Origin of the sequence: Lactobacillus sp. ESL0677, assembly GCF_029392875.1 — a bacterium.
GTDB lineage: Bacteria > Bacillota > Bacilli > Lactobacillales > Lactobacillaceae > Lactobacillus.
Map to the genome: position 1 here is coordinate 1268772 of NZ_CP113946.1, position 57671 is coordinate 1326442.

The window sequence follows — 57671 nt, forward strand, 5'->3', positions numbered from 1 at the left end:
CCCGTCCATTTTCACCATTAGGCATCTCAATCCCAGAAATTGTCTTGGCTTTACCTTCATGATACTCTTTCATACCTTTGATAAGATTGAACTGGCTTGTATATCTTTGTGAATTCGTAGCCTTATTAGCAATGATTTCATATGCATATTCAATGTCCTTAGCAGTTACTTGCTTGCCATCAGACCATTTGACACCCTTTTTCACGGTAATGGTAGCTGTGTTAGCCTTACGATCAAGTTTTAAAGTAGCAGGACCTTTATCAGTAATCTTGTAATTATCATCTGTATCGAATAGTGATTCTTGCCCCGGACTAGAAATATCTGCATCTACTTGATCCATTTGGAGTTCTTCATTAAAAATACCAGTAAACGGCGTATCTGTTTCTTCAGCTACTTTTAATGTTCCACCTATCTTAGCAGTCTTAACTGGAGTTACCTCTGGAAATTTACTAGCAGTCTTGGCATTCTCATTATTATCATTACTATTGCCGTTATTACCACAAGCTACTAATGTTAAAGCAGCTGCTGTAACCACTCCAACTGAGCTTAAAAATTTACTTTTTTTCATAATAAGCTACCCTTTCTTATTATCATTTAACAATTTTTTCGAAACAAGCTAATACTTAAATCCTACCATGATTAATTAAAAAATCAACATATTAATTAATTTAAATTTAATATATACGAAGAATAAAAAAAGTCCTAAGAACCTAATCTTAGAACTTTCAAAAGAATATTTATTTAGTAAAGGCAACATCAAAAAATTGATAATTTGCTTTTGAAGGTTTCAAAGAGTACCCTGTAACCTTATTGTTCACAGAATATAAGTTATAATTATTATCCATTGGTACAACGTAAGCTTGATCATTCATGTATTCCTGCCACTCATGGAATTTTTGAACGCGATATTTATGATCAAATGCCTTTTCGGAATCAATTTCTTCCAATAATTTACTATTCTTACTGGTCACAAATCTACCATAATTAAATGGAGCTTTTTCATTATAAAGATCATTCGGTGAGGGTTCAGTTGATAAACTCCAAATTCCATCATACATGTCTATTCCAGCTGCGTCATTTTGTAATTTATCGTAAAATGAATTACCTTCAGTTAATCGACCGCCAACAAGCTTCACGTTTAAACCAATTTTATGCCATTGTTGAATATAATTTTGAATGATTGGTTCTTGAATTGAAGATCCTTGCATTGCTAAGAAATGAATAGTTAACGGCTTACCATTAGGTTGAACACGCCATTTGCCCTTCTTCTTATACCCAGCTTGATCTAAAATTTGAGTAGCTTTCTTTAAATTATATGGATAACCCTTTGAATTCTTATCAAAGTAATCACCAAATTGTTCTGGAATTAACGTTGGTACACGGAAAAACAAACCATGCGTATAATGCTTATCAACTTGGTCAATATTCATCGAATAACCAATTGCCTGACGCAAGGGCTTAGTCATTTTAGGATTCTTTGACATAATATTTTTACCTGTTTTAGCGTCCCATTTACCAAGTTTAAAGCCCATATAACTATAAGACAGTGGTATATTAGCAATAAAATTAACATCCTTAGTATCCTTTACATCAGTCCATTGCGATGCCCTAACTTGAATGACATCAAATTTATGACTCTTTAAAGCCTGTGAAGCAGAATCAGGGGAAATTATCGAAATAACAACTTTATCAAGCTTTGGTGTACCACGCCAGTAATATTTGTTTGGCGTCCAAGTGGTTGATTGTCCTCGAACAATTTTACTCATCTTATAGGGACCAAAGAACATTGGATTTTTCCTAATTTTGTCACTAGACTCAAGCTTATTAAATGGTATTCCTTTTAAGTAATGATAAGGTTCAGCTTGCTCCCAGAAATAGCCATTTCCTGAGTTATACATACCAGGTTTCATTTGCTTAAAATGTAAAACAACCTTACGCCCATTTTCGCCATCTGGCATTTCAATACCAGAAATTGTTTTAGCCTTACCTTCGTGATATTCTTCCAAGCCAACAATATCAGCTAAACTAGCTGTATATCTTTGACTCTTACTTTTCTTATTAGCAATAATTTCATAAGGATATTCAACATCTTTAGCAGTTACTTGCTTGCCATCAGACCACTTAACACCCTTTTTAACTTCAATTGTAACAGTTTTAGCATTTTTATCTAACTTAAAAGTTGCCGGACCTTTATTTGTAATCTTATAAGTATCATTTGTGTCAAATAATCCTTCGGCACCAGGAGCCATCATATCAGCATCAGTTTGAACCGTATATAATTCAGGAGCAAAAACACCTGTAAATGGGGAAGCTGATAATTCGGCTTTCTTTAAAGTACCACCTTGCTTAGCAGTTTTAATTGGAGTTTCTTCAGGGAACTTACTTGCTGTTTTAGCATCATTAGTATTATTACTACTACTTTTACCACAAGCTACCAGAGTTAAAGCTGCTGCAGTAACTACTCCAACAGAACTCAATAATTTTGTTTTTTTCATAAAACTACACTTTCCAACTCACAAACACGATTTTTTGAAACAAGTCAATAGTTAAATAATAGCATGATTTATTAAAAATTCAATAGTTTATGAGTTCATAATTAAAGATATTAAGTAAGAAAAAAGCCTTACTCTTTAAAGTAAAGCTTTTAATTAAATTAATTTTCACGTTGACGAGCGTCCCCTGCACGTTGCAAGGCACGACCAACATAGTTAATACTTAAAGAAATCATCAGCAGTAAAATTGTCGCTGGTAACCACAACCACGGCCGGTTAACAACGTTAACTGGATCGTTAGCAAATCCAATCAGCGTACCAAGTGACGGCGTTGTTGTTGGCAAGCCATAGCCAATAAACGATAGTGTTGTTTCGACACCAATGTTACCGGCAATTGTTAATACGACATCAATAATAATCATTGAGGTAATGTTTGGTAAAACTTCTCTAAACATAATCTTCAAGTCAGACGAACCCGAAGTTTTAGAAGCTAGGACATAATCCCGTTCACGCTGCGACAAAATGAAGGCACGGAAGTAACGCGCCGTTGAAGTCCACGCAAAGATGGAAATAATCCAGACCAAATTAACCGCATTGTAGTTAGGAATAACAGTTACAAGAACAATCATAATTGGCCATCTTGGCAAAACCTGGATGAAGTCAACAATTCTCATTATGATTGAATCAATATAACCACCGTAATAGCCTGAAACTAGTCCAACTAATAAGCCGACAATTTCAACAACTGCAGTAACTGCCAGACCAATCATAATTGAGTTACGACCACCCATCATGAGCAGCTTTAAAATGTCACGACCACCGTCATCAGTACCAAAGATATGGCCATTTTGACCCCAGCCATAATAGGCATCGACAATATTAATTTCTGTAACTTGTGACTTATGTAGAAACAGTGAGCCACCAAAGGTAAACAATAAAATCAGAACGATAATAATCGCAGCAGTAAAAGCTACTTTATCATGTCTAATTTCGTGCATTGCAACCTTAAATCCAGATGCAGGAGCTGGGCGTGATGCTTTTTGGTCTTTTTGTAATTTTTCTTTATTTTTAGCCATTTTACTCTCGCCCCCTACTTAATCCGAATTCTTGGGTCAACAATACTCATGATAATATCTGAGAGCAAGTTACCTAATAAAGTTAAAATACCAAAAATCAAAATTAATGCAGTCAGCGTCGTATAATCACGTTGAGAAATTGAATCCAAGAAGAGTTTCCCCATTCCTGGGTAACTAAAGACAGATTCAATAATCATTGAACCACTTAATAGACCGGTAATTACCGTTCCGAAGTTAGAGGCAATCGGCAATAATGAGTTACGCAAAATATGCTTGTTGAAGACAACGTTTTCTGGAACACCCTTACTGTGTGCTGTTCGAACATAATCCTCAACCTTGTTATCGACGATACCCGTACGCAAATACTGAACAATACCAGTGGTTGTAACGAGCGCTGTCAGAATTGCTGGTAGCAGCATATGGTAGAATTGACTGCCAATTACCCCCCAGAAGCCCGATGCATTAGCCGAAACTGAACCTGAAATTGGGAACCAACCTAATGTGAAGCCGAATAGCCAAATAGCTAAAATGTAAAAGACAAACGGCGGCACCGCATAGGTAACATAGTTAAAGATTTCAACTGCTTGGTCTTGCCATTCATCTTGATGACGGCCAGCGGTAATTCCCATTGGAATTGAAATTGCATAAGTAATAATCGTTGATAATAATGACAACCAGAAGGTATTAACCGCACGGTCAGCAATTAAAGAAACAACCGGCACGTGTTGGATATAACTCGTACCAAGATCGCCCCGGAACAAGTTACCAACCCAACGACCATATTGAACTGGAATTGGATCATTCAAACCCGCTGCCTGCTTTAAAGCAGCTAACTGCTTGGGATCGGTGTTGGGGTTAATTTGGCCACTAAATGGGTCACCAGGCATCATTTTAGCCAAAACAAAGACTAAAAAACTCAAGATAATAATTTGCGGAATCATAACCAAAAAACGTCTAAGAATTGTTTTCCACATTTTTAGTCACTCTCCTTTTCTTGATTTACTTGTTCTGGCGGCAAGGCAACAAAATGCTTGCCAGATACATGTTGTAATGGATAAACACGACCGTCTTTATCGTACCAAGCACTCTGGTCATTTTGAAATTCTTGTTCAACCCGATTACGTTCCTTCTTGTGTTCCTCACGGTGTTCAACATCAACCTTAGGAATTGCAGAAAGCAGCCGCTTGGTATAAATATGAATTGGATTATTATAAATATCCTCACGGGTACCAATTTCAACTAAACGACCACGGTGCATGATTGCCAAGTTCTCAGACATGTGCTTAACAACACCCAAGTCGTGTGAAATAAACAGATATGCAATATTATATTGCTGCTGAATATGCTTCATGAAGTTTAAAACCTGAGCCTGAACCGACAAGTCCAAAGCGCTGGTAGGTTCATCTGCTACAATCAGCCTTGGATTTGTCGCTACCGCACGGGCAACCCCAATTCTCTGTCTTTGACCACCGGAAAATTCATGCGGATATTTATAAATCGCATCACTAGGCATCCCAACAATATCAAGCAGTTCCTGCACACGGTCACGTTCTTGATCAGTAGTTAAGTTTTCGAAGTTACGGATTGGTTCTGCAATAATATCTTCAATTCTTTTACGCGGGTTCAAACTAGACATTGAATCCTGGAAAATCATCTGAACATCTTTATTGTAGTTCAACTGACGTCTATTCTTAGCTTTAGTAATGTCAACGCCTTTATAAATAATCTGACCGCTAGTAACGGGTTCAACCCCAACAATTGCCTTACCAGTAGTTGATTTACCAGAACCAGATTCACCAATTAAGCCGTAAGTTTCACCCTCATTAATTGTAATGCTGATATCATCAACGGCACACACATAATCAGTAATTCTGTTCCAAAAGCCACTCCGAATTGGATAGTGAACTTTTAGGTTTTTTACTTGAATAATTTCTTTAGCCATAAATTACTCCCCACTTGCTGCAGCATCTTGATCTTGGAAGTGGAATGTCTTCCAGCATATACATCTGACCCAGTGTCCAGGTTCGACTTCATGCATAGTTGGATTTTCTTCGTGGTCACTCTCAGGAATCCACGGGATTCTCGGAGCAAACCGATCACCTGTTCTCGGCATATTTTGCAATGACGGAACAGTCCCTTGGATAACATGCAAATCTTCGCTTTCATCATCTGATTGCGGCATTGAGTTCAATAAAGAACGGGTATATGGGTGCAACGGATGACTAAAAATTGTTTTAACATCAGCCTTTTCAACAATCTGACCACCATACATTACGGCAACTTCATCAGCTGTTTCAGCAACAACGCCAAGGTCGTGCGTAATCAAAATAATTCCAGAATGTGATTGCTTTTGAATATCTTCGAGTAAATCCAGAATTTGCGCCTGAATCGTTACGTCAAGTGCAGTAGTCGGTTCGTCGGCAATGATGATTTCCGGCTTACATGCAACTGCCATTGCAATCACAACCCGTTGACGCAACCCACCTGATAATTCATGTGGGTACATTGAGTACATTTCCTCAGGTTTAGGCATCCCAACTTGATTAAATAACTCAATAACGCGTTCATGACGCGCTTTTTCGTTCATATCAGTATGATAATACAAAGTTTCAGCTACCTGATCGCCAACTCTCATTAACGGATTAAGGCTTGCCAATGGATCTTGGAAAATCATTCCAATCTTATTACCACGAATCTTGTTAAACAGAGCTTCGTTCAGACCCACTAAGTTCAATTCATTATAGAGAATATCACCAGTAACTTTTGTATTTTTATGGTCGTACAAGCCAATAATGCTTGCAGCAATTGTACTCTTACCACAACCAGACTCACCTACAACTGATAAAATTTCGTCACGCTTCAGAGTAATATTTATATCATCAGCAGCATCATAAAATTTCCCATGTAGACGGTATGCAGTATGCAAATGCTGGATATCTAGCAAGAGATCACTTTGTTTTTCCAAAGGTCATTTCCCCTCTCAATTTTTGCAAAAATTTATTAGAGATATTTAATAAATTTATTTAATTTCTAATTATATACATCAAGCTGGCTTCATGCAAATATCAAACTGAATTTTTAGAAATTAATTTTGGTGTGCAGCCACGTAACTAACGGCATCACCGACTGTTTTAATTTTTTCGGCATCTTCATCAGAAATCTCGGCGCCGAATTCATCTTCAAGCTGCAAAATGAACTCAACTAAATCGATGGAATCAGCGTCCAAGTCACTGGTAAAGTTAGTATCGTTAGTGATTTTGTCTTTATCTACTTCAAAATTTTCGGCTAAAATACTGCTAATTTTTGAAAAAATTTGTTCTTCTGTCATTATTTATTTCTCCTTATTGTTCTTAATTATACCTTAATTAATTATTCAGCAGCAGAAAATTCTGCTTTAAATTCATCAATAATTTTTTCTTCTAAAATTTTATCAATCTGCTTAAGCGTGAAATAGATAGCCCGCTCACCTGAACGCCCATGAGTCTTAACGACTGGTGCATTCACTCCAAGTAAGACGGCACCACCATATTTTGCCGTATCAAATTTTGAAATTAATCCCTTCAGCGCATTTTTAATCAATAATGCCCCAATTTTTGCTTTCAGGCCAGTATTTAAGAGGCTGTCTTTAAGCAAATGAATTAAAACGCTGGAAGTACCTTCGATATTTTTTAAGACGGCATTGCCGGTAAAACCATCGGTAGCAACGACATCGGCATTGCCTTCAAGTAATTCATTACCCTCAATGTTACCAACAAAATTCAGCTTGCTATCAAGAAGTAGCTGGTATGCAGCCTGATGAACGTCGTCACCCTTGTCGCTTTCAGCGCCATTATTTAAGAGGGCAACACGAGGATTATTAATTCCGCGAACCTTTTCGGCATAATAAGCAGCCATCTTGGCCCATGCCAAAATATATTCGGGCTTACTCTTAGCATTGGCACCAACATCAATCATGTTAAAGCCATCGTCAGAATTTTTCACTGGCAGAGTTGGCATTAAGCCTGGCCGCGCAATACCTTTAATCCGACCAATGATGAAAATTCCGCAAGATAACAGTGCTCCAGTGTTACCCAATGATAGCAAGGCATCAGCCTTGCCCTCTTTAACAAAACGTGCAGCCACTACCAGTGAAGAGTCCTTTTTACTGCGAATTGCCTTAACTGGTTCATCTTCATCTTTGATAATTTCAGTTGTCGCAACAACTTCAACGCGATCTTTATCAGAGCCAACTAATTTATTAATCTTTTTTGCATCACCAAACAAAATAAATTTTGTTTGGGTTAGCTCTGCTTTGGCCTGTAAAACGGCCTTAACGATTGCTTCGGGTGCGTTTTCGCCGCCCATCGCATCTATTGCAATTGTTCTCATTTATTTACCACAATCTTTTCTACGTTCTCTCTTGTTGCAGCTGCTTGTAATCCAGCACCTGTTTTAAAGTCTGATGAGCAGCTGCGGTCAATTCCGGATCTTGCTCAATTAAGGCTTTGGCCACATTTTGCGCTACAACCAGAGTTTCATAATTATTAACGACATTGCCAACCTGAAATTCAGGTAGTCCTGATTGAGCCTTGCCAAACAAGTCGCCTTCGCCCCGCATTTTTAAATCTTCCTCAGCCAGTTTAAAACCGTCAGTTGTTGAAGAAATAATCTGCATCCGAGCTTTTCCCGCGTCAGTTTTAGGGTCAGCCATGAAGACACAGTAACTCTGCGTTTTGCCTCGACCAATTCGACCACGCAGCTGGTGCAACTGACTAATACCAAAGCGATCGGCATTATAAATAACCATCATATTGGCGTTAGCAACATCGACACCAACTTCAATTACACTTGTTGCAACCAAAATATTGATTTTACCAGCCGCAAATTCAGTCATAATTTCATCTTTTTTGGCACCCGGCATCTGACCATGCAACAATACAACCTTTTGGTTAGGAAAGTCATGACTTAATTTAGCATGTAGCTGCTCTGCGTTTTTTAAGTCGACTGCCTCGGACTCAGTAATCAGCGGCGTAACCGCATAAATTTGGAAGCCCTGCTCAAGCTGCTGACGCATCAACTGGTAAACTTCGTCCATTTGGCTGCTGGTTTTCCAAGCAGAAATAATCTGTTTTCGACCAGCTGGCAGGTGACGAATTTCCGATACCGTTGTTTCGCCATAAACCGTTAAGGCTAACGTGCGCGGAATCGGAGTTGCCGTCATTGCCAAAATGTCGGGACTGGGACCTTTATTAATCAAGGCTTGCCGCTGGCTAACACCAAAGCGGTGTTGCTCGTCAATAATTACCAAGCCTAATTTTTTGAAAATCACCTTGGATTGAATCAGGGCGTGTGTCCCAATTACAACATTAATTGTGCCATCAGTTAGTTCACGGTAAATTTCCCGCCGCTCCAGCGTTTTCGTTGTTCCCGTTAATAGGGCAACACGGACGCCAAGTGGTCTAAGCAGTTCATCGATTTTTTTAAAATGCTGCGTTGCCAAAATTTCGGTCGGCACCATCAAGGCTGCCTGAAAGCCCGCAGTTACCGCAGCAAAAATTGCATAAACGGCCACGACTGTCTTACCCGAACCGACATCCCCTTGAAGCAGTCTTTGCATTTGTCTTGAAGAATGTAAATCCACAAAAATTTCGTTAACCACTTGTTTTTGATCAGCCGAAAGCTCAAACGGCAGTGACGCAGTTAATTTGGCAACTTCTGTCAAATCATATTTTTTAGAAATTCCCTGATGCTTGGCATTGCCATGAGCAAGCTGCGCTAATTCCGTCTGAAAAATGAAAAATTCGCGAAAAATTGCACTTCTTTTAGCTAGTTCTGCCTCACGGCCATTTTGGGGGTGGTGCATTTTAACAACAATTTCTTGCTCGGACAATAAGCGGTATTTTTGCCTGATTGCTTCAGGAACCACGTCTTCAATCAGCGGTAAATAATCGGTTAACGCCAAATTAATTAGTGCAACCAATTTTTTTTGGCGCAAATAACGATTAACCGGATAAATCGGCGCCATCCCACTGTCGTGCTCCTTAGCAGCGACAAACTTGAAACCAGATAGACTTTGCCGAGCCACCGTATATTTGCCATAAACGGCCACTTCTTTGCCGATTTCGATCTTGTCCTTTAACCATGGCTGATTAAAAAAATTGACCATGACAATATCATGGTCAATCCGCATTTTAAAACTAAGCCGGCTCTTTTTATAACCAAAACGGCTAACAAAAGCTTCTGTAGCTACAATTCCTTTTAACATTACCTTCTGGCCATCCATGATCTGGTCAAGAGGCATTGTTTGCAGTTCATCATAGCGAAACGGAAAATAAAATAGTAAGTCATAGATACTATAAATGCCCAAACTACCTAAAGCAGCAGCTGTTTTAGTACCGACACCTTTTAAATCTGTTACCGGAGCAAATAATGCTTGTGTATTCATCTCTTATTCTACAGAAACCAAGAAGTTATAAACTGGTTGGCCACCATCATGAACTTCAAATTCAAGATCATCATGATTTGCCTTTAAGCCCGCCACTATTTGCTCAGCCTGCTTCTTATTGGAATCGCGACCAAACATGATTGTAATAATTTCTGAATCTTCATCCAGCATCTTTTCAACCATGTTAATCGTCGCTGTTACTAAGTCAGGATTATCTACCTCGATGTCGCCATCAATAATTCCCAGGTAGTCATTAGCATGGACTTCAACGTCATTAATTGTTGTATCACGGTTGGCTTGCGTCACTTCACCTGAAATAACGGTGTCAAGATCTTCGGTCATGCTGTCAACATTTTCTTCAACTGATAAGTCAGGATCAAAGGAAAGCATTGCCGTTAAACCTTGTGAAATAGTCTTAGTAGGTACAATACCAACAGGAATATCACTGACTTCAGCGGCCTGCTTAGCAGCCATCACGATGTTGCCGTTATTTGGCAGCACAATTGCCTTTTGCGCACCAGATTTTTTAATAGCGTCAATAATATCTTGAGTTGATGGGTTCATCGTTTGACCACCAGAAATAATGCGGTTAACGCCTTCGCTTTCAAATAACTTGCGAATACCATTACCAGAAGCCACAGCGATTACCGCAAAATCAACGCTTTCTTGTTGTTCATCACTATCATTAACAATCGTTTCGTGTTGAATCCGCATGTTATCAATCTTGATTTTGCCTAATTGACCAAACTGACTGCCGTATAAGAAAACATCACCAGGGTGTTCAGTATGAACGTGAACCTTAGCAACCTCATCATCGGAAACAGCTAATAACGAGTCTCCAAGCTCAGACAAGTGATTTCTGAATTCTTCCAGATTAAACGGCTTTTTATTTGGAATATCAGCAGTCAAATCAACCATGATTTCAGTACAGTAACCATTTTTAATATCTTGCGTTGACAATTGTGTTTGCACTGATTGGTGGTGCATGGCGTTAATCATTTCATCCATTTCGCCTTCATCTGGTTGGTAGCGATCGGCGAAATTTTCGCCTAAAATACCTTCCAAAAAGCCTTCATAAATAAAGAGTAATCCTTGACCACCAGAGTCAACAACGCCAACTTGCTTCAAAACTGGCAACAGATCGGGGGTCGTCTTCAAAGACTTCTTGGCACCATTGACAATTGCTTCCATGACTTCCTCAACGTCATCAGTTTCGTTAGCCTTATTTGCTCCCTCTTGAGCCGCCACCCGCGCAACCGTCAAGATTGTTCCTTCAACGGGCTTCATTACAGCTTTATAAGCTGTCGCAACACCGTTTGAAAATGCATTAGCAAGCTCCTGGGCATTTAAAGTTTTCATGCCTTGAGTGGCCTTATAAATGCCTCTAAAAAGCTGCGAGGAAATAACGCCGCTATTACCACGAGCCCCCATAAGCATTCCTTTTGCCAAGCTTTCAGTTAGATCGCCCACACTTGTACTGGTATTTTGAGCAACGGCCTTTGCACCACTTTCAATAGTTAAATTCATGTTAGTACCCGTATCGCCATCAGGAACTGGAAACACATTAAGTGAGTTAACAAACTCGGCATTGCGCCCCATTCGGTGAGTAGCCACTCGTACCATATCTCTAAATTTGTTACTATCTATTTCCTTTAAAACCAATATTCTAAACCTCCGATTGAGTTACTCGTCAAGTACCTTAACACTTTGAACGATTACGTTAACAGCTCTTGTGTCAATTCCAAGTTGATTCTTCAAACTGAATTTAACGCTGTCTTGTACATTACGACTAACTTCAGAAATCTTCAAGCCGTATCCGACAATAATATAAACATCAACCGTAATTTCATTATCTTCTGACTTAACAACAACGCCACGTTTATAATTTGCACGGTTCAAAATGACGTCAACACCATCTCGAATCGTGTTCTTTGACGCCATACCAACAACGCCATAATTAGACGTAGCCGCATTACCAACAACAGTTGCGATCACTCCGTTTGAAATATCAATCAAACCGTTTTTTGTCTTGATTTTAACAGCCATGTTTATCCTCCGTCTTATTGCTTCTTGTGTATGATTCTATTTTATCATAGTAAACCAAGATAAATACAAAATCCATTCACAAAAAATACTTTTGCAGTTGCATTACGCTAAAAGTTATGCTATCTTAATTAAGTATGAAAACACAAGTAAAGGGGGTTTAGCAAATGGCAAAAGATTATATTACAGGTAAAAAGACCACTTTTGGTAACACACGCTCTCACTCATTGAATTCAGCTCGTCGTGCTTGGAAGCCAAACCTTCAAAAAGTTCGTATTCTTGTTGATGGTAAACCAAAGCGTGTATGGGTTTCAACCAAGACTTTGAAGTCTGGTAAAGTGACTCGTGCCTAATATACATAAAAACTGCTAGATTAAGTTCCAGCAGTTTTTTTATTATACTAAATTAAAAGCCGATTCTTAGTCATTTTAGGAATTGGCTTTTTTAATTAAATATTTTGATAACGATCAATATCTTTAGCTTGGATAATAGCGACGGTCCCCTTAATAAACGATAAATTAAATGAATTTGCCTGTGGCAAAAATTCGTTTGAACTAAACGCCACCGGATAAGAACCATCATAATCTGATAAATTATATTTAGCATTAGTAATATTTAACTGCGTTACTGCTGTGAGTGGGACAACGCCAAAATACGTATAACCCGTTTGCCGCGGCACTACATGATTGCCGGAATTATAAAAATTAATACGGTTTTGCCGGTCCAATATCTCGACTTGCTCTGCAAATTGATTAACAGCTGGGTTTAGCAGCATCAGCAAATTTACCAAAAAATGATCAATGCGCCCACCAGTAGCACCTAGCAGCGTTAGTTTTTCAACTTGATAATCGTTAAAAACATCCCTAATCATCAACTCAGTATCGGTGAAATCTTTTTCTGGGACTGAATAACGCACATCTGGAACATCACAAGCAATTTTAGTTAACTCTTTTTGCTTTAAGGAGTCAAAATCACCAACTGCCAGATCAGGAGTGAAACCTAATTGCTCAAGTAAAATACTGCCACGGTCAACTCCTATCAAGAGGTCACCCTGACCTTGCGCAGTTAATAATCTTTGCTTAATCTCCTGCGGCCATTCGGCTTCAGGACCACCTAATAACGCAATTGCCTTCATCGCAATATCTCCGTTAGTTCTGCTATTTGTTCAGCTATTCGCCCATTACCAAACAAGTATGAACCAGCAACAAAAATACTTGCTCCAGCTGATTTAGCAATCTGGGCCGTTTCGGCATCAATGCCGCCATCAACCTCAATCGGCAACTTGCCTTGCAACAATTCTTTAGCCCGATTAATTTTATCAATCATTTTGGGAATAAATTTTTGCCCACCAAAGCCTGGATAAACAGTCATTAATAAGACTTGATCAAGCTTAGCTGCAAATTTAGGCAAGACCGTTACTGGCGTATCAGGGCTAAGTACTAGACCAGCTTTGACATGATGCTGATTTAAATAAGTTAGCCACTTATCTAATTCTGCTGCAGACATTGCCTCATAATGCAGTTCAATTAAATCAGCACCAGCACTAACAAATGCTGGTACAAAAATATCTGGCTTGTCACTCATTAGATGGATTTCTGCCGTAATGTCAGGAAATGCCTGCTTAAAATCACTAACTAATTGTGGGCCAAAAGATAAATTAGGTACAAAGTGACCATCCATAATATCAATATGAACTCGACTAATTCCAGCTACAACGGCTGCTGCAATGTCACTTTTGAGGTTTAAATTATTCGCATTTAAAATCGAAGGTGCAATTAACATCTTGTCTCCTTATTTCAAATATTCGGGTATCCGGCCATTGGCAATTTCATTGCGCATCAATAAATAATCATCGTAGCGACTCTGACGAATTTTGCCCTCGTCCACAAGCTTCTTAACTGCACAACCTGGTTCTTTAAGGTGCTGGCAGCCTCGAAACTTGCAATTAACGCTCGCCTTTTTAAACTCGACAAAGTAATTGCAAAGCTCATTTAATTTGATTGGCGTAAAGTCAATCGCAGAAAATCCCGGTGTATCTGCTAAAAAGCCTTCACCTAAGCTAAATAGCTGAACCGTTCTAGTTGTGTGCTTACCGCGGTTTAAACTTGTTGAAATTGCGGCTGTTTCTTGTTGCAGATCCTTTTTTAGGTGATTAATCAAAGTCGACTTGCCAGCACCAGACTGCCCTGCTAGTGTCCAAATTTGGTCCTGCATAATTGCCTTAGGCAACTTGGCAGCTAGCTCGGTCCAATCATCATAAATCGGATAACCAACTGCAGCATAATAATCAAGTTCCCGCTTAATTTTCTGCAGCTTACCAGCATCAACAATGTCACTTTTAGATAAATAAATACTAACCGCAACTTTTTGCCATGCAAAAAAAGTTAAGAACCGGTCAAGCAGCTGCAACGAAAAGTCCGGCTCAACCGCCGACATCACCAGCAAGACATGACTTACATTGGCTAAAGCTGGCCGCCCAATCAGGTTCTTGCGCGGCATAATCGCAACCAAATAACTGGTTCCTTGTTCATCAATTTGAATTTGCACATGGTCGCCAACTGTTGGCTTTTCCTTGTTTTTACGGAAAACTCCGCGTGCTCTTGTGCGCACAACCCCAAATTGCGTTCGCACATCATAAAAACCGGCAATCAGGCCAATAACAATTCCTTCGACTTGCTTAGTCATTTATTTCACCTTTTCATTTAATATGGTTTGACCATCGCGCACAACTCGCAAACTACCGGCACCGTTTTTCAGTGAAAATGGAATTGAAAAATTGGTATCTCGTTTAATGTATAAGTCGCGGTAAATATTGCTAAGAGAATGATTATCATCGGAAACATAGATTTGCACGTGGTTACCATGACCACCCGAAGTATTTTCGGAATCATAGTTAACAGTAAAGGTTTTAATCGCAGATGAATCCTCTTTTTCTTTCGGCCCCTCTGATAAACTCACAGTCAACGTGCTACTGCGCGGCACCTGCGTACCAGCTGCTGGACTCATCGAAATAATCTTACCTTTTTTAACTTTATCAGAATACGTTGAGGTCACTTGCAAGGTCAAGCCACGCTGATGAGCATATTCTTGTGCCTCTTTTAACGTATAATTCTTTAAGTTTGCCAGCTTAATCGCATTACGTTGAAGGCCATCATCGCGGCCCTTAGATACAACTAAAGTAACCGTTGTCTGGTTAGGCTTAACCTCAACATCGGCAGCAATGCTCTGGCTAATAACGTGATCAGGTGGCACATTAGGCGAATATTGGGTATCTTTAATAACATCAAAACCCAATTTTTGCAATTTTGCCACAGCCGCATCATAGTCTTCACCAGTTACGTCGGGCACACGCACCATCCCAGCACCATCTGAAATATAGAGATCAATTGGCCGACCCTTTTTACTTTGCGAGCCAGCGGGAGGCAAAGTTTCAATTACGCGACCCTGGTCAATACTATCTGAACTCTTATGCTTAATATGACCGACTTTCAAGCCAACTTTTTCTAGCTGGGCTCGGGCACTTTTTTCGGTTAAATTAGTGACGTCGGGAATCCGAACATCTGCATGACTGCTGAGAACCAAAAACATTAATCCGACTATTGCAGCCGCAGCAATGGCAATAAATAACCACCACCATTTATTTTGCCGTAGACTAGCTAACAAACCACTCTTTTTAACTGGCTGCTGCTCTACTTCTTTGGCCTGATCTTTTTCTTGGGTTACCTCGGTCTTACGACTGAGCTTAAAGTTAGGCAGCACAATTGTCTCATCATTATTCAGACCATGATTGGGAATAAAAACCGGCTCATCGGCACGGCTACCGTCAAGACTTGTGTCTAAGTCAGCCTTCATTTCTTGAGCAGTGCTATAGCGATCTCGTGGGTCCTTAGCAGTGGCCTTTAAGACCACATTTTCTAATGCCTGGGGGACTTTTGGGTCTTTTAATTTAATTGACGGAATCGGCTCTTGAGCATGCTTCAAGGCGATGGCAACAGCGGTGTCACCATTAAACGGCACCGTGCCAGTAATTAATTCATAAAGAATAATTCCCAGCGAATACAAATCAGATTGCTTGGTAACCAGTCCGCCGCGTGTTTGTTCTGGAGACATGTAATGAACTGAACCAATTGCAGAATTAGTCTGAGTCACGGAATTTTGGTTCAAAGCCACCGCGATGCCAAAGTCGGCAATCTTAATATTGCCGCGTTTATCCATCAGAATATTTTGCGGCTTTAAATCCCGGTGAATCACATTATGCTTGTGTGCCAACGCCATGGCACTCAATATTTGGTCCATAATCCGAATCACATCGCGCAAGTCTAGTGGCGAATTCTGCCGGATATACTCTTTTAAATCCGGTCCCGAAACGTACTCCATCACCATGTAAGGCAGGCCGTAATCTGTTCCAACATCCAGCACCATGACAATGTTGGGATGGCTTAATTCACTAGTAGCTAACGCCTCACGTTGAAATCGGGCCAAAGTCTGCGGTTCACGCTGCAAGTCCATTCGCAAAATTTTAACGGCAACTTTTCGCTGCAAAATGATGTCTTCGGCTAAATAAACGTTAGCCATCCCGCCTTCACCCAGCGTGTCAATGATCCGATAGCGATCACCTAATAAATACCCTTTATCAATCACTGCTGATCACCGTCCTCGTTAACTACAAGGCAAACGGTAATATTATCGCCACCGCCTAAGCGGTTAGCTTCGTTGATTAATTTGCGGCAGCGTTCCTTTAAAGACAATTCTTTAGTTGCCAAAATTTGTTGAATCTGGGGGTCACTTAACGAATTGGTCAACCCATCTGTACATAGCAAAATCACGTCATTATCATGCAAAGTTATCTGGCGAAATTCTGGATCAATTGTGCTAGAAACGCCAAGTGCTTGCGTAATAATATTTTTTTGCGGGTGGTGCTTGGCTTGCTGTTTAGTAATTTGGCCAATTTTAACAAGTTCATTAACCAGCGAATGATCTTCGACTAACTGGATAAACTTGCCCGCGGTATAACTGTATGCTCGCGAGTCGCCTAAGTGAGCAATTAAAGCTTCTTGTGCAAAAACAACGGCCAAGACAATCGTCGTGCCCATCCCATTCAAATCGGGAAAACGGTCAGCAGTCTTTAAAATCGTCTCATTTTCGGAATTAAGCTGAACATCAAGCCACTTACGAGCACTGTCACAATCAGTAAAGTCAGTTACGCCAAAGCTATGGCCCAAATGGCTAACTGCCATTGTCGAGGCAACATCCCCGCCCTGATGGCCACCCATGCCATCACAGACAATTGCCATAGTTGCACCGCTCTTATTTTGAAAAACTCGTACAAAATCTTGATTGCTTTTCCGTATCCGACCGATACTCGAAGCGTATGCTGTTTTAATCAAAACTCTAACCTCGCCTTACAAACTTAGCAATGAAAAAGCCATCACTGCCATAACTATCAGGTAAAATCTTGAGCATCCCTTCTGGTGCATCAATTTTGCCCGCTTTAAACGCCTGCAATTCAAATTCAGGATGTTGCTTTAAGAATGTCTTGACTACTGCCTCATCCTCTTCAACGGCAATGGTACACGTAGAATAAACTAGTTCGCCATTCGCCTTTACCAGACCACTTAAATGATCAAGTAATGCTAGCTGCACTTTTTGCAAGTTAGTTAAATCACTCAAACTCTTGGTATAACGGATTTCCGGCTTGCGGCGTAATAATCCCAAACCAGAACAAGGTGCATCAACCAGAATTTTAGCAAATTGACCTTGCGCAAAAACTTGGTCGGCCTTGCGAGCGTCCATTGCCTTAGTGACAACGCGCTCGTTCACATTCATTCGTTCAGCATTCTGCTTAACCAGCCGCAACTTATTTTCATGAATATCGAGCGCAGTCACGTAGCCAGTTGCCAATTGTTCCGCAATCTGCACGGTTTTGCCACCAGGTGCACTACAAGCATCCAGCACTTCTTCATCACCCATAAAATTGAAAGCATTTACCGCTAAACTAGCAGCTTCATCTTGAATTGTCAATTTACCATCTTGAAATAACGGTGTCTCACTGACGCCGCCGCGATCTAAAACTAGCTCGTCACTTGTTAAGGCTGACTCTTCTGGAGCAAAACCTAAATTTATCAGCGCTTTAATTACTTCTTCAGTATCTACTGAGCGGGCAACGCGCACCGTATTTTTTGCGGGCAAATTAATACTGGCCAAAATACTGCTCGTGCGTTCAAACCCCCAATTGTTAATTAAATATTGCACTAACCATTCAGGCACACTCTCTTTGACGCTCAAGTATTGTATGGCATCCTTCTTATCAGGTAAGACTGATCCGCGGCGAATTAACGCATGCAAAATACCGTTGACAATTTTAAAACCGGTTGAATGCGGCTTACCGAATTGCTTAGCCAGCAGATTGGCCTCATTGACTGCTGCCCTGTTAGGCACCTTATCTAAAAATAAAATTTGGTAGCTCGACATCAATAATAACGGCAACAAATAATCTTCTTTAAGCTTGGTCTTAACTAGGTCATGCAGCTGGTATTCTAAATAAATTTTGTATTGAATCGTGCCATAAACTAAGCGAGTACAAAAATTGCGGTCTGCTTGACTTAATTGCGAATGCCGCAGACTGTTATTCAAGCTAATGTTTGAGTATGACCCATCGCGCAAAACGCGAATCAGTGTTTGCAGCGCGACTGCACGCGCACTTTTAGTCGTCGACAATTTGTTCTCCTACCGTATATTTACTGCCTTGACCGTTCAAGAAGTTGTTAACGGTCATTTTCTTTTTACCTGCTGGCTGTAACTCCAATAAGTTCAGCACCGTTCCTTGCGCAAAACTAATTGCAAAACGGTCATCGCTTGCAACTAAACTACCTGCCGGCAGTTCTGTTTGCTCTGAACTAACTTCTGCTCGCCACACCTTCAGGCGCTTGCCAGCAACTGATAAATAGGCTCCGGGATCAGGATTAAGTCCGCGAATTAAATTGTTAGCTTGTGTTGCCGTTAATGTCAGCTTAATTTGCTCCTGGTCTTTTTGAATATTAGGTGAAAAGACAACCTTACTTGCATCCTGCGGCGTCTTTTGGTCCGGATTAGCAATGATCTGGGGCAAGGTTTCGAGCAATAAGTCACGACCCAGCAACGATAATTTGGTAAATATGCTGCCAGTGGTGTCTTCTGGTTCAATCTTGAGTGACTTTTGCGCATAAATATCGCCGGCATCCATCTTCTTGACCATTTCCATAATTGTTATTCCAGTTTCAGAATCGCCATTGATTAGTGAATACTGAATTGGCGCTCCACCACGGTATTTTGGCAATAATGAGCCGTGCACATTAACTGCCGCAATTTTAACTGAATTTAAGAATTTGGTCGGCAAAAATTGCCCGTAGGCAGCAGTAATAATTAGGTCAGCGTGTAAGGCGATCAACTTAGCTATCTCTGGCGAACCTGACAATTTAACTGGTTGAACAACTGGCAGATTAAGTTCTTCTGCAGCCACCTTCACTGGCGTTGGGGTAACCTTTTGCTTACGGCCCACCTTTTTATCTGGCTGCGTAACAACCGCTTTAATATCATAATTGTTCTCTACCAGTGCCTGCAAAATCGGCACCGCAAAATCGGGGGTGCCCATAAAAATAACTGAAGTCATTGACATTCTCCTTTACATAATTCGCTCAGGCTCATTGTCGATATACACGCTTAAGCCGTACTTCTTTACTTCCTGCGCTGAGTCCTGAATTTGGTGTAATAAATTATTTAAGTTAACTTCTTTTTTATATTTTACCAGTATTTGATAATAATATTTGTTTTTTAGACGAGAAATTGCACTCGGTGTCGGTCCCAAGACAATCGTTGCTGGATGCAAGTTAGCTTGCAAGCGACGTTTAATCTTAAATGCTTCGCGAGCAGCATTTTGCTCCTTTTTGGCTGCAACCGATATTAACACCGTATAAAAATACGGCGGATAATTGCCTGCGTGCCGCATTTGCATTTCATAAGCATAGAAGCGTTCATAATCCTGCGTTTGTGCCAGTTTAATTGCATAGTGATCTGGATTAAAGGTCTGAATGATAACCTCACCCTTTTTTTCAGCACGGCCAGCACGGCCAGCAACTTGCGTTAACAATTCAAAAGTTCGTTCGGAAGCATTGTAATCTGGTAGCCATAAGCCGGTATCAGCATTGACAACCCCAACAAGTGTGACATTGGGAAAGTCCAGCCCTTTGGCAATCATTTGTGTCCCCAGTAAAATATCTGCCTCATGATTCCCAAATGCATCCAAAATCCGTTTAAATGCGCCCTTGCGCCGGGTTGTGTCAACATCCATCCGCAAAATTCTTGCACCAGGCAATAGCGAATTCAATTCTTCCTGAACCTTTTGCGTGCCTGTGCCTAAGAAACGAATCTTTGAACTTTGGCAGTTAGGACATTTGCTTGGAATTACTATAGTATAGCCGCAGTAATGGCATTGCATTTGTCCTGTATCTTTGTGCATTGTTAGCGACAGATCACAGTTGGGGCACTTCATAACGTAACCACATTCGCGGCACAACATAAAGTTAGCAAAGCCGCGCCGATTAAGCATCAGTATCACTTGCTCTTTTTTAGCTAAGCGTTCCTGAATTGCAGTAACCAATTGCACCGTTAAGTCCAATTGCCCACCAGCAAAATCAGCTTGCTTAAGATCAATTAAATTAACTTCGGGCAACTTTTTCTGGTTAGCTCGTTTAGTCAATTTTAATAATTGATACACGCCCTTTTGTGCGCGCGCACGACTACCAAGTGATGGTGTGGCACTACCTAGCACTAAGGGACAAGAATTGTACTTACTGCGCCAGATAGCCACATCTCGGGCATGATAACGCGGATTATCTTCCTGCTTGTATGAAGATTCATGCTCCTCATCAATGACAATTAGACCGATATTAGTTAAGGGTGCAAACACCGCACTACGTGCACCGACAACAACTCTGACCTCACCGCGGCGGATTCGCCGCCACTCGTCATACAATTCGCCTTCCGACAAGCCACTATGCAACACCGCAACTTGCTCGCCAAAGCGCGCTTTGACTTGGGTCACCATCTGCGGCGTTAGCGAAATCTCCGGCACCAGCATTAGCGCATTCTTCCCACTAATCAGGGTTTGGTTGATTGCATGCAAATAAACCTCGGTTTTCCCGCTACCTGTGATGCCTTCAAGCAAAAAAGTCTGCGGCTTGGCAGTTTGAATAGCAGGCACAACTTGGTTTAGTGCAGCTTGTTGCTCTTCGTTCAATCTGATTTTGGCATGAGGATGTTTGCTCTTGGTAAAAGTAGCTAGCGGATCACGATAAACTTCCAGCGCCGACTTTTTCAACCAGCCTTTTTTGACAGCACTTGTTAATGAAGCTGTATTAACTTGAGCTACTTGTTCCAACTGGCTTTGCAGCATCGGGAAGGCAGAATAATTTTCAATTATCGCCATCAGCAGTTGCCTTTGCTTAACCGCATTTTGTCGTAAAGACACATAAAGGTCGATGTAGTCTTTTTTAGTTAATACCAAGGCATACTGGTTTTGCGTCTTCACCTTAGCTCGATTTTCAACCAAATATTCAATTTTGGCATCATCATTACGAAGTAATTTGCGGATTGCCGCAATTTCCTTGGCATCAGTAATTTTATTTAAATCAACTGGTTCTCCCTGAAAAAATGGTAATTCTTTTACCTGAGGAGATTGTGGTACCAAAATTTTGCGATAATTTGCCCGCATCACTCGCGGCAACATTGCCTTTAACAGCGTAATCCGATATGAAAATATGCGGTCAGCCAGTTCTTTAGATAACTCTACTAACTCTGGTGTTAACGGCGGCATTTCGTCAACAACTAACAGCAGATCCTTTAACTTACCTTGAAACTGGCTGCTCTCAGTTAGGCCAACCACAAAGCCTTGCAATTTTCGCGGACCAAATGGTACAAACACTCGTGAACCAATTTCGACATTACCAACTTCATCAGGAATATGATATTCAAAAATCCGGTCCGTTTGCTTAGCTGCAATATCTACAATTACTTGCGCAATCATTTAATCACCTTGAAAAAAATGACCTCCATCACTTGCGGATGAAGGTCATGAAATTTAACCAACTTATTGATTAACCTCGCGATGTTCGGGATCAACGGTAACTTTACCGGCTTCGATTTCTTCCAGCGCCTTACCGACAGGCTTTAGCGACTTGTAGCTCTTTAATGCTTCTGGATCGCCAGCCTCTAATTCATGTGCTCTCTTAGCAGCAAGCACTGATAACGAATAACGCGAATCAACACGTGCTAATAATTTGTCAATTGATGGATATGTAACTCTCATAATTAGTCCTCCCTGACCATTTTCCGGTAAGTATCAATTACCCGTTTGACGCTAACATGCTCGGCATCAACAATTGCTTTAATATGATGAACAGCATTTGCCACCTCATCATTAACAACTGCATAATCATAATCTTGCATTACCAATATTTCTTCTCTGGCCTGCTTGATGCGACCCATAATGATGTCTTCTGATTCTGTGCCACGATTTTCCAAGCGCTCGTGCAAAGTGTGTAAGTCTGGTGGGGTTAAGAAAATAAAAACTCCATCCGGCATTTGTTCACGCACTTTTTGCGCCCCATTAACGTCAATCTCTAACAACACATCTTTACCCTGCTCCAGCATTTTTTTCACTGGTGTAAGCGGCGTCCCATAATAATGGTCCACATATCTATTATATTCTAGAAGTTCGCCATGGTTAATAGCTTGCTTAAAACGTTCTTCTGAAACGAAAAAATAATCTTTGCCATTAACTTCGCCAGGCCGCGGCTTACGCGTCGTCATTGACACTGAATATTCAAACGGAAAAACTTTATTCTTAACTATTGCACTTTTAACGGTTCCTTTGCCAACTCCTGAAGGACCCGAAAGGACAAGTAACAAACCTTTATCTGCCATGCCATACTCCCCTATAAAAAGCTATTAAGTCTATTTAAAACTAAATGTAACAGTTTTTCAAGTTAATAAGTTTTTTAAACAAATTTACGCCAAACACTTGTTTTCGTAAACAGATGTTCGTATAATGAGCTTATCAAACAAATGTTCGCTACTTTTGAGGGGTGCTTTAATGAAAAACTCGCTTAAGAAAATTTACCACTATCTATTTACTTATGATGATGACAAATTAAGCATTTATAACCAAGCTTATCGCCATATTTTAACTACCCTAAACTTTGCTCTGTTGCACCGTGATTTTGTCATGATTACCTACCCAAACGACACAAGTGAAATCGGCCAGATTGTTAAGCGCGTATCGACTGGACGCTTTATTTTACGTTCTAATGACCGTAAGATATTAACAATAATTGATGTCAGCAATATTTTTCGGATTGATTTAGCTTAACAAAAATAGCCAAAAGCTCGAGAACTAAAAATTCTCGAGCTTTTTTGATTATGAAATTTTGGCAAACACTTCACAGACAACTAGTGTCTCGTCATTAAAGGTCCAGCCTTCTTCTTTACACTCTTTAGTAAAGAAATCAACATGTGCCTGATGCCAATATGCATACGTGCGGTCGCCCTCGCCCTCATGATAAGCATGCTCTTGTGATACCTGCTTAAAGGGCATTACCTCACAGACCTTGTTTTGCACGACGCAAACTGGCTTATTAGAACCATCCAGAATAATGCAATATTTACCCACTTGCGCCAGACTATCCTCTGGCACATAAATGCTAGTTGTTGCCGTTTTTATTCCCCGATTAACTAGATCAGCTAATTTGTCAGCCATTTTTTTCGTGTCGCCAAAGGCAAATGCCTCATCCAACTCGCTAGGATTAATTGCTCTTTCATTACAAAAATTACGCCAATACTGTTCTATTTGTGCATTCATTTTTCACCAAATAAACTACTTCCGTGGCAACCACAAAGCCAGCATTCTTGTAAACATGAATTGCCGCTGGATTGTCACAGTCAACTTCGATAGAAAATTCCTTACAACCCTGTTCTTGTAGAGTTGCCATCATCTGTTTAATAAAGAACGTTGCAAAACCCCGACCGCGAAATTCTTCGGCAATTAACAAGCCAAAGAAATAATCCGATTGACCGCAGTCAACGCCGCAATAGCCGACAATTTTATTTTGATAACGTAAGACAAAACTTAACCCAGTTGGATCCTTCAACCCTTGAACTAAATAGTTCATCGTTGTCGTTAATGGCTCGTCAAAAGATGCATGATAAATTTTAGCAACTTCATCGACATCATCCGCTGTCATTTGCTCGACTGTTAATCCTGCAAGCGGTGAAGCCTTAACTGCCTTACTTGCTTTCATATAATATTCAGAGTCGGTAATTGTTAAAGCAGTATTCTTTAGAAAATCTGGATTTTGCTGTAAAAAGATTTTTTCAGAGACAAAACTATATTGGGAATAGCCATACTTTTGTGAAATTCTAACTGCATGTTTAAACATTTCAGTAGCAATACCCTGCCTGCGAAAGGCAGGAGCAACGATAATACTCAACTCGACTTCGCTACCTGGTTCCTCATCAGCATACAGCATAGTTAAGCCAACCAGCTTCTGCTTACAATACGCTAACACAAAAGTTGACATCTGCGAAAAATAATTATATTGATTGCTCAAATAAGGATCTTTAGTTGTTTGGTCAAATTGATGAACCTCATTAACCAGCTGATTTACGGCTTCAAGTTCACTAGCAGTTAAAGCCACTTCTTCAACGATCATTGTTTCTTTTTAAAACTCTCCATCAAATCTTCAGCATTCTGTTTAGCAGCTTCCGTTACGTTGCTGCCAGCCATCATTTCCGCAATTGCGGTAATTGTTTCCTCTTGCGTCAATGGCCCAATCTGGGTGTAAGTGGCGCCATCCTTAACTTGTTTAGCCACCAAGTACTTTTGGTCCCCTGCAGCTGCCACTTGCGGCGAGTGCGTGATCGCAATGACCTGTTTACTTTCACCAATTGAGTGCATCTTGGCACCAATTGCGGCCGACACCCGACCAGAAACACCAGTATCAATTTCATCAAAAATCATGGTACCAACTGGTTCTACCCGGCTAAAAATCGCTTTTAGCGCTAAAATTAACCGCGATTGCTCACCACCAGAAACAATCTTAACAAGCGGCATCAAATCCTCGCCGGGATTTGGTGCAATCAAGAAGACAATTTCATCAGTACCCTTACTGGTAAAAGTTGTCGTACTCGAAAAATCAATCGCAAACCGTGCTTTGGCCATATAGAGATCGGCCAATTCTTGCTTGATTTTTTCTTCAAGACTGCGGGCAACTTGCTCGCGCGTATCGTGCAATCCTCGCGCTTCTTGCGTCAGCTTGTCTTCAATTTCGGCAACCTGCTTCTGCAATTCTTCTTCATCAAGACCACCAGTTTCATATTGCCCTAGTTCCTTTCGCACTTTTGTATAAAACGCAAAAACATCTTCAAGATCTGGGCCATACTTCTTCTTCAGCGAATTTAAGGTATCTAACCGGCTAGAAACATACTGGTAACGTTCCTCATCAAAGTCCATTTCATCTAGGACATTCGATAGTTCTCCGCGGGCATCACTTAAAGCATACACCCCATCATCAATTGTCTTGGCAATATCCTTAAACTTGGAACCATATTCACTCAACTCGTTGGCAGCATTTTGCGCGTCGCCAATTAACGTCTCAATACCGTGCTCGTCATCATCATATAATTGCATCAAATAATTGGCAGTATCGACAATTTTCTGATAATTGTTCAGCTCGTTAAATTCTTCTTCAAGTTGCTCATCCTCATGGACATCTGTCAGGTTAGCCGCAGCCAATTCATCATTTTGAAATTTTAAAATGTCCTGCTTTTGTGCCAACTCCTGCGCGTCTTTACGCAGATGATTGAGCCGTGAAGTTAAAGTTTGCCACTTGGCAAAATCCTTTTGATAGCTTGCTAGAGCTGTCTTAAAACTTGCCGGCGCGTAATTATCCACTAAATCAATCTGCCGATCCTGATCCATTAGTATCTGCTGGTCATTTTGACCGTGAATATCAACTAAATAATTGCCTAACTCACGCAAGACATTAATGGTCGTCAACTGACCATTAATGCGCACCACGTTGCGACCCTTGACAGCCAGTTCACGACTAATTATCAGCTGACCATCAGAATCTGGCAGACCATACTTTTCACATAATTCAGTGATTTCATTAGTACCCTGATTAACCTCAAATAATCCCGTGACAACGGCTTTTTTTTCACCGCTGCGGACCATTTCTTTTTGACCGCGCCCACCCATCAAGAGTGACACAGCATCAATAATAATTGATTTTCCGGCACCAGTTTCACCAATTAGCACCGTCATATTTTCTTGAAAGCGAACCTTCAGCGCCTTGATAATGGCAAAGTTCTTAATATCCAGCTCAACTAACATTTTTAACTCCTAAAGTTCATGAACTGCCCGTTCTACAACCTCTTCTGGCGTACCTGACCACAATTTTTGACCACCATTATGTTCTTCTTTTTGTAAATGAATCAAAAATTCAATGTTGCCCTTGCCACCCTTAATTGGCGAGTAGTCAACATCAAGGACATTGAAGCCAACCTTCAATGCCTGCTCAATTGTGTGTTTAATCACAGCACAATGAACCGCGTGGTCGTGCACGATACCGTGCTTGCCCACATTTTCTGGACCAGCTTCAAACTGCGGCTTGATCAGACAGACAGCATCACAACCATCTTTTAAAATTTCAAACATCGGCGGCATAATTAAATCCAGCGAAATAAAAGAAACATCCGTCATGGCAAAATCAGGCAAGCCTTGGGTAAAATCTGCTGGCTTGCTATAACGAAAGTTTTGCTTTTCCATGACAACTACACGGGCATCATCGCGCAGCTGCCACGCCAGTTGGTTATAACCAACATCGAGGGCATAAACCATCTTGGCACCATTCTGCAATGCCACATCGGTAAAACCACCGGTTGAGGCACCAATGTCTAAACAAATTTTATTATTTAAATCAATTTGAAAAGACTTCAGAGCTTTTTCTAACTTGAAGCCGCCACGTGAGACGTACTTTTTGCCATCATCTTTAATATAAAATTTTTCATCCTTGGGAAAGCTCGTACCGCTCTTATCAATGCGTTGATGATTATGATCGGATACTAGTCCGGCCATAATTGCGCGCTGCGCTTGCGTTCTTGAATGAAAAAGGCCCTGTTCTGCCAATAAAATATCTGCTCTTTTTTTCGTCATTTACAGCACCTTTTGGTATAAATCAAGAAAGCCAGCTAATACACTACCATTCAAACCAGCTAAACTGTCTTGGCCATGCTTAACCAAGCCAGTTAATTCCTGACGACTCTGCTCAATTCCCAGCAAAGTTAAAGTGTTATTCTTGCCTTCTTCTTGATCCTTATGAGTTGCCTTGCCGGCTTCCTCACTCGTTTCTACAACATCAACCAAATCATCATAAATTTGGTATGAACGACCAAAGTCATGTGCAAATGCCATCAGTTTAGCCTTTTTATCAGGATCAGTTCCAGCGTAGGTTGCCGCCATCTCAACGCAAGCAAGGATGAGACAACCAGTCTTCAACCATTCCATTCGATTGATGAACTGAGCATCGTCGGCTACGCTAGCATTATTGGTCGAATCAATGTCGAGATATTGACCGCCAACCATGCCATTAGGACCCACTGCCTGAGTAATGATTTTAACCAAATCAGCAGAATGGCTGCCTGAGGCAATCCATTCAATTCCCATTGGCAATAATGCATCCCCAGCTAAAATCGCTTCGGCTTCGCCCCACTTTTTATGGCTAGTCAACTTACCCCGGCGATAATCATCATTATCCATCGCTGGCAAATCATCATGAATTAATGAATAGGTATGAATTAATTCAATGCCGCAAGCAATGCGAACTTCTGGTTCACTAATCGGCTTATCTAACGCAGCCAAAGTCGCTAAAAACAGCAGTGGGCGTAATCTTTTACCACTAGCCATTACTGAGTAAGCCATAATCTGGCTAATCTTTTGATCATCAACTTCACTTGCTAAATGCTTTGTTAAATATTCATCAACAACTGGTGTCCATTTAGTTCTAAATTCTTTAAAAGTCATATTATTCCTCTGGTGCTGCTGCATTATTTGGATCTAGCTGGTGCTCTGTCCCGTCACTATCAATTAATTTAGCAACAGTTTCTTCAGCTGCCGTCAATTTTTGATTCAAATCACGGCTCAACTTGACTCCTGCCTGGAATTCCTTCAAAGCATCTTCTAGTGGCACGTTGCCGTTTTCCAAGTTTGCTACAATCTTTTGTAATTCCGTTAATTGTTCTTCAAAATTATTCTTCTTTGTTGCCATCGTTTGTTCTCCTAACTGACTTTACAATTGCCTTGGCATTACCATCTTTAAAGTGTAAGTTAATTTCATCTTTTACTTTAAGCTGCACGACTGAACTAACAGTTTCCCCCTGATTATCAGTTGCATACGCAAAGCCGCGATTTAATGTTTGCAAGGGACTATAATCATTCAATTGCTGGCCAATTTGCCCTAATTGGTGGCGTTTTTCTCTTAACATATTAGTCATATTAGTCTGCAATTTTTGATAATAAAAATCTTCTTGCTGCAACATCTGCCTAATTTGACCAGTTAGATTAGTCCCAAGCAATGCTTGCTTAGACAACTGGTAACGCTGGCGAGAACGCTCTAATTGGTGTTGCATATTATTAATTAACCGCTCACGCAGCATATCTAATGTTTGTGCTTGCTCATCGTATAACCGCGTTGGCTCACGCATAATCACCGAATTATTAATCCGATTAAGAGCGTCTCGCCGCACGCGAATTATATTTTGCATGCTTGACAATAAACTGCTCTGTAATTGATGAATATTAGCTAATTCATCCGGTAAATTTGGTGTTGCATATTCCGCAGCTGCAGTTGGTGTTGCTGCGCGACTATCAGCTACTAAATCACACAGCGTTGTGTCAGTTTCATGACCAACTGAAGAAATTACGGGCATCGACATCGCGTAAACTTGCCGCACAACTGCTTCTTCATTAAACGGCCACAAATCTTCAAGCGACCCACCACCACGACCAATGATCATGACGTCATATTTATCACCATACGACGAAATTTGCTTCATTGCAGCTATAAGCGATGCGGCAGCACGGTCGCCTTGAACTTGTGCTGGAAATAAGTCAACTTCAGCATGGGGAAAGCGCCGATTAACAGTTACCAAAATATCGTGAATAACGGCACCCGAAGCACTTGTAATTACCGCAATATGATCGGGAAAATGTGGCAGTGCTCGTTTATGCTCTTGCGCAAATAAGCCTTCCTTAGCTAGCTTGGCTTGCAATTGCTGCAGCTGCTCATAAAGCGCACCTAATCCAGCTGGCTCCATTGATTCAGCGTAAAACTGATAAGACCCCTGCGGACCATAGACACTAACATAGCCGGTCACAAAGACCTTCATGCCCTCTTCTGGTCGAAATTTAACTTTATCAAAGTAAGACCGAAACATGACCACATTGATTTTGGATTTTTCATCTTTTAACGAAAAATATTGATGTGAATTACGCCGAAAACGAAAATTTGACAATTCACCTTGCAAAAAGACTTTGTGCAAATAAGGATCATTTTTAAATTTTTGCGTAATGTAATAATTCAAATCCGTAACGGTAAGATATTTATTATCTGCCATGATTTCTCCTTGTTAGCTTAACCACTTGCTCCATCAGTGATTCAACTGTTAGTGGGCCAATGCCGCCAGGAACTGGAGAAATGTAACTTGCCTTGGGTGCAACCTCGTCAAAATTAACATCACCGATAGTTCGACCATTAACCCGATTAATCCCGACGTCGACAACAATGGCATCTTGCTTAATCATCTCAGCTGATACCAAACCAGCATGCCCAGCCGCTGACACTAAAATATCTGCCCTCTTAGTATATTCGGAAAGGTTCTTAGTCTTCAAGTGTAAAATGGAAACTGTTGCATTTTGTTCCAGCATTAAAGCAGCCAATGGCTTACCAACAATACTGCTGCGACCAATGATTACGACATTTTTACCTTGTAAATTAATTTGGTAATGTTTTAACAAAGCTAAAATACCGTGAGCAGTTGCCGGTTCAACAAAGTGATCGCCGCGCCACAAGCGCCCGACGTTGCTCGGCGTCAAGCAATCAACGTCCTTGTCAGGACTAATATGTTCTAAAGCCTCATTTAAATCAATTTGCTCAGGTACTGGCAATTGAATCATAATGCCGTTAACTTGTGAATTAACATTTAACTGGTCAATCAATGCTAACAAATTTGCTTGGCTTTCATCAGCTGGCAATTGATAAACTTTCTGCGCAATTCCAATTTCCTGTGCACGTCTTTTTTTCGTCCGCAAGTATATTTTACTGCCTGAATCATCACCAATATTAATTACGCAAAATAATGGCTCAATTCCTTGCTCTTTTAATGCACTAACCTGCTGCTGCAATTTACCCGCTAGTAAGTTAGCCAAGCTTTTACCGTCCAGAATCTGCCCCATCAATAATTCCTTTTCTATAAAAATAGCCGGCTTCACAGCCGACTATTAGTTATTTTTCAACAAAATTTGCCAAAACACCATTAATAAATGGTTTAGTCTTTGGATCGGCAAACTCATCACATAAATTTAAAGCCTCATTTACTGCTGCCTTAGGCTCGATTTCATCACTATACTTAATTTCGTATAAGGCAACTTCCAGAATAGCAAGAGTAATTTGATTAATTCGGTTAATCCGCCAGTTCTTCTTTAAGTGACTAGCAAGTTCACCCTTCAACTCATCCCGTTTAGTAATTACGCCTTCAATTAGAGTTTTCGAATAAGCAGAAAGTTCTTTTAAATCAAGCGCTATAACAGTTTTAGCTTCAACATCTGCCGGCAGCATTTTAATATCTTGATTAGCCAAATAAACCGCCTGCATCGCAACTCTACGACTCTCGTGTTGATTCATTTTTACTCTTTTCATCAATGTCGGGAAACAGCTTTGAAGTTTCACTGTTATCCTTGTCCTCATCCTCTGGGAAGACTAATCCGGTCACGTGAACGTTAATTTCTTTAAGGGTTAAGTCGGTCATCTGCTTAACTTGCTCTAGCAAACTGCTTTGCAAAGTCATTGCAACCTTAGGAACATAACTGCCCGCTTCAACGTTAATATAAACTTCAGCAATCAAGTTATGGTCTTCGTCAAGACTCACTGTAACACCCTTACTGCGATCCTCGCGTCCTAAAACCCGGTTAATCCCAGATCTGACACTGCCGCGCATTCCGGCAACACCGTCAACTTTTTCGGCAGCAATGCCCATGATAACTTCAATAACACTAGGATCAATTTCAATTTCTTCACCGTTATTTTTATCGTCTAAGACAATTTTTGAACTATCTGCCATTTTGTTTACCTCGAAAAACTACTTATTTGCGCGAGATACGTATGTACCGTCTGCTGTATTAATAGTTAGCACATCGCCTTCATTGATGAAGAACGGAACGTTAACTACCAATCCAGTTTCCATAGTCGCTGGTTTACCACCACCGGAAGAAGTATCACCTTTGATATTAGGTTCTGTTTTAGCAACTGCTAAATCAACAGTATTGGGAAGTTGAATTCCCAAAGTTTTGCCATCGTGCATAATGACACTAACATCCATATTTTCCTTAAGATAATTAGCTTCATCCTTAACTTGTTCGTTAGCAATAGCTAATTGGTCATAAGTGGTTGTGTCCATGAAAACATAACTTGAACCATCATTGTACAAGTATTGCATAGCCTTGGTTTCAATTTCTGCAGTTTCTACCTTAGCAGTCGAACGGAAAGTATTTTCCTGAACTGCACCTGTAGTCAAGCTCTTAAGCTTTGAACGAACAAAAGCACTACCCTTACCTGGCTTTACGTGTTGGAATTCAACAATCCGCCATAAATCATTATTAAATTGAATGGTTAGACCGTTCTTAAATTCGTTAACTGAAATCATTGTCATATTGAGTACCTCATCTCCATAATATATCTTACCAATTTGCGCATAATTTTACTATTAATAATATTTAAATTTACAAAGAAATTAATTCATCTTTAGGTAGGGTAGATAAGGTTTCCGGCGTTTGATCGTGAACCAAAATATCGTCTTCAATCCTTACACCACCCTTATTTGGTAAATAAATTCCCGGCTCAACGGTGTGAACCATGTTGTTAACCAGCTCCTGTTTACCAAATGGCAAAGCAGGTTGACACAATTCATGAATCTCTAAGCCAATACCATGACCGATGCCATGACCAAAATATTCACCATAGCCTTGCTCTTTAATATAATCACGAGCCGCCTTGTCAACATCACGACCGTGATTGCCAGCAACTGCCGCAACAATCCCGCGCCTTTGCGCTTCGTGCACAATGTCGTAAATCTTGGGCATTTCACGGTCGACCTTGCCGACAGAAACAGTGCGCGTAATATCAGCTGCGTAGCCATGATAGAAAGCACCAAAGTCAATCACTACCATGTCGCCGTCAGCAATCATCTTGCTACTTGCAACGCCATGAGCCCAAGCTGATCGAACACCAGAAGCGATAATTGTATCAAAACTTGGGCCATCGCCGCCATTAACCTTAAACAGATAATCAAGCTTAGCACCGATATTACGTTCGACTGCACCAGGCTTAACTAATGGCAAAATCCCATTAAAACTATCCATTGAAATGTTGATTGCCTGCCGCAAAGCTGCAAGTTCTAGCTCATCTTTCACGTTGCGGACGCGTTCAACGAGTTCTTCACAAATAATAAATTCAATTTCTGGATTTAACTTTTGCAAATTAGCAAATTCAACCGCCGAAACAAATTCACCTTCAATCAGGACCTTTTTAAGATTAGTTTGCCCTAGCTGGTTGCTAATTTCTGCGTCTTGATCGCCGTGCTTCATAATTACCGTTAATTCACCGGGAGCCTGTGCCTTAATCTGACCAGCAAATCTGGAGTCCGATAATAAAATACGGTCTCCTTGAGCTGTTAAAATTAACTGAGCTTCTTCACCAGTGAAGTTGGTTAAATAGCGATAATTAGCCTGATTAAAGATTAGCAAACCATCAGCGTTCTGCGCCTTAATAAGTTCTGTAACTTCAGCAATTCGTCTATTTAAAAGTGTTAATAATTGGTCTTGTTCATCCATTGCGTGCACCTCTTACGGAAAAATACTTAATTCTATTTTACCGCTAAAAACGCACGTTTGACTATCCTACTTAAATATTAAATAAAATTAAAAATGCATAAAAAAGACGAGAAGCACGTGCTTTTCGTCTTTTTCTTAAGAACTAAATTACTTAGCTTCTTCTTCGACTGGAATAACAGAAACTTGCTTTCTGTATTTGTCCAACCGTTCAAACTTAACAACACCGTTTACTAATGCAAACAATGTATCGTCTCCACCTTTACCAACGTTTTGGCCTGGGTGAATGTGTGTACCACGTTGACGGTAAATAATAGTACCTGCGTGGATAGTTTGACCATCAGCAGCCTTAGCGCCTAAACGACGACCAGCTGAGTCACGACCGTTAGCAGTAGAACCTCCACCCTTGTGGTGGGCAAATAATTTAAGACCTAAAATATTCATATCATTTCACCTCTGAATTAAGCTTCAATTTTTTCAACTGTAACCTTAGTATAAGGTTGACGGTGACCATATTTTGAATGTGAGTGCTTCTTAGGCTTGTACTTGAAAGTAACAACTTTCTTTTCCTTGCCTTGCTTTTCAACTTTAGCAGTTACTTTAGCACCCTTAACTAATGGGCTGCCGATTTTAACATCTTTACCATCAGAAACAAGAATGACTTCATCAAAGGTAACTTCTTTGCCTTCTTCTACATCAAGCTTTTCTACAAAAATAGCGTCGCCTTCAGCAACTTTGTATTGCTTACCACCGGTTTTAATAATTGCGTACATTACTGCACCTCCAAAAAATACTTAGACTCGCCAATCGAGGTGCTTTTTTAAAAAAGACTTTTTACCTCGAAATGTGCGGTTGCAGATGTGGAGGTCTCCACAAATACAACTACTTTATGATACTCCCCTTATGAGAAGTTGGCAATAAAAAATTCTTGAATATTAATAATGTATTGCCTGTTAACCTGGAATTAAGCAGCACTTTTACATTAGAAATTACTTGTCTAAATTTATATTTGCCACTTGCCGCCATGAACTTTGGCAATATTTTCAGTAACAATAAACGCTTCGCCGTCAATTGCCCGCACTTTAGCAACTAGTTGTCCATATTCATTAGGGTTAACCACGATTACTAGCTGCTGCTTATCTTCGTCGCTATAACCACCAACGACATTGTACACAGTCAGACCATCATAATCCTGCTGCAGCATCTCTTTAATCTGCCCAAGGTTTTCATTACTCATAATGGTTACCTGATATTTTTTGTCTAAGCCTGTTTCGGTATAGCGCATTGTTAACGTAGTAATAATTTGCGAAAAAGCCGCCAGCAAGACTGCCTCGATGCCGTCGACAAAGACGTTCAATAGTATAATTGACATATCAAGCATTAGCAACGTTAAAGTTGGTTCAAGATAAAAATATTTCTTAAAAATTAATGGTGGGATTGTAGTCCCTCCAGCCGACGCGTTAATTCGATAAAGCATCGAGACGCCGATGCCCATTAAGACACCGCCATAAATAACCGCCAGCATGTTATTTGAAGTTAGTTTAAAGCTCGGTGTTATTACCATTAAAACTGGCAATAACAGACTGCCTAAAGCCGCCTTTTTTAATGTTTCTTTACCTAAAAAAATTGTTGCTAAAATTAGCAAAAGCACGTTTACAACCAGAACCGTTACCGAGCGATTAATACCCCAAACAGCATCAACTAATATCGCAATTCCCGTGGAGCCACCGGCTGCGATATTAATTGGCGCATAAAAGAAGTTAATTGCAATCGTGATTATTTCCAGCCCCGCTAAGAAAAATAACCAATATTGCCACGTATGTGTTTGTTTATTAATTGTCATCTCATCTTCCTTCCAAAATAAAATTATTACTTCATATTATAATAAGAAAACAAAATTCTCTTCAAGAAATAAACAAAAAAGTATTAATTTATTGTAAAAATCAACATAAGATATACTTAATATTTTTTATAACAGATTTAGGAGATTGCAATGCAAACTGAACTAGAACAAATGGTTAACTTGACTAAAGACAAACTTACTTTTTCTACGTTACAAATTAATTTTATGCTTAACAATATTGGCAACGTTGATTCACACTTGCGAGACGATATAATTTACACTTTATTTGCTCGTGGTTTTATAGAAAATTGTTTTACTAGTCAGCAACAAAAATTAATCGTAAGTTCTTGGATAAAGATGTTACACACTTGGCTTTTCCTTATTCCTAAAGAGCCAACTATCTACCAAACGCTCATTCAAGAAATAACAAAGTACTATCACAAAATGGGTTATCAACTATAATTTATCAATCCACCTAATTAAAAAAGCTCAGAGTAACATACTCCGAGCTTTTAACATTAATTATTCTGTTTTATACTTAATAGTTTGGTTGCCCTCATATGCCGGCAAACCTTTTGCAGCACGGTATAATGCTCGCTCGAAAGCCTGATAACCTTTACTTGAGCTGACCGCAAATTTGACATTATACTTACTGGCAAATTCACGAATATTCCACGTACTGTCATGGGCCGCAAATGCTGTCACCAAAATCACAATATCCAAATCCTTAATTTGATTTTCCATGACCTTTTTCTTGCCCTGAAAGGCATCTATGGGAATTGGGATTCCGTGATAACGATTGACAATACCTTCGAGCATTGCCTCATTTTGATTATCACCAATGGCAATACCGACACGGCTGTAATGCAAATCCATGTCTAGCTTGGTAATGGCAACCTCATCTTGAACTGCCTTAACCTTTTTCTTTTTAACTGCAGGTTTTGACTTTGGTTGGTCAACTTGATAAATCCACCGCAGCTGAATGGCATCCGCTGGATTTTTCTTCAAGCGGACATCCCCGTCATACCATGCCAAATCCACAATTGAGCCATCAACTAGTTGAACATTACCCTCTTGGAACTGACTTGAATCAATCGGAAGCAAGACTGACTTACCCCGAATCCGCAGCTTTTGCCCCTTGATATTGCGACTAACTGACAAGTGACCAGTCCGGCCCTGCACAACTGCGTATTTAAAAGTGGAAATTTTATCAACTTCAGTTGCCGCTAGCTGACGAAAACCGACAACGCGCAAGATTGTTGCTTCATAATTAGGATTATTTTCTTCAGGAACTGCTTCAACAATATCACCGCTCTTTAAATTAAGAGAATGAATTTGTGATTCCTTTAAGGTATAAACGCGCTGATTATTGCCATTAATCAGGTCGCAGCCGCTAAGAAGCCGTATTACTGTATAGCGCTTGCCCTTACGATAATCTCGTACAGGCTTCTCCTTAGGCTGCATTGCTTGCTCGAAGATTTTCTTATTAATTACATCTTTAGTCGTGCTTGAAGCTTGAATTGCCTGTTCTAATTGACTTAGGCTTTTACCATAACTAGCGCCAATATTAGGTGTAAAGGTCAACCGATGAATTGCCGACAATGCCGTGTTCTTAGCACCAGGGTCGCCGGGAGTAGAAATTAAGTCAGCTAACCCCGTCAACAGTAAATTTACTTGCTTGGCATCGACCTTAACGGCTGTATCCCGAGTTTTCACAGTTGCTTCAGGCGCGGCGCCATCATTGGCCATCCCTAATATCATCTTAATTGCAGCCAACCCGTTGCGCAGACTTTTATCATCGCCCGCGGTTTGGTTTAAAATTCTTTTTAAATTATTTCGATAATCAAACATTTTTCTCAACTTTTCTAATCTGATTATTCTAGTATATATCAAATGAAAAAAGCCCGACAACAGCCAGACTTCAAACTTATATTTTTTAAAAGGCACCACCACCGGAGCCGCCACCAAAACCACCAGACGAGCCGCCGGAAAAGCCACCATTGGCACCTGTACTCGAGGACCCAGACGAAATTCCACTGGTAAAGCTAGAATTAAAACTTGCCGCGAAACTATTTTTCCCGCTCAAATAAAATGGTGCGTAATAATAGAAGCCGTCATTCGCAAATTCTTCTTGGCTAAATTCAATTTTCAGTTGTTTAACAACCTTGTCTGCGAGGTCAAAAGCCACGGCATACGGCAAAATATCTTCCCAAAGAATCAAATCGCCAACAGCCCGCATTTTGAAATTGCCAATATCAGACAACATCTTTTTAAAGCCGCGAACCTGTTCTGCCTCTTGAGCTCCTTCTTTTGTATATAGTGAAATTTGATTTTTCGCACGGAAATACGCTGCGATGCCAAGCAAAATGATAATCGTCTCGCCGATTGCAAGCTGCATCTTATACTGACCGAAGATTCCCCACGAAAAGAGCACTAAGATAAAGCTGATCGCAAGCAAGAACAAAATTGAACCCAAAGTAAACGAGCGCTTGTCATACAGGTCAGACTCAAGATAGCCTTGATCTTCAACCCCTGTGAATTGCGTGTCAGCCCAACCATCGAACTTGTTTCCCAATTTTTTGCTATGATACTGGCGCAATTCACGTGTCGTAAATGATTGTCCGTCGCCAAGATCATTAAACAAGAACTGCATTAATGGACTAGCAGTTAAAATTTTTGGGTCTTGCAATGTAATCCGATAATATACTTTATGATGCACTAGATAATCGTCCAGTTTAACCTGCTTCTGCACCGCTAACTGCATTAAGTAAGCAGTAAAAGCGCGACTATCGGGCTTACGACCGCTGTCCAGAATTTGCGCGGCCACTGGCGTAACTACAGGAAGACTGTAGTTATGCCTTAATTGTGACATTTTAGTAGGCTTGAACCCTTGCTTTTTAACAAATATACCCTGCAAAATTGCGCCGATGCCAGTTAGTAGTGCAACTGCAATCATTACGGCGTTAATAATTCGATCGCGCTTGCGCTCTTGGTTAGCCTTCTTAACCAAAGCCGCTTCCTTCCTAATTACTGCCTGGCGGTGATTTTTGTTAATCACATTTTTGTTTTGCGGCGTAACTGTTAATGGAAAAATCGTGTGGACTTCAACGCCAGTATCACCGTCTAAATCATCAACGTGCATTACAATCTTACCTTGATTGGGCAAAACTTTAATTTCACCGTTTAACGGTCCGTGCGCCCAAGCCTGTAAGTTTTTAACTTTGCCAGGGAAAATCACACTTGCCTGCACGTGATCTAAGTCTGTATCCCAGCCATTCCCAATAATCATAAAGTTAAGCTCAGCAGTGTCGCGATAATTGGTAACAGCATTCGTTATCTGATAATGGTAAGTTACAGTCAGCCTATCGTCCTCACTAACGGCATGGTAAACTTTAAAGCGATAACCATCGTCATTATGCTCAATTGAAAAATCATCAGCGGTTTGCTCAGGTTCATTGTTGTCTTTAACAGTGACACTAACGTTCTTAACCGCTTGTTTTTTGCCCAGATTTTGCTGGTAATAGACGCCATGCATGTCATCGTTAAAATCGTACCTAATCTGCCGCGTCATTGTTAGTGACCCGTTGGCGTTAACTTTTGCCGTAACATTAACGTATTCGATATCGTATTCATCATCAGCATGAACATTTTGACTAACAGTCAGGCCAAGTAGTACTACACTTAGCAAGACAAAAAGTCGCACTAGTTTACGTTTCATTAGTTTCTCCCATAAATTTATTTGCCTTAATTATACCAAAATTCAGTCACTTCAATGACTAATTTTTGCCGTCATTCTGCGGCTTATGCACTTATTTGAAAATAAATAAAACTTTTTGTTGCAATTAGGAAAACTTTTCTCTATAATAGTTAATGTTCTGTGAAGGACAAACAAACATACAATGGTCTGGTAGCTCAGCTGGATAGAGCAACGGTCTTCTAAACCGTGGGTCGTGGGTTCGAATCTCACCCGGATCATTAAATAGAAAAAGCAGTTAAGATTTTGATGCAAAATTCTTAGCTGCTTTTTTTCTTTTTAAAAATTAGCATGTATTACTCATCTAAAAACATGTATACTGAAATCATGAATTAACCCTAAATACAACACAATTATATATAGAAAGGGCAACACAATGGAAATTACTTCTAGCCCAGCAAATTTACTATTGCAAGTTATATTAACAATCATCACCCTCGCCCTTAGTCTGTACCTCTTGTACCCTCTTTATGATTTTTGCCAAAAAAGACGGCACCAGCAACCAGCTAAGTACAAAACATTAAGAATCTGGCTCAGTAGCTTGGGCGGCGTCCTTGTTCTGCTATATTCACTCAACCTGATGTGGACAGTCTATATAATCATTGTTCATCACTTTTACTAATAAAAATATATCCATGAGCCAACTTACACTAACTGAATTTAAGCAAAAATACTTTTACAAGACCGAGCTTCAAGACCTGTGCAGGCAATACGGCCTACCAACATCTGGAACTAAGGCCGAACTCAATTCGTACTTAGAAGCGTTCTTGTCCGGTATTCCTAGAAAACAAATTAAGCCTGCCAGAAAAAAACAAAATGTGCGCCAACTTGCAGCCGATGAAATCACTTTAACAACGCCAATTGTCAATTCAGGATTTTCTTTTAATGATGCTAGTCGGCAATTTTTTGCGGAATACTTTCACGTTGACCATTTTTCCTTTAAAAAAGAAATGGCAATTATTAAGCGAGCAGCTGAAGCTCGCCACGACACACAAATGACTATTGGTGACTTAATTGCTCAGTATCAGGATTTGACGTCGACTAAGCAGAGCCAACAACTCGTTAGCCAAACAGCTGAGGAAAACACTTATCAGTGGAACAACTTTGTCCGTGCGTTTTGTCAGGATACAGTTAGTCAAGAGTTTGATAGTAAGCTTAAAGTTGCCGCTATTCTATGGCAGCACGTTAAGTCTTCAACTAAGCCCAAAAAATTTACGCCTAACTTAGTTGAAATTTACGCCGCAGAAATTAATCAATTTAGAAAAAAATAAACAGGAACTTCTCAGTATCTCGAGAGGTTCCTGTTATTTTTATTTTCTAAAAATCGTTGGCTTACCCAGCGCCGGTTCAGTCATAATTTCCAAACCATTTGCCGTGAAATCAAGTGGCAGCAAAGTATCATAAATTTTAATTTCAACAAATTTATCACCATTACTATTAGCAATAATTGGGAATGACCACGGTCCAATAGCGGCCAACAAATTGCCATCTTGCTCACTGATCGTAACAATTCCATAACCAGGATTGCGATAGTCGCCTAGTAATTCTGGCTTAGCCTTAACTGGTTGCGGATTCTCGCCTTCGGCTTCACTAAACTTACGCTGCTTAGTTGCCAATCTCTGAGCCATGAAGTCCGACGAAGTCTTAATCCAATCATGCTGCTCAAGGCCTGCAAAGGTATCAATTGTTTGGTACGCAAGAGCAAAAATCGCATCGGTTGAGTCCAAGTTCATTGTCGAAGCAAATGCCAAGTCAAGTTCCGGAATAAAGCCCAAGAACGAACAATAACCAACATACGAACCGCTATGGAACAGGTATTTATAACCATGATAATCTTCCATCATCATGCCCAAACCATAATTAGAGAAGTGAGCACCGCCGTATGCTCGGTCAACCGTCATAATTGATTGTGGCTCGTAGCGCTGCATGGTAATGCCAGTACCAGTTTGGGCAGTCTTTAATTGGAATTTGCCCCACTCAAGCAGGTCAGAAATGCTGGCAAGCATACTGCTGGCACCGCCAACCTTTCCCGGCGCAATAAACGGAACTTCACGCAAGTTGCCATGATCTAGCAGGTATGGTTTGGCAATACGGCTGCGCTCGCATTCATGGTGATTGATAAAAGTACTATTTAACTTCAGCGGTTTTAACAAGTTCTCACGAATATAAGAACCGTAATCCTTGTTAATTACCTGCTCCATGACATAAGTTGCCACCGCAAAAATCAAATTGCTGTACTGCATCTTAACGCGCAATTCGTGATTGGGCTCCAAATGCCCAACTGCTTCGACCTTTTGCGCTAGCGTCAAGTCCTGCTTGTTCCAATTAGTAAACCGCATCCAATCGTGAGCCGGCAACCCACTCTGGTGGCTCAATGCATCCCGCCATGTCAAATGTTCAGTTACATACGGATCAACCATGTTAAATCCCGACCAATACTTTTTAAGTGGCTCATCTAAATCAATTTTGCCCTCATCAGCTAACTTACAAATAGCCGTTGCTAAAAAAGTCTTCGAAATTGAAGCCAGCGGATACAATGTGTCCTGCTCAGCATCACCATAGACATGGCTATAAGTTTCTCCCTGATAATAAATTCCCAAACCTAAGCTTGGCAACCGGAAGCTTTGCCGGATTTTTTCGGCATAATTATCGATTTCTTGGGTTTTCATGAACTAAATCCTCCTTATATCTGTTCAAATTATAGCATTTATTATCATGCTTAAATTAAAATTTTCATAAAATCTTATTTTTTAACACCTTGTATCATTTATTTACTAAAAATCCAGATGCTATTAAGCGAATTTTACTTTTTTTACCAATTTTGCTTGCCTTTTTAAAAATACTTTAGTATCATATTTATTAAATATTTATGAGAGGTGAGTCATGATGACGACAATTAAACAAATGAATCAACCACAAGTTAAATATTATTTTCGGTACTTTCACAATTTGATCTGAGTGCCGAATTTGTCATTACATTTAGACACACGGGTCAAGTAATTTTGATGACTGTGTGTCCTAGTTAAGTACTTTCTTCTTAAAAAGAAGCTCGCACAGTTGTCGTCCTGTGTGAGTTTTTTTATTTAGGAGAAATTTCAATGAAAACTGTTAAACAAATCGTTTTAGATACCTTAAATGGCTTATCAACTGGAATTGTTGTCGCTCTAATTCCTGGAGCCTTGGTCAACCAACTAGTTAAGGCTCTTGTCCCCACTTGGCCTGGGCTAAATTTTATCCTCGCGTTAACAGCATTTGCGGCTGGACTCCTGCCGGCAATCAGTGCTGTTTGCGTCGGTATGACAGGGAAATTGACGCCAATTCAAACATCCTCCTTGGCCTTAGCTGCAACAGCTGGTGGTGGTAATTTTGTAATGACTAATGGCAAAATCGCCGTTAACGGTAGTGGCGACGTCATTAACACGGCGATTACAATCATGATTGGCTACGGCTTGATTTTACTGTTAGGTAAAAAACTCAAGGCATACACAATTTTGTTAGTACCCCTGCTAGTTTTAGTCATCGCTGGTGGTCTTGGTTGCCTAACCAAGATTCCAGTTGGCCAATTATCGACACTAATTGGTATCGGCGTCGAGCACCTGACCAACTTGCAGCCAATTCTAATGGGCATTATCATGGGAATCGTGTTTGCTTTACTGATTGTTTCCCCAATTTCTTCTGTCGGCATCGCTACAGCCATCAACTTGGTTGGTATTGCTTCTGGCTCCGCCAATCTTGGCATTACAGCTGCTAGCTTCAGTTTAGCAATTTTCGGTTGGCAAGCTAATTCGCTTGGTACCTCAATCGCCCACTTCCTAGGCTCACCTAAAATGCAAATGGCCAACTTAATGACCAACCCAAAGTTGCTGGTACCCGTGTTAATCAACGCCGGAATTGCTGGCGGGCTCGGAGCAATCTGCAAAATTAGTGGTACCCCAATGAGTGCTGGCTTTGGCTTTTCGGGATTAATTGGACCTCTAGCAGCAATGGCTGGTCGTCCTGCAAATGCAGCTAACATTACTTTAATTGTCATTCTTTTTGTAGTCGTACCCATTGCCTTAGGACTGTTGATGAATTACATTTTCAGCCATCAACTGCATTACTTCACAAGTAAAGACTTCGAACTTGATTTCAGTTAACAAATAACCCCTACTTCACCATGAAATAGGGGTTATTTGTTAACTAAAATTGCCAAGGGTCACTCACCAATTTGGGACCCGTTGCTGTCTTCAATAAGATTGTCGTTGCTCGCTGCTGCGCAAATTCTTCTAGTGAAAAGCCATTTTGACCGCTGACAACCTGAATATCAACATGAACTGCCGGAAAAATTGCTTGCAATTGTTCAATTAAAGCACGCGCTTCTTGATGTGACAGCGGAGGCATATTCGTCAAAATAACATCAATATCAGAAGTCAAACTAACTACTGGCAGCCCCGTAACCAGCTCAAACTGCAAGCTGCCACTGACTCCCCAATCATAGTTATCAAACAGCGGCATAATTTTGCGCAATTTTATAAAAGCCGGTAATTGGGCACGCTCTTGCGCTAACTTGGGTAAATAGGTTAGCGCCTGCTGCGGACCAATTAATTTTCGCCACTGGTTACGTGGTAAAAAAGCTGCAAAGCGTTGACTTTTAATAAAACCTCGAATACCAACCGGAATTTGCGTGCCCTGTTTGCCACGCCTGACAATGACATAAGGTGCTTGCTTGAGCACTTTTTGTGCCCAAGATGGCAAGGGCTGCGGTTCTAGTGAGGCAATACCTGTCAATTCAATTAAGGTATGTGGCGGAATTAATGCCATTCTTCAGTCATCAACTTCCGCACCCGATTAGTAGCCTTGCGCCCGCCAGCTGCACCATTAACAGCAATTTTGTTAGTGTAGCGGAAAGACAGGTCAGCTGGCGCACCTTCTAAGCTGGCAAAGGCATCATCTAAGGCTGCCTTGACCGTTAATACTGCTTGCTCATCACTGTCGTAACCCTTAACTTGCGGAATTAGGCGGTACAAGGCACCTAATTTTTGGTAATTTTCAATATCATAGGCCATCGCCGGAACATGCTTAGTAGCTTCTTCAAGTTCCGCAATCGTCCGCTGCGTAATCCGCGCGCTTGAGGCCTTACTCATTGCCTGAACCGTGATGGTCATATCATCTAATGCCACTAACCGGTTAGATTGCAGCCCGTGTGCCAAAAAGCCACCGGAAACTGCATCCCCAACAATTAATGCCACTACCTTATGCCCACTCTGCCTTGCCCGCGCGTATGCACTTGCACTAGCTGCCAGAGCCATGTGAATGCCAATCAATTCTTCCTTATAACCATAGGCTTGACTGGGCACATCAACAATCATTACAATCGGCGTTTTCTGTGATTCCTCCTTATCCTTGTCAATTAAATCATTGACCACGCTAGCTATCGTAAAGCCTTCTTCAAGACCAACTTCACCGTGTCGAACTCGCGGAAAACGGTTATGGGCATCTGGCACAATTGCAATGTACTCGCGATTATCCTTTTGCGCATGTAACACCGTGGCTACTCGACTGGTGGCATTTTTAATACCGGTCAACAACTCAAACCAATTGCGGCCACGAGACTTGGTCCCGGGCTTACTACCAGTTATTGCAGCGGCCAAATGATGTGGTTTAACTTCAACTGCTTGATACAATCGATTATAAGTTGGAATATCCAGCGGCTTTTTTAAGTCAAGACAATCCAGCAGTGATAAGTAAAAGTCACTACGCTGATCGCGATGACTATCCTTCTTCTTGCAGATCGCCTCATAGATTGCCTGTTTGATTGAGGCAACATCATCTGCAGTAACTTCATCAATAATGCCAGTCTTTTGTCGCTGCTTGGTTCCCAAAGTATCCCAAATCAGATTTTTATCGGAAGAATCCCACTCACGCACACCGGCTTCTTGCTCAATTACTTCGGGACCATTCAAGCCAATTCGTGCCTTATCCGTGCCAATGACGTATGACAACAGCGCATTAGTAATTGACATACCGCCAAATGAGCCAACGCGTCCCGGCACCAACCCAATTACTGGAACGTACTTCTTCAAGGCAATAACCATATTATGAATTTCAGAAATCGAAAGCAAACCATAATTCGCTTCCTGCAGCCGCACACCACCTGTATCCAAAATCAAAATTGGATAAATAGTTTTCCCTGCCTGATTATCAGCTAATGCTTGTTCCAGTGCCGCCACAATTTTGGCACCAGAGACCTCACCAATACCGCCGCCTTGAAATGAACCTTCGATTGAAATGACAACTACCTGCTTGCCCTTCATCGTCCCTCTCATAATCACAACGCCGTCATCTGACTCTGGCACGATATTTTGCGGCTCTAAGTGTGGTGAAATCAGGTCATCAAACGGCCCGATTAATTCGCACTTTGAACCTTGATCAAGCAATGCCTCTGCTCTTTGACAAGCATGCAATTCCACAAAACTATTGTTCATCTTTCAATGCCTCCATTGCCTGAGTAAGACGTAAATTCACAACACCCGGTGTAGCGCCATAATCATTAATTTCAAACTTGGCCAACAGCGGATAACGAGCAAAAAAGCGTTCTAAAACATTCTGCCAAACTTTTTGAAAGCCATCACTACCAGTAATAATGTCAAGCTCCGATCGCTTTGCCATAGTTGGACGCATAATTATTTCCAAATCACCGGAAGCGACAACGCCAACATGAACAGATCGTGCAATTGGCTCACGTGCTGCAAAACTAAAATGTAACTTCTCCATAATTTTAATTCTCCTCTATTAAACTTAGCTCCAACTGCGAAACTTAGCTGGTGGTGTGTACAGACCCTTGGACCACTTAACAAGGTCTTCCATATTTTGCGCTGCTAACAGCGAGCGTGTTGCCTGATTCCTTTTCACATCTAAATCCTCAGGAAAAGCAACTATGCCACGCTGACGCAAATCCTTAACTGTTACCGGATTAGAACGCAAGCCAACTGGTGTCACGCCGGCGATCGCCTCAATAGCTGCCTGTCGTTCCGCCATACTGTCAGTCTTGTACAAATAGGCAATACCTTCTTCAGTGACGATATGTGTTGTGTCCTCGGAATAAATCATGATGGGCACGTTCTTCAGTTTAGCTTCTTTTTGCACCTCAACTGCATCAAGCTGATCGACAAAAACTGGCTTTTTATTGGCGCCAAAAGTTTCTACCATTTGCACTACCAACTTTTGTCCCTTGCCTAATGGGTTATCATCAGGCCGCAAACTTTGCCAAGCAGGTGTGGAATGCCGCCGTCCTGTCGGGTTCGACCCCATGTTAGGCGCACCGCCAAAGCCGGACAGCCGCCCGTGAGTTACCGTTGAAGAATTACCGTACTGGTCAATCTGCAACGTTGACCCGACAAACATATCGAGCGCGTATTGCCCAGCCATTTGACCATAAGCACGGTTTGAACGCATTGTCCCATCAGGGCCAACAAAGAAGACATCCGGCCTGGCAGCAATGTATTTTTCCATTCCAACTTCACCGCCAAAAGAGTGAATTGATTCAATCCAGCCCGATTCAATTGCCGGAATTAATGTTGGTGTTGGGTTGACCTCCCAGTTAGGAACAATTTTACCTTTTAACCCCAGCTGCTCACCATAGGTCGGCAGTAATAATTCAATCGCCGCAGTGTTAAAGCCAACCCCGTGGTTAACTGACTGCACGTTGTGCTTTTCATAAATGCCCCGAATAGCCATCATTGCCATCAAAATTTGCAGCTCCGTAATGTTTTGCGGATCACGAGTAAACAGTGGCTCCAGTTGATACGGTTCATCTGCGGGAATAATCACGTCGACCCAATCTCCCGGAATATCAACTCGCGGAACTTGATCAACGATTTCATTTGCCTGCACAATCACAATCCCGTCATGAAAAGCGGCTGCTTCAACAATTACCGGTGTTTCTTCGGTATTATAGCCCGTATACAAATTACCCGCGCGGTCAACCTTATCGGCAGCAACCAAAACAACATTGGGGATTAAGTCAATATATAATCTGGCATATAATTCTAAATACGTATGAATATCGCCAACTTGCAAAGTGCCGTCGGCAATCATCTGCGACACCCGCGTACTTTGCGGGCCAGCATACGAAAAATCAATTTTGCTGGCAATTCCATCCTCAAAAAGATCCAAATGTTCAGGCCGAGAAATACTGCTCATAATCATGTGCAAATGGTTAACCTTTTCTGGATCAACGTTGGCCAATGTTTTAGATAAAAAGTTGGCCTGCTTTTGGTTATCGCCTTCTAATACGACCTTATCGCCGGGATTAATCAGGGCTTCCAGAACTGCTGTGGCATCTTCGGTTTTAGCAAACTTACCATCTAATAGCTGACTGGCATTAGTCAATTTTTGCTGTTTGGCCTCACGATGTGTGGCCCAATTTCGTCTTTTACTCATTTTTACTACCTCTTTTTCCATTTATTTAATAGGTAAATCGCATCGGCAACGCTTGCTTGATTAAGGTTAATCTGTCGTAAATCGCCAAATGTTTGGTGCAAAATCGTCTTAAATGGCGTACCCGGCGCAAAGTTGACAATCACTTCCGGTTGATAATCCCGTGCCACATTAATCATATCTTCAAAATATACCGGGTATATTAAGTTATTAATTAAATCCGTGGCCACAAACTTTGCTTGGCGAACGCTGCGCCCCGAATAGTTGGTTAAGTAGCGGCAATGCGGTTTAGCAATCCTAATTTGTGCAAATTCCTGCTCTAGTTGTTCTGCCACCTGTTGCATCAATGGTGAATGCGACGGCACCGGCACTCTTAATCGTTTTGCTATGACAGCACCATTTTGCTTGGCCAATTGCAATACCTGATCAATTGCCGTCAACTTGCCTGAAATACAGGTTTGGTTAGCTGCATTTTGATTTGATAAGAACACTGGACTAACAGGAGAATTTATCTGCGCCACTAATGGCGCCAACTGTCTTCTAGTTAAACCCACGACAACTCCCATACCGTAGCCATTGGGATACGCGTTCTGCATCAAGCTTGCGCGGTGGTTAACAACTCGAAACAAATCATCTTGCTTAATGCTGCCAGCTGCATAGGCTGCTGCAAAAGCACCTAAACTGTGACCCGCTACTAAATCAGGCTTATTTCCAGCAGCAAACAACTGATTAATTTGGTCAACCTGAATTAAAGCAATGCTAACTTGCAATTGAACTGTGTCATGATAGCCCTCTGCTGTGTCCACTAATTTTAGACCCAACAATTGTTCAACGTGCTCTTTTAATTCAGGAGTGACGTGAGCCAGCATCCCAGCAAATTGACTACCTTGTCCTGGAAACAACCATAATGCCCGCAAAAGACCATCTTCTTTCTCTTATCAATTTACCTAAGCCAATTTTAAACTTTATTTTTAACAGAAAAAAGGGTTTTATCACTTGCGATAGGTTAACGAATTGACAATTAATTTTACTTCTAGTATTAATATTTTAATATATTATAATTGCCATTAATCTTAATTTCATAAGTGTACCAGCACTGCTTTAATTATTAAGAATCCATAAATATTAAAAATATTTAGCAATTATTAATTTAATATGCTAAAATTTATAACAAATTTATTAAAACTAAATTAAATATAGAGGAGCAAAACTATGCGAAAATTTAAAACATTAAGTTCCCTTGGAATTATAACCACAGCCGCACTCGTTTTGACTGCTTGTGGTAAGAGCAGTGACACCGCAAATGAAAGTAAATCAGTTAGTAAATTGCCAGAATCCACTCCAGTTAAAGCCGCTAAACAAGGTGGTACTTTGAAGTTGGCGTTAGAAACAGATACCCCATTTTCTGGAATTTTTTCTAACGAATTATCGACGAGTGATATTGATTCCGAGGTTGCCAGCCCCGGTGCAGAAACACTCTTTGACACCGATAATCATTACCGAATTACTGACAAAGGCCCAGCCACTTTAAAACTTAACCGCAAGAATAACACGGTCACGATTACTGTCAAAAAAGGCGTTAAATGGTCGGATGGTAAGCAAGTAACGGCCAAGGACTTGGAATATCCTTACGAAATTATTGCCAATAAGGCCTCAAAGTCTGAGCGTTATAACAAGAACTTGGAAAACATCTTGGGCTTGAAGGATTATCATGATGGTAAGGCCAGCAGTATTTCTGGGATTGAAATGCCTGATGGTGAGAACGGCCGAACTATTATCATTCATTTCTATGAACTAAAGCCGGGCATGTACAACAGTGGTAACCGCTACTTCTGGGAAACAGCCGAGCCTTACCATTACTTAAAGAATGTTCCGTTTAGCAAATTGGTATCTTCTGACCAAATTAGAAAAAAGCCCTTGTTCTTTGGTCCCTTCAAGGCCGCCAAGGTTACTCGCGGGCAATCAGTTACATGGACGCCTAATAAGTATTATTGGCGTGGCAAGCCAAAGTTAAGTAAAATTATTCTTCAAGTTGTTACCCCTAATTCAGCAACACAGGCGATTAAGAGCCACAAGTTCGACATTGCCGACATTATTCCAACGCAATGGATGCAAGTTAAAGATACCAAGAACGTCAACTTTATCGCGCAAATTCCGCTAGCTTACCATTATATTGGTTTCAAAGTTGGTAAATGGGACGCTAAGCAAAATAAGAACGTCATGAACAAAAACGCCAAAATGAATAACAAAGCGCTGCGGCAAGCCATCGGCTACGCAATGAATGTTGACCAAGTTGATAAACATTACACTCATGGGATTAAATTCCGCGTGCCAACGCTAATTCCGGCACAATACGGTGATTATTCAGACCAGACAAATCCTGGCTTTAACTTTAATTTGAAAAAGGCTAACAATATTTTGGATAAGGCGGGCTTCAAAAAGAAGGGCAAGTGGCGTACACAACCAAATGGTAAGCCGCTAACTATCACATTCGCCGCAATGAGTGGTGATACCAACCAAGAGCCAATTGTCCAAAACTACTTGCAGCAATGGCACAAGATTGGTCTAAATGTTAAGTTGGCTGGTGGCCGCTTGACTGAATTTAATTCATTCTATGATAAAATTCAAAATGATGACCCGACAATCGACATGTACATGGCTGGCTGGGGTCTGCCAAGTGAACCATCGCCACAATCATATTATAGTGAAACCTCAATTTTAAATTACATGCGTTATGTAACTCCTGAAAATAATAAGTTATTACGCGAAATCGATTCTTCTAAGGCATTTAACCACAAATATCGGGTACAAAAATTCCACGAATGGCAAAAGTACATGACTGACCAAGCTTGGGCAATTCCAATTGATAATGCCTATACAATTACTGCCGTTAACTCCGACATTACTGGTTATTCAAAAGAACCAGAACAATCAAACAACAACCACCCACTTTGGTATAAAGTTGGTTTTGTTAAATAGTCATTTTTAAACCAAACTACTCCTTAATTTTGCATGAAAAAAGGTCAACTCTTCAAATCTGAAAAGTTGACCTTTTGTCTTTTATTCAATGACGTTTAATTTTTCACCGCTCAGGTAAGCACGCAAATTAGCAAACACAATTTGTAAAAGCCGGTCGCGCGTCTCCCGCGGAGCCCATGCAATATGTGGCGTAATGTAGCAGTTCTTAGCTGTCAGCAATGGACTATTTGCCGGAATCGGCTCAGCTTGAGCAACATCGACGCCAGCTGCAGCAACTTGACCATCATTTAAAGCAGCAGCGAGGTCAGCCTCATTGATTAACCCGCCGCGAGCCGTATTAATAATGACAACACCAGGCTTCATTTTTTTAATTGAAGCTGCACAAATCATATCGGTTGTTTCTGGAGTTTGTGGTACGTGCAGCGTGATAATATCCGCTTGCTTGTACAATTCATCAAGACTCACCTGCTTAACCCAAGGACCAGGAACTTCTTTAGGACGATGATTATAAAAAATAACGTTCATTCTAAACGCATGCGCAATCTCAGCAACTCGTTTAGCAATGGCACCAAAGCCGACTAAACCAATTGTCTTACCTTGTAGTTCAGATAATGGCTTAGCCCAAAAAGTGAAGTCGGGATTGCTCGTCCACTTGCCGTCATGAACTAGCTTGTTATGCAAACCAACTTGATTATAAATTTCTAGCAGCAAGGCGAAAGTAAATTGCGCCACGGCATCTGAGCCATAACTTGGGACGTTAGTTACCGTGACACCAACGCTTTTGGCAGCATCGAGATCAATTACATTGTAGCCTGTGGCCGTCACACCAATATACTTTAAGTTTGGTGCTGCATTAATCACATGCTCATCAAGTGGTGTCTTATTGGTTAACACGATTTCAGCGTCACCAATTCGCTTTAAAATTTCGGCATCATCATCAATCGGAGTCCGATCATAAAATTGACAATCGCCAAAGTCCTTAAGTGGTGTCCAGTCAAGATCGCCAGGGTTCAAAGCATAACTATCCAAATTTACAATTTTCATGCTGTTTCCTCATTTCTATCCGTAAAGAGTTTTAATCAAGACTATTATAGCAACTAATTAACCAAATTATTATTCAATTGCTTGTTTTTAACGCAATACTTAAATAGTTAAAATATTGCCAGCATTTTTATTTAAATTCTGCTAGAACAGCTTTGAAATTTAAAATAAGAAAACTTATAATTGTATTTCTTTATATTCATTTTTTAGATATAATATTTATTACAGAACAGCTAAAGCTGGTGGCTATTTCTTTCAAAAGAGGTGGTGCTTATGGTGTATTTACACCTAGCGCAAAATCCTACTGAAAGGAGGTTAGCCCTATACCTTTATGGGTATTGCACTTTTTATCTTGCATTTAGCAATTATCTTTACCGTGGTAAGCTACTTGTTATCTTCTTTAACGAATGCGACAAAGTCCTTAACTATCTGGATTATTGCTTTAGCAAGATTGTTTCTTGTAATCAAACTATTTTTTACGAGAAACAAAAAGTAATCACTTTAGCTTGACAGAGCTGGTGATTACTATGTAATTATTATCCTGCCACCACTTTAGCTAGTGGCTTCTGTAAGGAGTTCTATCGTAAGTAGAACTCCTTTTCTTTTGTTATTGTAGCACACGTATTTTGAGAATAAAACAAAAAGTAATCACTTTAGCTTTGGCGAGTTAATGATTACTTTGTAAACATATTCTCTTTTCATTATAGCATACAGTTTTTGATGTTAGTGCAAGTTTTTTCTTTTTATCTAGGTTATGACAAGATACTTAAGTCACACCACAGTTCTTTTAAATTAGATTATTACAGCAATTAACTAACTAAATTGTTATGTCATCGACTATTTTTAATACATTACTCAGATAGTTAAAATATTGTAGATACTTATTTTTGAAAATTAGTATTAGTAATTCTCTATCATACGATACGTCTACTTGGGAACAACATAAACTTGGAGAGCTCCTCAACTATGAACAGCCAACCAAATACATAGTTAAAGATACAAAATACTCAACTTCTGCCTGTGTTCCAGTCTTAACGGCAGGAAAAAGTTTTATTCTAGGATATACTAATGAAAAAGATAATATTAAGATAGCTACCAGAAAATCACCAATTATTATATTTGACGACTTTACGACTAGTTGTCATCTTGTAGATTTTTCTTTTAAGGTTAAAAGTTCTGCTATAAAATTATTGAGTACCCGAAATAATAAGAATGATATTATTTATAGTTATTATCTACTTAAAAAGTTAAATTATGTTCCTGAAGGTCATGAACGTCATTGGATCTCTATTTTTTCTAAAAGTAAAGTTTATACAGCAAAGATAAGTGAACAAAAACGAATCAGCCAAATTATGAAAGCAATAAATAGTCTTTCTACTCTCCAAGAACGTAAGCTAGAACTGTATAAACAACTTAAGAAATATTTGCTTCAAAAAATGTTTGCTAATGAACAGGAAAAAGTTCCTAAAATTAGGTTTAAGGGATTTGATGAGGACTGGAAAAAGAAAAAATTAGGTGAAATTATGGAAGTTTCATCAGTAAAACGAGTTCATCAATCTGATTGGACAAACAAGGGAGTTAGATTTTTTAGAGCAAGAGACATAGTTTCTATTTCCAAACATATTGAACCAAGTGAAAAAATATATATTCCTTTTGAACTTTATAATAAGCTTTCAAAAATATCAGGAAAAGTAAAAATAGGTGATTTAATTGTTACTGGAGTAGGCTCTATAGGTATACCTCTATTAATAAGAGATACTAACCCAATTTATTTTAAAGATGGTAATATTATTTGGTTTAAAAATAGCGGAAAAATTTTTGGTGAATTCTTTTACTACTCTTTTATTGGAAGCAATATTCAAAAATATATTCATATTTCATCTGGCTCAGGAACTGTAGGAACATATACCATTAACAGCGGTAAAATAACCCCTATTGGACTTCCTAAATACGAAGAACAAGTCAAAGTAGGTAGTACATTAAAGAGAATTAACGAAAATATAAATTTTAATATGAATAAAAATAAATTGTATAAACAACTTAAACAATATCTGCTACAAAATCTATTTTGCTAAGTAATAATATAATACATACGAAAAAAGGACATATCTTTCAGTTGATTCTGAAAAAGTATGTCCTTTTTATTTGATTCGAAGAAAATTGTCGTCTATTTTTAATAACTTTTAACTAAAAATATATAATATTTTTTATTGGCAATGCCAGTGACATGCTATAAATTTAGGATGACTTGCTCATAAATTATTCCAATCTATGTTAGTAAAGCCTGTCTTATCTGTTTGTCGTTCACGAATGTTTTTCAGTACACCGGCATTTTTAAGATATAAAGTTTCATTAACGGAATTACAATGATCTGACTTTTTCGCACTTGAAATTATCTTTTGTGAACTTTCATTTTTTAAACTTCATTAACTATTTCAACGTTGAAATATACTTAATAATTTTATCGTTATCTTGATTATCTAGTTCGCGAATCACATGCAGGTATGTCTCTTGAGTTGTTGTAATACTAGAATGACCTAACCTTCTGGCAACTGAAGCAATTGAAACACCAGCGTAAAGCAGCACACTAGCATGAGTATGTCTTAAACCGTGAACGCTAATTATTGGAATATTAGCACGATTGCATAAAACTTCCAAGCGATTATTAATTGTAGAATTAAATATTCGTTGCTGATTCTGAATAAATATTGGCTTGTTTACATCCATTTTCTTGGTCAAACGTTTAAATTGTGTGTTTAATTTACGATCAATTGGAATTTTGCGAATTGATGAATCATTTTTAGTCGGGATAAAATTGCCAATTTTTGATTTATAATCCCAAGTCTTATTAACATTAAGAGTTCGAGCTTCAAAATCAAAATCTTTAATAGTTAATCCCAATGCTTCACTAAATCTTAAACCCGTTTTAGCAACAAGCAAAATAAAATAGTCCCAAGAAATTCTTGGACCTATTTCCAATTCTCGCATTAATTTGATTAGCTCTTTCTGACTAAGATATTTCTTCTTGTGATTACGACTTATTGTTCCTTTAATAACAACTTTACGGGTTGGATCACGCTTAATTAACTCATCATCAAGAGCATCAACTAACGAAGATTTAAGATGACGATTAAAATCAATTACCGTTTGATGTTCATGATTTTGTGCATATTCATTAATGAGTTTTTGATATAATTTACGGTCTAATTGATCTAAAGTAACATGCGGTGCTAATTTCTTTAACGTTCTAAGTGTAATCTGATACTTTGCAAAGGTAACAGGTCTAACTGCACCATTTTTATATAATTCTATCCATTCTTCAAAATATTCCCAAAATAACTGCTGCTTCATAAAATAATACCTCCAAAATAATTTTGCCCATAGGGCTTAATTAGCTTAAACCATTTGGATAAAGATTAAAAAAGCAATGCAATTGTAGTTATAAATTATTGCTAATTGCATATAAAAATAATAAAATTAATTTGAGGTGATATTATGAATAAAACTTTACAGGCCCGAATGGATGGTAAACTTATGGATGAAGCAGAAGGTATCTTAAAAGATTTAGGACTTAATCGTTCAACTGCCTTGAAAATTTTTTATCAACAAATTGTATGGAATAATGGTTTACCTTTTGCAGTTAAAAAGCCTGAAATACCAAATGAAGAAACGCTGGATGCGATGCATGAAGATTTGTCTAAGACCAAGACTTACGATAATTCGGATGAATTATGGCATGACTTGGGTATTTAAAATATGTTAAATATTAAGGTTACAGCTAAGTTTAGAAAAGACGTCAAGCGGTGTAATAAGCAAGGGCTACCAATGACTCAACTTAAGTTAGTTATTCATGAACTTGAACAAAATCATGTCCTGCCCTCTAATTATAAAAATCATGCTTTAGATGGAACTTACTCTAATTATCTTGAATGCCATATAAAGCCAGATTGGTTGTTAATATATCAAATTACTCAAACAACTTTGGCACTTATTAGAACAGGCAGTCATGCAGAATTATTTAAAAAATAAAATTTTATACCAAAAAGCCATATTCTTGATTTAGTTGAAGAATATGGCTTTTTGTATATATTAGCAGAATAAATTTTGAAGAAGGTATTGTTTTATAACTTTTGTCTTTTCAGTAGATACATATTGTTCTTTTTTAATATTATCTATTAGACTAATAAATTGACCAATATCATGTTGTTCATCAAGACTTGGAACTTTAAAATTCATATTTGATATTAAATCCCAATCAGCTCTCGGCATTTTAGTTCCAGTAGAAATATTAGCTGCTCTTTGATATTTATTGTTTTGAATTAAATAAAATATGAAAGTAGAGCTGTTTTTTTTAGGTCTTAAAACCCAAAAATCACCAACCGCAATTCCCTTAAAATCGCTTTTAACAATTTTTCTTAAATATGGACGTAGTTTTCCATATAAAATATCATTTTTATCAAACAAAATTCCTGTTTTTGCTTCAACATTTTTCTTAATATTACCTACTGTATTATTCTTTATATTTTCATATTCTACTTTGAAAAGATTATCTTCGTTACTTAGTTTAGTAATTCTAGTACATAAACTTTTAAATATTAAATTTCTCCAGTCCTCATCAAATCTCTTAAATCTAATTTGTGGGACTTTTTCCTGTTCATTAGCAAACATCTTTTGAAGCAAATATTTCTTAAGTTGTTTATACAGTTTTAGCTTACGTTCTTGGAGAGCTAACAGGTCATTAATTTCTTGTAATACAAGCGATAGTTTTCTTTGTTCTGTTAAATTAATTGGAATTATAATTTTTATTTTTTTCATCACATTGTTCATCAATTTAGGATTTCCAACTTTTGAAACATATTTCCACGCAATTTTATTTAACGAACAAGCAATAGCTAAATTACAGTATCCTTTTGATGAAAGAAGAACACCATTTACATTTGTGCTGTAAAATTTTCCTTGCCTATATGAAACAGTTCCAGCATTTGCTCCATCTGTTGTCCATGTAATAGCTGTGTCAAAAAGAAATTTATTATAATAACCCATTAATCCATTGTTTTTAGTTTGAGAAGAATAAACAGGGTATTTCATTTCTTTATTTTTCTTTTTTACAATTAGCTTTTCACTTAATACTTTTCCTCTTGTTACTTCAAAAATTTCATTTATTTCTTTCTGTTCCCAAGCGTTAGTGAATCCCTTAAACCTAATCCGCGGTACATTAGTAACTTTACTCATTCTTGAACAACTCCTTCAGCAATTCTATTTCTTGATTTGATTGTTCATCAGAACCTACTAAGTCATTCAAATCTTCCAATATAGAGCTATTTAACTCCTTAATCTTTTTATCAGTTTCTTGAATTTCAGCCACAACTTTTTTAATGTCAACTGGTGGTTCTTCTTCAAATGTATCGACATAACGTGGAATATTAAGATTATATTCGTTTTCCTTAATTTCATCTAAACTGGCGTCATGGGCATACTTATCAACATCTTCACGCTTAAGGTAAGTAGAAACGATTTTATCAATATCCTTTTCACGCAATAGATTTTGATTTTTACCTTTTTCAAAATCCTTGCTGGCATCAATAAAGAAGATATCTTTACGCTCACGCTTTTTCTTTAATACCAAAATGACCGTTGGAATACCAGTCGAATAGAATAATCCTGCTGGCAATCCAATTACAGCATCAAGACGATTCTTGTCAATCAAGGCCTGACGAATTTTTCCTTCTTTGGCACCTCTAAACAAAACACCGTGAGGTAAGACAATCGCCATTGTACCGCTGTCTTTTAAGTGATATAAGCCGTGCAAAACAAAAGCATAATCTGCTTTACTCTTAGGTGGCAATGCCCCATATTCTCCGAATCGTGGATCCTTTAATTTTCGGTCATCATTATCCCACTTTTGCGAATATGGTGGGTTCATAACCACTGCATCAAAAGTTTGTGGGCCTTCACTACCATCCGTATTTTTACGTTTAGGCCAATCTTCTTCCAAAGTATCAGCGTTAGATAAGGTCATATTCTGATATGGCACATGGTGCATCATTAAGTTCATCCGTGCTAAGTTGTATGTTGTCGTATTTAATTCTTGTCCATAAAAGCGAACCGGAATTTTTTTCGCAAGTTGCTTACTTAATTCACCTTGAACCGTTAATAGCAGCGAGCCTGATCCCATTGCAGCATCATAGACACTAAACGGCTCACCATTATCTGTTGCAGATGCAGTTGCCAATCTTGCTAAAACTTGTGAGACTTGGTGCGGTGTATAAAATTCCCCTGCTTTTTTGCCAGAATTGCCAGCAAACTTAGCAATCAAATATTCATAGACATCCCCTAGAATATCATGGCCAGATTCATCGTTATATTCAAACTGATCAACCAAATTAACAATCTTCATTAATGACTTAG

The 57671-nt window shown here is 39.6% G+C and carries 57 protein-coding genes, 1 tRNA gene and 1 other annotated feature (2 of these 59 cut by a window edge); of the genes, 10 read left to right on the forward strand and 48 right to left on the reverse strand.

Translation table 11 applies throughout. From position 1 onward, the window contains the following. The 11 genes from OZX76_RS06155 to OZX76_RS06205 form a co-directional block, all read right to left on the reverse strand. A protein-coding gene (locus tag OZX76_RS06155) for an oligopeptide ABC transporter substrate-binding protein (protein ID WP_277178743.1) crosses the window boundary here: on the reverse strand, positions 1–568 show its 5' end (the start). The gene continues 1214 nt to the left of window position 1, outside the view; only the first 568 of its 1782 coding nucleotides appear in the window; its start codon is at positions 566–568; the stop codon falls past the left edge of the window. Positions 569–737: 169 nt separating this feature from the next. Beyond that, the gene (locus OZX76_RS06160) at positions 738–2495 is read right to left on the reverse strand and encodes an oligopeptide ABC transporter substrate-binding protein (RefSeq protein WP_277178745.1); all 1758 of its coding nucleotides are present in this window, start codon (positions 2493–2495) and stop codon (positions 738–740) included. A 158-nt stretch (positions 2496–2653) separates the two neighbouring features. Further along, positions 2654–3568, reverse strand: a complete 915-nt coding sequence (locus tag OZX76_RS06165) for an ABC transporter permease (protein ID WP_277133606.1) — start codon at positions 3566–3568, stop codon at positions 2654–2656. 14 nt (positions 3569–3582) lie between these two features. After that, positions 3583–4542 (reverse strand): oligopeptide ABC transporter permease, encoded by a 960-nt coding sequence (opp4B, locus tag OZX76_RS06170; RefSeq protein WP_277133605.1) that lies wholly within the window; start codon positions 4540–4542, stop codon positions 3583–3585. A gap of 2 nt (positions 4543–4544) precedes the next feature. Continuing rightward, positions 4545–5510 (reverse strand): ATP-binding cassette domain-containing protein, encoded by a 966-nt coding sequence (locus OZX76_RS06175; protein WP_277178747.1) that lies wholly within the window; start codon positions 5508–5510, stop codon positions 4545–4547. A 3-nt stretch (positions 5511–5513) separates the two neighbouring features. Next, positions 5514–6533: an ABC transporter ATP-binding protein gene (locus OZX76_RS06180; RefSeq protein WP_277178749.1), complete on the reverse strand. Its 1020-nt coding sequence runs from the start codon at positions 6531–6533 to the stop codon at positions 5514–5516. 120 nt (positions 6534–6653) lie between these two features. Further along, on the reverse strand, positions 6654–6896 hold the full coding sequence (gene acpP, locus OZX76_RS06185; protein WP_277178751.1) for an acyl carrier protein: 243 nt from the start codon (positions 6894–6896) through the stop codon (positions 6654–6656). Between the two features lie 41 nt (positions 6897–6937). Continuing rightward, positions 6938–7936, reverse strand: coding sequence for a phosphate acyltransferase PlsX (gene plsX / locus OZX76_RS06190; RefSeq protein WP_277178752.1), 999 nt, complete (start codon positions 7934–7936; stop codon positions 6938–6940). Positions 7937–7955: 19 nt separating this feature from the next. Next, on the reverse strand, positions 7956–9992 hold the full coding sequence (recG, locus tag OZX76_RS06195) for an ATP-dependent DNA helicase RecG (RefSeq protein ID WP_277178754.1): 2037 nt from the start codon (positions 9990–9992) through the stop codon (positions 7956–7958). A gap of 3 nt (positions 9993–9995) precedes the next feature. Next, the gene (locus tag OZX76_RS06200) at positions 9996–11654 is read right to left on the reverse strand and encodes a DAK2 domain-containing protein (protein WP_277178756.1); all 1659 of its coding nucleotides are present in this window, start codon (positions 11652–11654) and stop codon (positions 9996–9998) included. Between the two features lie 21 nt (positions 11655–11675). Then, positions 11676–12038 carry an Asp23/Gls24 family envelope stress response protein gene (locus tag OZX76_RS06205; RefSeq protein WP_277178758.1) on the reverse strand — a complete coding sequence of 121 codons (363 nt, stop codon included), beginning with the start codon at positions 12036–12038 and terminating at the stop codon, positions 11676–11678. Between the two features lie 164 nt (positions 12039–12202). Here OZX76_RS06205 and rpmB point away from each other — a divergent pair, with 164 nt between their 5' ends. Further along, positions 12203–12388 (forward strand): 50S ribosomal protein L28, encoded by a 186-nt coding sequence (gene rpmB, locus OZX76_RS06210; RefSeq protein ID WP_277133595.1) that lies wholly within the window; start codon positions 12203–12205, stop codon positions 12386–12388. Between the two features lie 95 nt (positions 12389–12483). Here the strand turns inward: rpmB and OZX76_RS06215 are convergent, their stop codons facing one another. From OZX76_RS06215 to gmk, 10 genes are all read right to left on the reverse strand, one after another. Continuing rightward, positions 12484–13170 (reverse strand): thiamine diphosphokinase, encoded by a 687-nt coding sequence (locus OZX76_RS06215; protein WP_277178760.1) that lies wholly within the window; start codon positions 13168–13170, stop codon positions 12484–12486. Further along, entirely contained in the window at positions 13167–13817 is a 651-nt protein-coding gene (rpe, locus tag OZX76_RS06220; RefSeq protein WP_277178762.1) for a ribulose-phosphate 3-epimerase, read from the reverse strand. Before rpe ends, OZX76_RS06215 begins: the two co-directional genes overlap by 4 nt. A 9-nt stretch (positions 13818–13826) precedes the next feature. Continuing rightward, entirely contained in the window at positions 13827–14720 is an 894-nt protein-coding gene (gene rsgA, locus OZX76_RS06225) for a ribosome small subunit-dependent GTPase A (protein WP_277178764.1), read from the reverse strand. Then, positions 14721–16676, reverse strand: coding sequence for a Stk1 family PASTA domain-containing Ser/Thr kinase (pknB, locus tag OZX76_RS06230; protein ID WP_277178766.1), 1956 nt, complete (start codon positions 16674–16676; stop codon positions 14721–14723). Next, the gene (locus OZX76_RS06235; protein ID WP_277178768.1) at positions 16673–17422 is read right to left on the reverse strand and encodes a Stp1/IreP family PP2C-type Ser/Thr phosphatase; all 750 of its coding nucleotides are present in this window, start codon (positions 17420–17422) and stop codon (positions 16673–16675) included. The genes pknB and OZX76_RS06235 overlap by 4 nt, the downstream gene beginning before the upstream one ends. 4 nt (positions 17423–17426) lie before the next feature. Next, positions 17427–18752: a 16S rRNA (cytosine(967)-C(5))-methyltransferase RsmB gene (gene rsmB, locus OZX76_RS06240; protein ID WP_277178770.1), complete on the reverse strand. Its 1326-nt coding sequence runs from the start codon at positions 18750–18752 to the stop codon at positions 17427–17429. Beyond that, on the reverse strand, positions 18739–19683 hold the full coding sequence (gene fmt, locus OZX76_RS06245) for a methionyl-tRNA formyltransferase (RefSeq protein ID WP_277178772.1): 945 nt from the start codon (positions 19681–19683) through the stop codon (positions 18739–18741). The genes rsmB and fmt overlap by 14 nt, the downstream gene beginning before the upstream one ends. A 12-nt stretch (positions 19684–19695) precedes the next feature. Beyond that, a complete protein-coding gene (gene priA, locus OZX76_RS06250) occupies positions 19696–22095 on the reverse strand; it encodes a primosomal protein N' (protein WP_277178774.1) in 2400 nt (799 codons plus the stop codon). Between the two features lie 63 nt (positions 22096–22158). Next, positions 22159–22377, reverse strand: coding sequence for a DNA-directed RNA polymerase subunit omega (rpoZ, locus tag OZX76_RS06255; protein WP_277133581.1), 219 nt, complete (start codon positions 22375–22377; stop codon positions 22159–22161). Positions 22378–22379: 2 nt separating this feature from the next. Next, entirely contained in the window at positions 22380–22994 is a 615-nt protein-coding gene (gmk, locus tag OZX76_RS06260; protein WP_277178776.1) for a guanylate kinase, read from the reverse strand. Between the two features lie 169 nt (positions 22995–23163). On the opposite strand from gmk, the gene OZX76_RS06265 reads away from it, so the two are divergent. Beyond that, entirely contained in the window at positions 23164–23439 is a 276-nt protein-coding gene (locus OZX76_RS06265; protein ID WP_277178778.1) for a hypothetical protein, read from the forward strand. 48 nt (positions 23440–23487) lie between these two features. On the opposite strand, the gene OZX76_RS06270 is transcribed toward OZX76_RS06265, so the two are convergent. The 15 genes from OZX76_RS06270 to OZX76_RS06340 all read right to left on the reverse strand — a co-directional run bounded on the left by OZX76_RS06270 (position 23488) and on the right by OZX76_RS06340 (position 35071). Next, a complete protein-coding gene (locus OZX76_RS06270) occupies positions 23488–23928 on the reverse strand; it encodes an ASCH domain-containing protein (RefSeq protein WP_277178780.1) in 441 nt (146 codons plus the stop codon). Beyond that, a complete protein-coding gene (locus OZX76_RS06275; protein WP_277178782.1) occupies positions 23897–24778 on the reverse strand; it encodes a GNAT family N-acetyltransferase in 882 nt (293 codons plus the stop codon). Before OZX76_RS06275 ends, OZX76_RS06270 begins: the two co-directional genes overlap by 32 nt. Next, positions 24775–26460 carry a DNA repair protein RecN gene (gene recN / locus OZX76_RS06280; RefSeq protein ID WP_277178784.1) on the reverse strand — a complete coding sequence of 562 codons (1686 nt, stop codon included), beginning with the start codon at positions 26458–26460 and terminating at the stop codon, positions 24775–24777. The genes OZX76_RS06275 and recN overlap by 4 nt, the downstream gene beginning before the upstream one ends. Positions 26461–26469: 9 nt before the next feature. Continuing rightward, entirely contained in the window at positions 26470–27282 is an 813-nt protein-coding gene (locus OZX76_RS06285; protein ID WP_277178786.1) for a TlyA family RNA methyltransferase, read from the reverse strand. Further along, a complete protein-coding gene (locus OZX76_RS06290; protein ID WP_277178788.1) occupies positions 27283–28149 on the reverse strand; it encodes a polyprenyl synthetase family protein in 867 nt (288 codons plus the stop codon). 1 nt (position 28150) lies between these two features. Further along, the gene (locus OZX76_RS06295) at positions 28151–28393 is read right to left on the reverse strand and encodes an exodeoxyribonuclease VII small subunit (protein WP_277142330.1); all 243 of its coding nucleotides are present in this window, start codon (positions 28391–28393) and stop codon (positions 28151–28153) included. Continuing rightward, positions 28374–29741, reverse strand: a complete 1368-nt coding sequence (gene xseA, locus OZX76_RS06300) for an exodeoxyribonuclease VII large subunit (protein ID WP_277178790.1) — start codon at positions 29739–29741, stop codon at positions 28374–28376. Before xseA ends, OZX76_RS06295 begins: the two co-directional genes overlap by 20 nt. Continuing rightward, entirely contained in the window at positions 29731–30579 is an 849-nt protein-coding gene (locus OZX76_RS06305; RefSeq protein WP_277178792.1) for a tetrahydrofolate dehydrogenase/cyclohydrolase catalytic domain-containing protein, read from the reverse strand. Before OZX76_RS06305 ends, xseA begins: the two co-directional genes overlap by 11 nt. A 49-nt stretch (positions 30580–30628) precedes the next feature. Continuing rightward, positions 30629–31027, reverse strand: a complete 399-nt coding sequence (nusB, locus tag OZX76_RS06310) for a transcription antitermination factor NusB (protein ID WP_277142336.1) — start codon at positions 31025–31027, stop codon at positions 30629–30631. Continuing rightward, positions 31005–31463 carry an Asp23/Gls24 family envelope stress response protein gene (locus OZX76_RS06315; protein ID WP_277178794.1) on the reverse strand — a complete coding sequence of 153 codons (459 nt, stop codon included), beginning with the start codon at positions 31461–31463 and terminating at the stop codon, positions 31005–31007. Before OZX76_RS06315 ends, nusB begins: the two co-directional genes overlap by 23 nt. An 18-nt stretch (positions 31464–31481) precedes the next feature. Next, positions 31482–32051, reverse strand: coding sequence for an elongation factor P (gene efp, locus OZX76_RS06320; protein ID WP_277133560.1), 570 nt, complete (start codon positions 32049–32051; stop codon positions 31482–31484). 70 nt (positions 32052–32121) lie between these two features. Continuing rightward, entirely contained in the window at positions 32122–33231 is a 1110-nt protein-coding gene (locus tag OZX76_RS06325; RefSeq protein ID WP_277178796.1) for a Xaa-Pro peptidase family protein, read from the reverse strand. A gap of 147 nt (positions 33232–33378) precedes the next feature. Next, the gene (rpmA, locus tag OZX76_RS06330; protein ID WP_277129453.1) at positions 33379–33672 is read right to left on the reverse strand and encodes a 50S ribosomal protein L27; all 294 of its coding nucleotides are present in this window, start codon (positions 33670–33672) and stop codon (positions 33379–33381) included. A 17-nt stretch (positions 33673–33689) separates the two neighbouring features. After that, positions 33690–34001: a 50S ribosomal protein L21 gene (gene rplU / locus OZX76_RS06335; RefSeq protein WP_277133556.1), complete on the reverse strand. Its 312-nt coding sequence runs from the start codon at positions 33999–34001 to the stop codon at positions 33690–33692. A gap of 13 nt (positions 34002–34014) precedes the next feature. Continuing rightward, positions 34015–34092: a sequence feature (ribosomal protein L21 leader region), on the reverse strand. A gap of 139 nt (positions 34093–34231) precedes the next feature. Next, entirely contained in the window at positions 34232–35071 is an 840-nt protein-coding gene (locus tag OZX76_RS06340; protein ID WP_277178798.1) for a YitT family protein, read from the reverse strand. Positions 35072–35221: 150 nt separating this feature from the next. Between OZX76_RS06340 and OZX76_RS06345 the strand changes: the two genes are divergently transcribed. Further along, positions 35222–35533 (forward strand): hypothetical protein, encoded by a 312-nt coding sequence (locus OZX76_RS06345; RefSeq protein WP_277178800.1) that lies wholly within the window; start codon positions 35222–35224, stop codon positions 35531–35533. 60 nt (positions 35534–35593) lie between these two features. On the opposite strand, the gene OZX76_RS06350 is transcribed toward OZX76_RS06345, so the two are convergent. Both OZX76_RS06350 and OZX76_RS06355 read right to left on the reverse strand, forming a co-directional pair. Next, entirely contained in the window at positions 35594–36922 is a 1329-nt protein-coding gene (locus tag OZX76_RS06350; protein ID WP_277178802.1) for a DUF2325 domain-containing protein, read from the reverse strand. Positions 36923–37007: 85 nt separating this feature from the next. Next, on the reverse strand, positions 37008–38789 hold the full coding sequence (locus OZX76_RS06355; protein WP_277178804.1) for a DUF2207 domain-containing protein: 1782 nt from the start codon (positions 38787–38789) through the stop codon (positions 37008–37010). A gap of 183 nt (positions 38790–38972) precedes the next feature. Here OZX76_RS06355 and OZX76_RS06360 point away from each other — a divergent pair. Both OZX76_RS06360 and OZX76_RS06365 read left to right on the forward strand, forming a co-directional pair. Beyond that, positions 38973–39046 (forward strand) — tRNA-Arg (locus tag OZX76_RS06360). Between the two features lie 414 nt (positions 39047–39460). After that, positions 39461–40096, forward strand: coding sequence for an SAP domain-containing protein (locus OZX76_RS06365; RefSeq protein ID WP_277178806.1), 636 nt, complete (start codon positions 39461–39463; stop codon positions 40094–40096). Between the two features lie 39 nt (positions 40097–40135). Here OZX76_RS06365 and OZX76_RS06370 read toward each other — a convergent pair whose 3' ends face one another. After that, on the reverse strand, positions 40136–41494 hold the full coding sequence (locus tag OZX76_RS06370; protein ID WP_277178808.1) for a serine hydrolase domain-containing protein: 1359 nt from the start codon (positions 41492–41494) through the stop codon (positions 40136–40138). A gap of 429 nt (positions 41495–41923) precedes the next feature. Here OZX76_RS06370 and OZX76_RS06375 point away from each other — a divergent pair, with 429 nt between their 5' ends. Beyond that, positions 41924–42961 (forward strand): PTS sugar transporter subunit IIC, encoded by a 1038-nt coding sequence (locus OZX76_RS06375; protein ID WP_277178810.1) that lies wholly within the window; start codon positions 41924–41926, stop codon positions 42959–42961. 43 nt (positions 42962–43004) lie between these two features. Here the strand turns inward: OZX76_RS06375 and OZX76_RS06380 are convergent, their stop codons facing one another. The 5 genes from OZX76_RS06380 to OZX76_RS06400 are packed head-to-tail and all read right to left on the reverse strand — an operon-like array spanning position 43005 to position 48160. Further along, on the reverse strand, positions 43005–43625 hold the full coding sequence (locus OZX76_RS06380; protein ID WP_277178812.1) for a malonate decarboxylase holo-ACP synthase: 621 nt from the start codon (positions 43623–43625) through the stop codon (positions 43005–43007). Beyond that, positions 43616–45289 carry a biotin-independent malonate decarboxylase subunit beta gene (gene mdcD / locus OZX76_RS06385; protein WP_277178814.1) on the reverse strand — a complete coding sequence of 558 codons (1674 nt, stop codon included), beginning with the start codon at positions 45287–45289 and terminating at the stop codon, positions 43616–43618. Before mdcD ends, OZX76_RS06380 begins: the two co-directional genes overlap by 10 nt. Continuing rightward, entirely contained in the window at positions 45279–45578 is a 300-nt protein-coding gene (locus OZX76_RS06390; protein ID WP_277178816.1) for a malonate decarboxylase subunit delta, read from the reverse strand. The genes mdcD and OZX76_RS06390 overlap by 11 nt, the downstream gene beginning before the upstream one ends. A gap of 24 nt (positions 45579–45602) precedes the next feature. Then, positions 45603–47246 carry a malonate decarboxylase subunit alpha gene (gene mdcA, locus OZX76_RS06395; protein WP_277178818.1) on the reverse strand — a complete coding sequence of 548 codons (1644 nt, stop codon included), beginning with the start codon at positions 47244–47246 and terminating at the stop codon, positions 45603–45605. Positions 47247–47251: 5 nt separating this feature from the next. Next, complete coding sequence (locus tag OZX76_RS06400) at positions 47252–48160, reverse strand: acyltransferase domain-containing protein (protein ID WP_277178820.1); 909 nt, start codon at positions 48158–48160, stop codon at positions 47252–47254. A gap of 295 nt (positions 48161–48455) precedes the next feature. On the opposite strand from OZX76_RS06400, the gene OZX76_RS06405 reads away from it, so the two are divergent. After that, a complete protein-coding gene (locus OZX76_RS06405; RefSeq protein ID WP_277178821.1) occupies positions 48456–50222 on the forward strand; it encodes an oligopeptide ABC transporter substrate-binding protein in 1767 nt (588 codons plus the stop codon). 81 nt (positions 50223–50303) lie between these two features. Here the strand turns inward: OZX76_RS06405 and OZX76_RS06410 are convergent, their stop codons facing one another. Further along, positions 50304–51266 (reverse strand): D-2-hydroxyacid dehydrogenase, encoded by a 963-nt coding sequence (locus tag OZX76_RS06410; protein WP_277178823.1) that lies wholly within the window; start codon positions 51264–51266, stop codon positions 50304–50306. Between the two features lie 884 nt (positions 51267–52150). Here OZX76_RS06410 and OZX76_RS06415 point away from each other — a divergent pair. Continuing rightward, a complete protein-coding gene (locus OZX76_RS06415) occupies positions 52151–53338 on the forward strand; it encodes a restriction endonuclease subunit S (protein WP_277178825.1) in 1188 nt (395 codons plus the stop codon). 355 nt (positions 53339–53693) lie between these two features. Here OZX76_RS06415 and OZX76_RS06420 read toward each other — a convergent pair whose 3' ends face one another. Then, positions 53694–54614 (reverse strand): site-specific integrase, encoded by a 921-nt coding sequence (locus tag OZX76_RS06420; RefSeq protein ID WP_277178828.1) that lies wholly within the window; start codon positions 54612–54614, stop codon positions 53694–53696. Positions 54615–54758: 144 nt separating this feature from the next. Between OZX76_RS06420 and OZX76_RS06425 the strand changes: the two genes are divergently transcribed. Together OZX76_RS06425 and OZX76_RS06430 are read left to right on the forward strand one after the other, a co-directional pair. Beyond that, entirely contained in the window at positions 54759–55016 is a 258-nt protein-coding gene (locus tag OZX76_RS06425; protein ID WP_277164037.1) for a type II toxin-antitoxin system RelB/DinJ family antitoxin, read from the forward strand. A 3-nt stretch (positions 55017–55019) separates the two neighbouring features. Beyond that, positions 55020–55292, forward strand: coding sequence for a type II toxin-antitoxin system YafQ family toxin (locus OZX76_RS06430; protein ID WP_277164038.1), 273 nt, complete (start codon positions 55020–55022; stop codon positions 55290–55292). A 60-nt stretch (positions 55293–55352) separates the two neighbouring features. On the opposite strand, the gene OZX76_RS06435 is transcribed toward OZX76_RS06430, so the two are convergent. Both OZX76_RS06435 and OZX76_RS06440 read right to left on the reverse strand, forming a co-directional pair. Continuing rightward, entirely contained in the window at positions 55353–56495 is a 1143-nt protein-coding gene (locus OZX76_RS06435; RefSeq protein ID WP_277178830.1) for a restriction endonuclease subunit S, read from the reverse strand. Beyond that, on the reverse strand, positions 56488–57671 hold the 3' portion of the coding sequence (locus tag OZX76_RS06440) for a type I restriction-modification system subunit M (protein WP_277178832.1). Its footprint extends 472 nt past the window's final position; only the last 1184 of its 1656 coding nucleotides appear in the window; its start codon lies beyond the right edge, outside the window; its stop codon occupies positions 56488–56490. The genes OZX76_RS06435 and OZX76_RS06440 overlap by 8 nt, the downstream gene beginning before the upstream one ends.

Excerpts from the sequence above, each read along its gene's own strand:
- OZX76_RS06160 (WP_277178745.1), bottom strand. The coding sequence starts at position 2,495 with ATGAAAAAAACAAAATTATTGAGTTCTGTTGGAGTAGTTACTGCAGCA.
- OZX76_RS06165 (WP_277133606.1), bottom strand. The coding sequence starts at position 3,568 with ATGGCTAAAAATAAAGAAAAATTACAAAAAGACCAAAAAGCATCACGC.
- opp4B (WP_277133605.1), bottom strand. The coding sequence starts at position 4,542 with ATGTGGAAAACAATTCTTAGACGTTTTTTGGTTATGATTCCGCAAATT.
- OZX76_RS06175 (WP_277178747.1), bottom strand. The coding sequence starts at position 5,510 with ATGGCTAAAGAAATTATTCAAGTAAAAAACCTAAAAGTTCACTATCCA.
- acpP (WP_277178751.1), bottom strand. The coding sequence starts at position 6,896 with ATGACAGAAGAACAAATTTTTTCAAAAATTAGCAGTATTTTAGCCGAA.
- plsX (WP_277178752.1), bottom strand. The coding sequence starts at position 7,936 with ATGAGAACAATTGCAATAGATGCGATGGGCGGCGAAAACGCACCCGAA.
- recG (WP_277178754.1), bottom strand. The coding sequence starts at position 9,992 with ATGAATACACAAGCATTATTTGCTCCGGTAACAGATTTAAAAGGTGTC.
- OZX76_RS06205 (WP_277178758.1), bottom strand. The coding sequence starts at position 12,038 with ATGGCTGTTAAAATCAAGACAAAAAACGGTTTGATTGATATTTCAAAC.
- rpmB (WP_277133595.1), top strand. The coding sequence starts at position 12,203 with ATGGCAAAAGATTATATTACAGGTAAAAAGACCACTTTTGGTAACACA.
- OZX76_RS06215 (WP_277178760.1), bottom strand. The coding sequence starts at position 13,170 with ATGAAGGCAATTGCGTTATTAGGTGGTCCTGAAGCCGAATGGCCGCAG.
- rpe (WP_277178762.1), bottom strand. The coding sequence starts at position 13,817 with ATGTTAATTGCACCTTCGATTTTAAATGCGAATAATTTAAACCTCAAA.
- rsgA (WP_277178764.1), bottom strand. The coding sequence starts at position 14,720 with ATGACTAAGCAAGTCGAAGGAATTGTTATTGGCCTGATTGCCGGTTTT.
- fmt (WP_277178772.1), bottom strand. The coding sequence starts at position 19,683 with ATGACTTCAGTTATTTTTATGGGCACCCCCGATTTTGCGGTGCCGATT.
- priA (WP_277178774.1), bottom strand. The coding sequence starts at position 22,095 with ATGATTGCGCAAGTAATTGTAGATATTGCAGCTAAGCAAACGGACCGG.
- rpoZ (WP_277133581.1), bottom strand. The coding sequence starts at position 22,377 with ATGAGAGTTACATATCCATCAATTGACAAATTATTAGCACGTGTTGAT.
- gmk (WP_277178776.1), bottom strand. The coding sequence starts at position 22,994 with ATGGCAGATAAAGGTTTGTTACTTGTCCTTTCGGGTCCTTCAGGAGTT.
- OZX76_RS06265 (WP_277178778.1), top strand. The coding sequence starts at position 23,164 with ATGAAAAACTCGCTTAAGAAAATTTACCACTATCTATTTACTTATGAT.
- OZX76_RS06270 (WP_277178780.1), bottom strand. The coding sequence starts at position 23,928 with ATGAATGCACAAATAGAACAGTATTGGCGTAATTTTTGTAATGAAAGA.
- OZX76_RS06275 (WP_277178782.1), bottom strand. The coding sequence starts at position 24,778 with ATGATCGTTGAAGAAGTGGCTTTAACTGCTAGTGAACTTGAAGCCGTA.
- recN (WP_277178784.1), bottom strand. The coding sequence starts at position 26,460 with ATGTTAGTTGAGCTGGATATTAAGAACTTTGCCATTATCAAGGCGCTG.
- OZX76_RS06285 (WP_277178786.1), bottom strand. The coding sequence starts at position 27,282 with ATGACGAAAAAAAGAGCAGATATTTTATTGGCAGAACAGGGCCTTTTT.
- OZX76_RS06290 (WP_277178788.1), bottom strand. The coding sequence starts at position 28,149 with ATGACTTTTAAAGAATTTAGAACTAAATGGACACCAGTTGTTGATGAA.
- OZX76_RS06295 (WP_277142330.1), bottom strand. The coding sequence starts at position 28,393 with ATGGCAACAAAGAAGAATAATTTTGAAGAACAATTAACGGAATTACAA.
- xseA (WP_277178790.1), bottom strand. The coding sequence starts at position 29,741 with ATGGCAGATAATAAATATCTTACCGTTACGGATTTGAATTATTACATT.
- OZX76_RS06305 (WP_277178792.1), bottom strand. The coding sequence starts at position 30,579 with ATGGGGCAGATTCTGGACGGTAAAAGCTTGGCTAACTTACTAGCGGGT.
- nusB (WP_277142336.1), bottom strand. The coding sequence starts at position 31,027 with ATGAATCAACACGAGAGTCGTAGAGTTGCGATGCAGGCGGTTTATTTG.
- OZX76_RS06315 (WP_277178794.1), bottom strand. The coding sequence starts at position 31,463 with ATGGCAGATAGTTCAAAAATTGTCTTAGACGATAAAAATAACGGTGAA.
- efp (WP_277133560.1), bottom strand. The coding sequence starts at position 32,051 with ATGACAATGATTTCAGTTAACGAATTTAAGAACGGTCTAACCATTCAA.
- OZX76_RS06325 (WP_277178796.1), bottom strand. The coding sequence starts at position 33,231 with ATGGATGAACAAGACCAATTATTAACACTTTTAAATAGACGAATTGCT.
- rpmA (WP_277129453.1), bottom strand. The coding sequence starts at position 33,672 with ATGAATATTTTAGGTCTTAAATTATTTGCCCACCACAAGGGTGGAGGT.
- rplU (WP_277133556.1), bottom strand. The coding sequence starts at position 34,001 with ATGTACGCAATTATTAAAACCGGTGGTAAGCAATACAAAGTTGCTGAA.
- OZX76_RS06340 (WP_277178798.1), bottom strand. The coding sequence starts at position 35,071 with ATGACAATTAATAAACAAACACATACGTGGCAATATTGGTTATTTTTC.
- OZX76_RS06345 (WP_277178800.1), top strand. The coding sequence starts at position 35,222 with ATGCAAACTGAACTAGAACAAATGGTTAACTTGACTAAAGACAAACTT.
- OZX76_RS06350 (WP_277178802.1), bottom strand. The coding sequence starts at position 36,922 with ATGTTTGATTATCGAAATAATTTAAAAAGAATTTTAAACCAAACCGCG.
- OZX76_RS06355 (WP_277178804.1), bottom strand. The coding sequence starts at position 38,789 with ATGAAACGTAAACTAGTGCGACTTTTTGTCTTGCTAAGTGTAGTACTA.
- OZX76_RS06365 (WP_277178806.1), top strand. The coding sequence starts at position 39,461 with ATGAGCCAACTTACACTAACTGAATTTAAGCAAAAATACTTTTACAAG.
- OZX76_RS06370 (WP_277178808.1), bottom strand. The coding sequence starts at position 41,494 with ATGAAAACCCAAGAAATCGATAATTATGCCGAAAAAATCCGGCAAAGC.
- OZX76_RS06375 (WP_277178810.1), top strand. The coding sequence starts at position 41,924 with ATGAAAACTGTTAAACAAATCGTTTTAGATACCTTAAATGGCTTATCA.
- OZX76_RS06380 (WP_277178812.1), bottom strand. The coding sequence starts at position 43,625 with ATGGCATTAATTCCGCCACATACCTTAATTGAATTGACAGGTATTGCC.
- mdcD (WP_277178814.1), bottom strand. The coding sequence starts at position 45,289 with ATGAACAATAGTTTTGTGGAATTGCATGCTTGTCAAAGAGCAGAGGCA.
- OZX76_RS06390 (WP_277178816.1), bottom strand. The coding sequence starts at position 45,578 with ATGGAGAAGTTACATTTTAGTTTTGCAGCACGTGAGCCAATTGCACGA.
- mdcA (WP_277178818.1), bottom strand. The coding sequence starts at position 47,246 with ATGAGTAAAAGACGAAATTGGGCCACACATCGTGAGGCCAAACAGCAA.
- OZX76_RS06405 (WP_277178821.1), top strand. The coding sequence starts at position 48,456 with ATGCGAAAATTTAAAACATTAAGTTCCCTTGGAATTATAACCACAGCC.
- OZX76_RS06410 (WP_277178823.1), bottom strand. The coding sequence starts at position 51,266 with ATGAAAATTGTAAATTTGGATAGTTATGCTTTGAACCCTGGCGATCTT.
- OZX76_RS06420 (WP_277178828.1), bottom strand. The coding sequence starts at position 54,614 with ATGAAGCAGCAGTTATTTTGGGAATATTTTGAAGAATGGATAGAATTA.
- OZX76_RS06425 (WP_277164037.1), top strand. The coding sequence starts at position 54,759 with ATGAATAAAACTTTACAGGCCCGAATGGATGGTAAACTTATGGATGAA.
- OZX76_RS06430 (WP_277164038.1), top strand. The coding sequence starts at position 55,020 with ATGTTAAATATTAAGGTTACAGCTAAGTTTAGAAAAGACGTCAAGCGG.
- OZX76_RS06435 (WP_277178830.1), bottom strand. The coding sequence starts at position 56,495 with ATGAGTAAAGTTACTAATGTACCGCGGATTAGGTTTAAGGGATTCACT.